The sequence below is a fragment of the Runella sp. genome (assembly GCF_027484545.1).
GTDB lineage: Bacteria > Bacteroidota > Bacteroidia > Cytophagales > Spirosomataceae > Runella.
Window position 1 is genome coordinate 1 of sequence record NZ_JAIXST010000126.1, and the last position, 53,650, is coordinate 53,650.

Consider the following 53,650-nt stretch of genomic DNA (forward strand, 5'->3'; position numbering starts at 1 on the left):
ACTCCGTGTATTTATTCCTACTCCTAAATCGTCTGTGAGGATAATTTTCATCGTTGCCATATAAGTATAGTTTTTTCCTGAATTTAATCATTTTTGCACAGATTATTTACAGTAAGAAAAACAATAAGTTATTGTAGATTTGCGATGTTTAATTTTGGTGTAATGTGTTGATTTGTAGGTAGTTAATTTGTATTTTCTTTGCCATTAAAAAGATATAAATTAAAATTGGCACAGTTTTATTATGTCGGATAACAACCGTTTACTAAAAAAAACGATTTGATTTGAATCGTAATCGCATTTTATCATTTACATTTACTAACTAATGTATCAACCTATTTGCCCAGAGGAAGGGGCTAATGACTCTATGAATCCGGAAGTGACCGTTATATGCACTTGCTACAATCACGCTTCTTACATCCGTGAAAGTTTGTTGGCGGTAATGCAACAAACGTACTCATCTGTTCAACTTATTGTGATTGATAATGCCAGTACAGACGAATCCCGTCGGGTAATTCAGGAGTTTATTGATCAATATCCACAGGTGATTTTTATAAGAAATACGCATAACATAGGTCTTTGTCGGGCATTTAATTTGGGATTGGGCGAAGCTACCGGTAAATACGTCATTGATTTGGCGGGCGATGATGTGATGGCACCTGGCCGTATCGAAAAACAGGTAAAGGCTTTTGAAGGACTTCCTAAAGACTATGCCGTTGTATTTTCCAATGCGGCTTACATAGATGGTTCTGGCAAAAAATTGGGGTATCACTACGCCTTGGGCACGAACGGTCATGCTGAAGGGGTCGTGCCAACGGGCGATGTGTACAAAGAGATTTTGCGTCGTTATTTCATTTGTACGCCAACCATTATGATGCGCAAGTCAGTGTTGATGAAATTGGGTGGTTACGATGAAAACCTCAGTTACGAAGATTTTGATTTTTTTGTCCGTTCGGCACACGACTATAAATACTATTACTTAGACGAAGTTTTGACCTATAAACGCGTTTTGGAAGGGTCAATGGCCACGCAGTTTTACCGAGTGGGCAATTCCATGCTGAAATCAAGTTGGGAGGTTTGTAACAAAGCCTACGATTTGAGCCGCTCTCAGGAAGAATACGATTTGTTGGCGCATCGCATACGCGGGTTTATCAAAAAATGTTTTGTGGCCGAAGATGCCAAACAGGCCGCCGAGTTTCGTAAATTACTCAATTACATCGAAGACCCGGGTTGGGAAACCGAACTCCTGGTCATGGCCTGTCGACTTCATTTACCCGTCAATCGGGTGTATCAACAATATGCCAAATGGCGCAGTCATCGTAAACTCGCCCTCATGCAACAGGGTCTTCCCTATGTGCGATTGGAACGGTAATACGGTCAACGGTTTACTGTTTACAGCGGGCGGCGTTCCGCTTTACAATTTCTGTTTTTTGGAAATAAGCATTGTTTTTCTAAACTGTAAACCGCACGGGCGGCCCCGCGTAAACTGCAAACTCAAAACTCGCTTTCATGCCTGCCGAATTCATAAGAATACATCCCCAAAATCCCGAACCGCGCAAAATCCAACAGGTGGTGAACAGCCTACGCGAAGGCGGAGTTGTTATTTATCCTACCGATACCGTATATGCCATGGGTTGCGATATCCACAATGCCAGGGCAGTAGAGCGGATTGCGCGTATCAAAGGAATTAAACCTCAAAAAAACGATTTCTCCTTTATTTGCTTCGACCTGAGCCACATTGCCGACTACGCTAAAGTGGGAAACAATGCCTTCAAGGTCATGAAACGACTGTTGCCAGGGCCCTTTACGTTTATTTTGGAAGCTAATAATCGCGTTCCTAAAGTATTGGCCAACCGAAGAACTGTCGGGATTCGGGTGCCGGACCATCCCATTACCCGTCAAATTGTTTTTGAACTCGACCACCCGATTATTACGACATCCATCAAAGATTATGACGACGATATTATGGAATACCCCAACGACCCCGAAGTTATCTTTGAACGCTTTCAGCATCAGGTAGATATTGTCATTGATGGCGGTTTGGGCGGGTTGATTCCGTCCACGGTCATCGATGCCACCAACGACGATTTTGAGATCATCCGCCAAGGAGCCGGAGTGTTTGAAATTTGAAATTTGTTTAGTCAAATCACCTAAAGTCACTTGAAACTCATCCGCAGCCTTTTCTTTTCTACCCTTTTTTGGGGAGTTCTTGTAGGACTTATCGCCTCCTTTTTGCTGGCCTACGTTTTTCCGAGCCTGTTTAGCTTTGCTAAATTACTAACAGTCATTGCCGTTCTTTTGGTTTTGATTGACACTGTATTGCTCTTTAAACCCAATGCCGGTTTTTTCTCCCGTCGCGACGTAGCCGACCGCCTTTCCAACGGCGACCCCAATCCCATTACGCTGTATTTGGAAAATCGCTATCCGTTCAAAACAAGCGTGGAAGTGATTGACGAAATTCCGTATCAGTTTCAAAAGCGGGATGTGTTGTTTGAAGCGCAGTTGGTTCCCAACGAAACCCAATTGTTGCGTTATGAACTGCGCCCCACCAAACGCGGCGAATACAGCTTCGGGGCCGTCAATGTATTTGTAAAAAGCCCCTTGGGATTTGTGAAACGACGCTATCAATTTTCGCAGGACAAAATGGTGGCGGTGTATCCTTCGTATTTGCAAATGCGCCAGTACGAATTGATGGCCATTTCCAATCGTCTTACTGCGTTAGGAATCAAACGGATTCGACGACTGGGTCACAGCATGGAATTTGAGCAAATTCGCCCTTACGTATTGGGTGATGATATAAGAACCGTCAACTGGAAAGCAACGGCTCGACGTAATGACCTCATGGTGAATGCGTTTCAGGACGAGCGTTCGCAATCGGTCTATTGCCTGATTGACAAAGGCCGCGTGATGAAATCGCCGTTTGAGGGTTTAACGTTGTTAGATTACGCCATTAATGCCACCTTAGTGTTAAGCAACATTGCTTTGATTAAACAGGATAAGGCCGGTTTGATTACATTTTCGGAGGTGATTGGTCAAATTCTCCCCGCTGACCGCAAGGCAGGACAAATGCAGAAAATTCTGGAAACGCTCTACAAACAAAAAACGCGCTATCTGGAAAGTGATTATGAAACGTTGTATTCCTACGTAAAAACGCACATTCGGCAGCGGAGTTTGTTATTGTTGTTTACCAATTTCGAGACCGTCAATGCCATGCGTCGGCAGTTGCCTTTTCTGCGGCGATTGGCCAAAACCCATTTATTGATCGTGGTTTTCTTCGAGAATACCGAAACTTCTTTGTTGCTCAAAACGCCCGCCGAAAACACCGAAGACATTTACCTCAAAACCATTGCCGAGCGGTTTTACTACGAAAAGCGCCGCATCGTGAAAGAACTCGAACAATACGGCATCCAATCCATCCTCACGGCTCCTAAAGACCTGAACGCCAATACGGTGAATAAGTATTTAGAGTTGAAGGCGCGAGGGATGATGTAGGGAATATTGAATCTCAAATTGGTAGAGAAGGGGTAAGTTAGCGTTACAGACGCAAATGCCCGGTATTATTGCCATATTGGAATATAAAGTACTAATTTTATGTTGTTGATAGTTGAGCCACTATAGCTATTTAACCGCTTAGACCATGACACAGGTAACACTCACAATCAAAGAGAATAAACAAGCCGAAGCCTTGCTTCGATACTTGGAATCGTTGGATTTCGTGAAGATAGAGCGCAAAATCACGCCCCGGTCTCCCAAACCCAAAGCGGTCAAAGCCGCACAAGGCATGAGAGAATTTTTGGGAGCATTACCTAACAAATCAGCTAAGCAATCGGCTGTTAATAAAGCTGTGCATGAAATACGGGAAGGTAATTTTGACTGATTACTATGCTCCGTATTATCATTGACCCCAATTTGATTGCCAGCGTTTTGATAGGAGGTATCACCCGTGACAGATTCGTTACGTTGACGCAAAGGTTAGACATTTTGGAATTTATCTATTGTGACCAACTTATTCAGGAGATAGGCGCTTTGTCTCAAAAAGCGTATTTTCAGAAGAAGGGAATTGATGACCTTACTGTTAAATCCTTCATTGCTTTTTATCAGGAGTTTGCCCTTAAAGTAATGGTTACGTCTCAGGTAAAAGTGGGGCGTGACCGTAATGACCATTATCTTCTAAGTCTAAGTCGTGATGCCCGGGCTGATTTTCTGATTACCGGTGACCCTGACTTGCTATCACTTCGAAAATACTCCAATACGCAAATTGTAACCATGAAGGCAATTGTAGAGTTGCTGTAAGTGGCATCCAACCTCACGGCTCCCAATCGACCCAATTCGGCTTTTTGTAGGGGTGCGTGAAAAAATGCTGCACTTTGGCGTTGAATTCGTTGCGATACCGATGCACCGTTCCGTGTCCTGATTCAGGGAATATCCACAGGTACGCCTGCGGAATATTTTCAAATATCTCTAACGTATGCGACGGTTTGATGACGTCAAAATCGCCACCCATGACCAATACCGGACATTTGATTTTACGCAGAGCAGACAAAGGAATATTGGGCTCTACCTCCATCATGTGCAGAAGTTTGAGGGTGTTTTTGGCGGCGTCGTCCTGTGTCCCGGCCCGCAGCTTGGCGATATCTTCGGCTATCATTTTATACCCCTCTGCCGTAACAGCCATTGTATCGGGCCGTATGTTAGCGCCCGTGATTGCCAATTTTTTCACTTTCTCCGGATGACGCATCGCCAACAGCAATCCGTTGATACCGCCGTCGCTCCACCCGATCACAAAGACGGAATCCAGTTTCAGGTGCGTCAGTAAGGCATCAAAATCGTCGGCCATCATTTCGTAGTTCAACACATTGCCAGTATCTGTTGATTTTCCCTGCGCCCGACTGTCTACCGTTATCACTTGGTAGTGTTTGGCAAAGTAGGGAATTTGGTATCGGTAATCTTTGATGGAGCCGCCGTTGCCGTGAATCAGCAGCAGCGGTTTTCCCTGTCCGTAGGTTTCGTAGTAGAGATTGATGCCACCGGTAGCAAAGTAGTGCCCATTTTTGGCATTGTTGCCATAGGTGACCGCCGCCGCTGTTTTCTTTGGTGTTTGGGCGTAGCTGAGTAAGGTAAGGAACAAAAGTGCTAAAATCATCAGGAGGGTAGGGGTCTTTTTCATGGGTTGAGAGGGAGTAGGAGTTTGTTAGCTGAAATAAATAATGAATTGCATATTGCCAAAATAAATATTTAGCGAGAGTTTATAAAAACTGAACTAATCCCGCCCCCAATAAAGAATCCTAAAAGCGCTCCTCCGAAATTACCGGTCAACCCTCCAAGTATTGCAGCACCAATAATTCCAACAACAATTATAGTTGTACAACCACTATCATTTTTGTTTGCCGAACTACTGCTACTTGGCGTGTTTGTTTTATTCGTATTTGAAGGCGTGTTTGCTCTTGATGGCGGTGGTACTACTACTCTTGGGGGGGGAGGAGTAGGGTTTGGTGTTGGTGTAACTGGCTTGTTTTTTAAATAACTATCCCAAAAATCTTCCTCTTTGGCTGGTTGTTTTGGTGTTGCAGGCCGAGACTTTGGAACTATCGTTACTGTTCGATAATTTAGTTTTGACTTGGCAATGATTTCACTTTCCAAAACTTGTATTTGGGATGCTCCTTCAAGTGTCATTTGAGGTTTTCCCATATAAGTGCTAATAACTCCTGTGATACTAACCCATTCAGAAGTTAAACTGCCAATCGTTACACCTCTATTATTTAATGCTGTTATACCTTCCGACCAAATTACAATTGTAAAAGTCTGAATTGGATAAGGACCAATATTCAAAAAAACATATGGGTGACCATTTCTTGCTATTCCATCATATCTACCACTAATTCTACCTATCACTTCTACTCTTTCTCCAACATGCTCTAAAAGTTGCCCTTTTTGGCTTCCGTCTAATACAAGATATGCGCTTCTAACCGTTGTAACATGGGGTAAAATTTGAGTAGAAGATTTGATTGTTCCGCTAATAAATTCTTGCAATGATGGAATTTTACCAAATTCCAATGTGCAAATTGCGGCAATATTATTGGCAAGCCTTGATAGCTCTGCATAACTCGCAATATCTTTTAATAATGTCGAACTACTTGGATTTGCAAAATCGCTTCCTTTAAAAAGTAAGTTGTCTCCGTTCTCATATTTTCTCCATAGGTTTGGATTTGCGACAATCGCTTTGATTGCTGTATAAATAATAATCGCTGAAAATCTGTCAATATACTTATTGTAATCTTTGGCTGCCCGCCTTGGGTGCTGAAAATTTGGGTGTCCTAATTCATTTACTGCCAGGTTTGCCAAATCGGGCAAATACATTCCGTCGTAATCTATCAAAAACAGTTTCCCATTTTTGACCATGATGTTTCCATGCTGTAAATCACCGTGAGCTATTCCAAAATTTTCTAACTGCCTAACCAAGTTAGTAAATTCATTAAGTAAACTCTCTAAACTTGGTTTTTGGTTGTAAATCCTATCAATATAAGCATTTAATGGCTCTCCGTCAAGCCAATTCATTTTGATAATTGGGTGGTAACTTCCGCTTATCCTTATCCCATTCTGTAAATACTTTGCATCAACTAAAAATGAGCAATTGTTATGGCTTAAAAAATTGCCAATGAACTGATAACGTTGTTGTAGGTCCTTTATCTCTCTGGTAAAACAACGAACGGCCCAATTCTTACTTACACCTCTTAATTTGTACGTTGTGGTAAACCCTCCAGAATAAGGCTTAGGTAGCCCTAATGGGGTCGTTTCTACTTGACAACTTTTCAATTCGCTATCAGCAAAACTAATTGTGGGGTTTTGCACCGCCTGATTATAGTCATCTCCTCTTGGTAAGGCCATTATTCAATTTCAATGATTAATAATGAGGTGTCGTCATTTTTTATTAGTTTTTCTCTTCGTTTGTCATTCAACCAATCCTCAAAAGCATTTTTAGAGGTATCTTCTGAAATCCCCAAAAGTATTTCCCAAGGTCTTTCTGCTTTTTCATTCTCGCTTGCAAACCAATACGCCAAAGCATCTGACATTAAAATCAAATAATCGCCTTTTTCAATCTTCCCTTTTGCTTCTTTCAAGTACGTCTTTAATTCTTTATCATCATCATTTTTCGTTGTCAAAAGAAATGGGGAGTTTGAAAATTCATTTGATTTCTGAATTGGGAAAGAAAAAATCACGTCATCTCTAACCTGAAAAAGGCAGCAGTCACCAATCCCAATGCAACTGTAAATTTTCTTTTTCAAGTCAATGGTCATAACCAAAAGTGTTGAAAAAGCACCTTTCTCCAACTTTACCTCTGCGTACCAAGGCAAAGGAATTTTAGTCACTTCGGTTAACCATTGGTTACGCAGTGCTGGGAGCCTTCCTATAATATGTTTTAGTGATAAATTCCTTGATTTGACTAAATCATCAGTTAGAAGAATTGCCCATTCTTTTGCAAATGAACTTTCAGTAGCACCATCCGCTAATGCTACTTTCAAGAAACTTTCTGTCGGTCTGAATGACAAAGCATCTTCGCACTCTGCAACTGTACTTCCGCTTTTAGGCAGTACTTCTTGTGAGAGTATTTTTGCTTTCAACATTATCTCAAATTGCTTGGTCTTGTACCGATGTCAAGGGCAGCAATAAGCAATGCTGCATCCCCATTAAGTATAAAGCCATATGAATTTGGGACAACATTTAAGTAGGCATAGTCTTTTTGAGCAACCTCAACCATAAATGGTGTTAATAATGAAGCTGACTCAAATAACATTTGAGCATATTTATCTGGCAATAGTTCATTATTACTCGGAAATTCAAGGGTTTTGGCGTTAGGATTACTCGAAAGATGAAGATTGAAAAGTAAAACATTCCCGTCACTTGATGACTTACTAACCAATTTCTTCACTTCTTCTTTTGGGTCTCCGTCAGTTGATTCCCCATCTGTTATATGGATAACTGTGGGAGGGAAGCAATCGGGATATTGAGCAAGCCAATTATCTATAATCTGATTAGCCTTTGCAAAGGCTTGTGTCATTGGTGTGCCTCCGCTTGCTGTTGGATCAAACCAAATTGGGAATTTTACTTTTTGGTCAATAAGTCCGCCTGCGCCGTCATCAACTTTTTTGCTTCTTTCTTCAATTCGTGCTGGGAAGTTGGCAATATCACTAATTGGTGCTAACTCTTTACCTGCTAATCCACCCGTAAATGCTACGCCTACAGAAGAGCCATAGCCAACTACACCGACGTGGTAGTAGTTTCTAACTCCTTCAGACTTAGCACATTTGATAGTCAAGTTGGAAAGGAGTTTGTTGACTGCATCTGCAACGGCTTGGGCTTTTGATTTTTCTTGACCACTAATATTGTCAGACATCGATCCTGACTGGTCAATCAAAAACAAAAAGCAACTTGGGTTTTGGCGACTTATTTCTGCTGAATATGCCATGTTGGTTTTTTATATTTTGTTATGTTTTATTTAGGGTTCAGCGAACATCTGCCTTGTCACAACTAAGTGAAACTTATTTTATACAGATAAATCATAAAACTTGCGGGAATGTACGAAAAACGCTGATATTGTATCAAGTCTATGCCTTATTTTTTATCAAGTGGCTAATCCCCAAAATTCCCCTTCCCGGCTTAAAAACACCCCCTTCATTTGACATCCTGCGGCAGGTTTCTTATTTTTAGGTAAAAATCAACAACCTAACCAAATTCCTATGAAATCACTTCGCCTTTTGCCGGTGGCGTTTGCACTTCTCCTGATGAGCACGGAGAGTAATGCGCAGGCATTCAATAACTTACCCGTGAACACCCAAAAGCCTCCCCTGCATGGAAAACACTGGATGGCCATTACGGGCAAACCTTTGGCCGCTACGGCCGGGGCCATGACCTTTACCAAAGGCGGCAATGCCATTGATGCGGCCTGCGCCATGTTGGCCGCTACCTGTACCATGTGGGATGTGTTGAGCTGGGGAGGGGAGACGCAGGCGCTCATTTACAACCCCAAAACCAAAAAGGTCATCGCCATCAACGCCCACGGGGTAGCGCCTACGGGAGCTACGCCTGAGTTTTACAAAGGCAAAGGCATGAAATACCCGCCGCAATACGGCCCGTTGGCGGCTGTCACGCCCGGTACGCCCGGCGGATTGATGACGATGTTGGCCGAGTACGGCACCATGTCGCTGAAAGAGGTGTTGGCACCCGCCATGGAAATGGCCGCCGGCTATCCCATCGAAGCCCAAACTGCCAATTCGATTGAAAAAGGCAAAGACCTCATCAAGCAATGGCCGTATTCTAAAAAAGTATTTTTGCCGCATTTGGGCGCGAGCCGCGAAGCCCCCGATGCCGGCGAGGTATTTGTCCAAAAAGACCTGTTGGAAACCCTGAAAAAATTGGTGAACGCCGAGCAACAGGCGTTGGCGAAAGGGAAATCACGGAAAGATGCCATTTACGCCGCCTACGATGTGTTTTACAAAGGCGAAATTGCCAAAGAATTTTCGAGAGGTTGTCGCGAACAGGGCGGGCTGATTACGGAGCAGGATCTGGCCAACTGGAAAGTGAAAATCGAAGAGCCGATGGTGACCAACTACAAAGGCATCGACGTCTATAAATTGCAACAGTGGACCCAAGGCCCGGCCATGCTTCAGGCCCTGAATATTTTGGAGAACTTCGACCTCAAAAGCATGGGGTACAATTCCACGCGCTACATTCACACGCTGTATCAGGCCATGAATTTGGCGTTTGCCGACCGTGATTTTTACTACGGCGACCCCGCTTTCGGTCCTGAAGAACCCATGAAAGGTCTGCTTTCCAAAGAATATGCCAAAGAGCGGAGCAAATTGATCAATCCTGAAATGAACGACCCCAAAGCAGGTCCCGGTGACCCGTATCCATTTGAAGGAAAGGCCAATCCGTATCAGGACATGCTGAAAAAATGGGGCAGCGCGAGCCTGTTTGACCCTAAAAACAACGCGACGTTAGATACAAAATTTGAAGCTGATTTTACCGCCGGTACTACCTCCATCGAAACCACGGACGAAGAAGGATGGGTCGTTTCCGTTACTCCCAGCGGTGGGTGGGTGCCTGCCTGCATTGCGGGAAACACGGGCATCGGCATGAGTCAGCGGATGCAGGCGTTTGTACTGGACCCGAAAGAAAATCCGTTCAACGTCGTAGAGCCCGGTAAGCGCCCGCGTGTAACGCTGACGCCGAGTTTGGCATTGAAAGACGGCAAGCCGTTTTTGTCTTTTGCCAAGCAGGCAGGCGATGAGCAGGATCAGTTGTTGCTTCAGTTTTTCCTCAACGTCGTGGAGTTCAACATGACCGTGCAGGAAGCCTGCGAAGCGCCGAGTTTCAAGACTTTCCAGATGTATTCCAGCTTCGGTGACCACGAACGCATCAACGGCGGATTGACTCTTAACGATGCCATGCCGGCGTGGACGAGAAAGGATTTGGGGCGCATGGGCTACAAAATCAACTACCAAGACCGCACCAGTGGACCCATCAACGCCATTTATTTTGATTGGACTCATAATACGTTTTGGGGCGGCTCCAGCAACCACGGGGAGGATTACGGGATTGGCTGGTAATCATTTCTTTTCATACTTAAATTTGTCACCCTGTAAGGGTCTGTTCCATTTCAAAAGCGTCCATTGCACAATGGACGCTTTTGTTTTATTTTCTTTCTGATGTTGGCCTGCCGAGCGGATGTTTGTGCTGCAGTAAGATTTTGAACGGTATTTTTATGCACAATACACCTTTTTTGAACTGAAAATAACAAAAGTACGACAAAAAAATACTCATTACTCCCCGTTCATCACTCATCACTTTTTACAATGCTTACGAAAGAAGAAATTGAATTTTTAGACACCTACGGCTATCTCAATTTAGGTCAATTACTGACATCCGAACAAGTAAAACAAATCAATGACCGCCTGGCGGAATTGATGGACTCAGAAGGGGAAAATGCGGGCGCCGAATTAGCAGAATCCAAATACATCCGTTATCCGAAAGAAGAAGGAGCCGAACGTTTGGCAGACTTGGTCAATAAAGGTCCCGTTTTTGATGTTTTTTACACCCATCCGCGCGTTTTAGCCGGAATTGAAGCCGTTTTAGGACAAGCACACAAATTGTCTTCCCTCAATTACCGAGCCGCAAAACCCGGGAAAGGACATCAAAAACTGCATGTGGATTGGAAAAATGCGGCGGTGAACGGCACCTATAAAGTCTGCAACAGTATTTGGCTTTTGGACGATTTTACCGAATACAACGGCTCGACCCGCATTGTTCCTAAAACGCATAAAATGAGCCTTTTACCCGATGAAGCGATCACCGACCCGAATGACAAACATCCGGATGAAATCCGTATTATTGCCCCCGCCGGTTCCGTATTTATATTTAACTCGCATGTCTGGCACGGTGGTACGACCAATCATACCGACCGCGACCGACGCAGTATTCACAGTTATTTTTGTACAAGAGAGCAGCCACAGCAAATTGACCAAAAGAAGTATATCACCCAAGAAACGGTACAACGCATCGGTGAAATAGGGATGCGTATTTTGGATGTGTAAGCATCATGAAACGTTCTCCGTTCGATTTTATCTTTTAAATAAAATATATGCCAAATTCCCAACCCCTCACAATTTCTGCGGAGAAAATGCAGAAAACCTTGAAAAGTATTCTTTTGAAGTATCATTTTCCGAAAAAGAGAGCTGAAGAATGCGCCGTGATTTTTACGCAAAACAGCATTGACGGTATCTATACCCACGGTATCAATCGCTTTCCGCGTTTTGTGCAATACATTCAAAAAGGCTACGTCATTCCCGATGCGAAGCCTACACTCGTCCATCGTTTTGGGGGCATCGAGCAATGGAACGGAAATTTGGGTGCAGGGCCTTCCAATGCCATTTTTGCGACCGAACGGGCGATGAAATTGGCTACAAAATACGGCATTGGCTGCGTAGCCTTGGCCAACACCAACCATTGGATGCGAGGCGGAGCGTATGGTTGGCAAGCGGCCAAAGCAGGTTTTACGTTTATCGGTTGGACCAATACCACGGCAAACATGCCTGCCTGGGGAGCTACCAATCCGAAATTGGGCAATAATCCCCTTGTTTTTGCGGCACCTTACGGCGACGAAGCCATCGTGTTGGATATGGCCATGTCGCAGTATTCCTTTGGGGCAATGGAATTGGCGGTTTTGAAAAATGAAAAGCTATCCGTTCTTGGAGGCTATGACAAAGAAGGAAATTTGACCAATGAACCCGATCTGATACTGGAGTCGTGGCGGTCGTTGCCGGTGGGCTTTTGGAAAGGGGCAGGGCTTTCCTTTTTATTGGATGTCTTGGCAGCTCTTTTATCCAACGGATTAGCCACGCACGAAATCAGCCAAAAAGCCGCAGAAATGGCGTGTTCGCAAGTATTTATTGCGATTGATATGTCAAAATTGGCCAATTATTCAAGTATTTCGAGTACGATTGACGCAATCATTCTGGATTATAAAACCTCAATTCCCATCAGTGAGCAGGGGAAAATAAGCTACCCAAGCGAGCGGGTGTTAGCGACACGTCTCCAAAACAGTCAAACAGGTATTCCTGTTTTGGAAAGCGTTTGGCAGGAGGTTTTAGGCTTTTTAGTATGATTTTTAACGAATAATTTTATTTAAAATAGGCTTTGCACAAGTTTGTTAGCTGTCCGTTTATGGTACTGTATTTGTACATAAACGGACAGTTTTTTTGTTGCTTTATTGGGTAAGTTGTTGATTTTCAGTTTTGTTGTTTCGTGGGCATGAATTTTGCGGCAATTGAGTTTTTTTCGGAACCTAACAGAATCCAATGACAAGACTTACGATTTTATTCTTCCTGACAGCCCGGGTATTGTATGCCCAGCCCAAAATTACGGGTACTATTTTCAACGCTTCAAAACAACCCATCGAAGGTACTGTAGTATCCTTACTGAAAGCAAAAGACTCCACTTTTGTAAAAGCGGCTATTTCGGAATCCAACGGCCAATTTGAGTTTTTGAATATCAAATCGGAAACGTATCTGTTGATGGTCAGCAACATAGGGTTTCAAAAATACATCAGTACGCCTTTTGCCGTTGTCCAAACGGATGTAACGCTGCCTGCGGTAACCTTACAGGAAGAAAACAAAACCTTAGCCGAAGTAAAGGTAACGGGCAAAAAGCCGTTTGTCGAGACGAAGATTGACCGAACGGTCGTGAATGTGGATGCGCTGATTGGCAATGCAGGTTCCAATGCGTTGGAAGTGCTTGAAAAATCGCCGGGCATTGCCGTGGATCAAAACGGTGGCATCCGACTGAAAGGTAAATCGGGCGTTGTGGTTTTTGTGGATGACAAACCTACCTATTTATCGGCGGATGATTTGGCCAATTACCTGAAATCACTCCCTGCTGGCTCGGTCGAAACCATCGAAATCATGCCTAATCCGCCTGCCAAATACGATGCAGCGGGCAACGCCGGTGTGATTAACATTCGGATGAAGAGAAATGTACTAAAGGGATTCAACGGAGGCATTAGTTTGAGCTACGGACAAGGAGTCTATAAGCGTACCAACAATAGTCTGAATTTCAATTATCGCATCAACAAATTCAACTTCTTTTCCAACGCAAGCGTCAACCAAAACAATATGTATCAGGACCTTACGATTTGGCGACGCTACTACAATGCATCGGGTGCCTATACCTCGGCCTTTACCCAAAATTCGTACATTCAGCGTAATTTTGGAGGTAATAACCTGAAAGTAGGGTTCGATTATTATGCTTCTAAAAAGGCAACGTTTGGATTGGTTTTGAATGGGTTTTACAATCCATCGTTGGTCAACGTGACCAACAAAGCACAAGTTTTGAATGCCTCCAATGAGGTAACAAGCTTGGTGGAAGCCATAAGTCCCACGAACAAAATCTGGACAAACGGCAGTATCAACCTCAACTATACGTACAAATTTGATAGCACGGGCAAAGAGCTTTCGACGAATGTTGACTATATTCACTACCAATCCAAAAGCGACCAAACGCTGACCAACACCCTGTCAGATCCTCAGAATAAATTTGTCAGTCAGTCGATTTTGCTTTCTTTCCTGCCCACCACTATCGATATCAGCACGGCCAAAATCGACTATGTCAACCCGTTACACAGCGGCGGCAAGTTTGAAACAGGCTTGAAAACAAGCATCATCGGTACGGGAAATATCGCCGACTTTTTTGATGTGCTTGACGGAAAGCCCTCGCCTAATTACGAGTTTACCAACAATTTTAACTACAACGAAAACATCAACGCCGGTTACCTCAACTATTCAAGAGACTTCAAGCGGCTGTCGGTGCAGGCGGGACTTCGGTTTGAAAATACCAATATCAAAGGCCATCAATTGGGAAACAAACAAAGCAGAGACTCCACTTTTACCCGAAAATACAACAACCTGTTTCCAACGTTTTATCTGCAATACCGCATGGATACGACCAATACGCATCAATTGGGTTTCTCGTTCGGCCGTCGGATAGATCGACCTAATTATCAGGATATGAATCCGTTTTCCTACCCGCTCGACCGCTTCACCTACTACGGCGGGAATCCGTTTTTACAGCCGACGTTTTCGTACAATTTAGAGTTGTCTCATACCTTTAAAAACAAGATTACGACCACGTTACAATACAGCATTGCTAAAAATGTGATTTCGGAAACCAACGAGCAGCGCGGCACAATCTATTACAGTCGCCCGGGCAATTTCGGTCAACGGATTTCGTATGGTGTTTCGATGAACGGCAGTTTTCAACCCACAAAATGGTGGACAATCAATGTCTATACCGAGTACATCAGCAATGGTTTCAAAGCCACTTTGTACGGACAGAAGCTGGATGCCTCACTGTTTTATTGGGCGGTCATTCCCACTAATCAATTTCAAATCAACAGTTCATGGTCGGCTGAATTGGCAGGGTCATACCAAACTAAATTTTTACTGGGGCAATTGCTGATTTATCCAATTGGCTCGGTGCGGGCGGGATTGGCCAAAAAAATGTGGAAGAATCAGGGAACGATTAAACTCAACGTCAGCGATGTATTCTATACGAACCAAATTAAGGGAGACATTCGCAACATCGCTAATGCTTCTGCCAACTGGTTCAGTTATTTGGACTCTCGCGTCGTAACACTGTCGCTTTCTTACCGTTTCAATAAAGGTAAAACGCTGAATGTGAGACAAACGGGCGGTTCCGACAGTGAGAAGAGTCGAGTAAAGAGTTGATAAACCAATAGTAGAATGATTGATTTGTCTGTATTCCACTGGCTGTATCCGCCGCAGAAATGTCAGGTAGAGAATGGTCGCGTCAGCATCAGTACTGAGCCGAAAACCGATTTTTGGCAACGAACCTATTACGGGTTTCAAAATGACAATGCACCGGCGTTTTTGCGGAGCATTGCCGAGGATTTTACGTTTACGGTAAAAACCGCCTTCGATTCCAACGTCCAATTTGACCAATGCGGTGTCATCATTTACCAAGACAGCGACAATTGGTTCAAAGCATCTATTGAACATGAAAATGAACAAATAGCCCGCTTGGGCAGCGTCGTTACCAATTTAGGGTATTCGGATTGGGCTACAACCGATATCTCGGCCGAGGTGCGTACCATGTGGTATCGACTGTCGCGGCGTGGTTCGGATTTTTTGATCGAAAATTCGGAAGATGGGGAAGAGTTTAGGCAAATGCGCATTTTTCACATGCACCAACCATTGCTTCAAGTACATTTTGGAGTCTATGCGTGCAGTCCATTGGATTCAGGTTTTGAGGCGGTCTTTACCGATTTTCGTTTGACAGAATCTACATGGGAGGCCCACCCGCTGTGAGTTTTAAACTGAAATGGGCGATGAATTTTGAATTTCCTGACGTATTTTGCGCTAAATAAAACTGTATTTAGACCAACCAACGTCCATAAATTTCATGATAACCCTTCAAAACGCCGATATACAAGCCACCATCAATCCCAAAGGAGCTGAACTCACCAGTTTGGTTTTGCTTGCTTCCCAACTTGAATTTATGTGGGAGGGAAATCCTGAGTTTTGGAGCAAACATTCACCCGTTTTGTTTCCGATTGTGGGAGGGTTGAAAGACAATACGTATTACTATAACGACCAAGCCTATCAATTGCCCCGCCACGGTTTTGCCCGCGAAAAGACCTTTGTGGTAGAAGAACAGCAAAGCGATTCAGTTACGTTTTTGCTGGCGCACGATGAAAGTACATTGGCGGTCTATCCTTTTGAATTTACCTTTCGTATTCGTTATACGTTGGTAGATAATCAGTTACAGGTCAGTTATTTGGTCGAAAATTCGAGCAATACGCCCTTATGGTTTTCGGTAGGGGGGCATCCTGCTTTCAAAGTGCCGTTGGTAGAAGGAGCAGCGTACAATGACTATCTGTTGAGCTTCAACCAAGTGGAAGATTGGGCACGTTGGCCGCTGACTCCCGAAGGATTGATTGAAAAAGTCCCAGTACTTTTGGTCGAACAATCCACTGATATTCTGCTTTCCAAAGAACTATTTTACGAAGATGCGCTCGTCTTCAAAAACTATCGCTCGGACAGCGTGGTATTGCATACTCCCAAATCGGCGCATTCGCTGCGTTTTGATTTTCTGGATTTCCCGTATCTTGGTATTTGGGCTTCAAAAAATGCTGATTTTGTGTGCATTGAGCCTTGGTGCGGCATCGCCGATTCGGTTGACCATACCCAAGATATTACCCAAAAAGAGGGCATTATTGAGTTGGCAGCAAATGAGCAATTTGAACGGACTTGGAAGGTGACTTTGGAGTAATTGACTAATTGATTTTTCTTATTTCAGGTTGCCCCACCACTTCCAGCTTAAACACGTCGTTTCGGGAATAATGCCCTATAACATCAAAATCCAGTTTGCTTTTGGCCAATACGGAAAAGTCCAATTCGGCCGTGAGTAAACCTTCCTCGTTCCAAAGAGGTCCCGCCAAAACTTCGCCCAACGGTGAAATAATGACGCTGCCGCCACTGCTCATGATGTCAGGTTCATGGACTAAATCCGCCTGAAAACGTTCTGGATAATCGGATTTTTGAACAAACTGATTGCAGGCCAAGACAAAACAACGACCTTCCAGTGCAATGTGCAGCATGGTCGATTGCCACGATTCACGCGAGTCGGCCGTAGGCGCAAGGTACATCTCAACGCCACGTTGGTACATCGACATGCGCGCTAAAGGCATGTAATTTTCCCAACAAATAAGGCCGCCGATTTTTCCGATTTCAGTGTCAAAACTCACCAGCGTACTGCCGTCGCTTTCGGCCCAAATGTAACGTTCGAGCCCCGTGGGTTTGAGTTTTCGGTGTTTACCGATAAGATTACCCTGTTTGTCAAAGTAAAGCAACGCGCAATGCAGCGAACCGCCTATGGATTCTCGCTCAGTAACCCCCAACGCCACAAAAATGCCTGCTTTTCGGATGGCTTCGCTGATTTGTGCGGCGTAGGGAGAGGAAGTTTCAATGCTGTTTTCCCAATACTCCAACCACTGATTTCTGCTTTTTTCGGTACGACGGCCTACGATGGAATCAAAATCGAGACCTCGGGGATAACAGGGAATGAAGGATTCAGGGAAAAGCAATAATTCACAGCCTTCGGCAACGCCTTTTTCAATCCAATTGATGACGAGCTGAACGGTTTTTTCAATGTCAAAAAGAGCGGGGGTGGCCTGAACCACACCCACTTTTATTTTTTTGTGGTGCATTAGTTATACTTTACGAAGTTGTACTTTTTGTAAATCAATATTTTACAAATTGGAAATCGCAAATCAGAACCGCGCGGGCGGCCCCGTCGAAAATAGATTAGTTGGTTTCTTCGCGTAGAGCCTCTTCAATGGTATCAATAATAAAATCGCACTGGTCCTGCGTCAAAATCAGGGAAGGGCGTAGGGTGATGACATTTCCCTCAATAATTTTGAAAGCCAATCCGCGTTCCATACAACGATACATAATGCGCTCGGCTTCTTCGTACGCGCGCTCTTTTGTTTTTCGGTCTCGGACAAGGTCAATACCAATGTGAAAACCCTTGCCGGCTACGTTGCCGATGAGGGGATATTTATCCTGCATTTCCCGAAACGCATTCATCAAATACTCGCCTTTTGCGGCCGCATTTTCGATAAGCTTATGTTCTTCGATGTATTCAATTTCGGCCAAGCCTGCCGCGCAACAAAGTGGGTTTTTCTCGTGCGTAAAATGGCCGATGGAGCTGTCCTGCAAGACATTGTATTCTGATTTGGAAACAATTCCCGCAAAAGGAACCATGCCGCCGCCCAAGGATTTGCCCAGTACTAATACATCGGGAGTAACGTAATGTTCGCTGGCAAACATCTTTCCGGTGCGTCCCAAACCTTCAATGATTTCGTCGAAAATCAAGAAAATTCCTTCGCGGTCGCAGAGACTGCGGATTTCCTGCCAATAATTTTTGGAAGGCACCACGGGCGTAGAAGAAATCGGTTCGGCAACGATGGCCGCAATGTCGGGCTCGTTCCTAATAATGAGTTTGATTTGGCGTAAATATTCTTCGTCAATATCGTCCGGGTTATCCCATTTCCACGGATTGCGATAGTAGTTGGGAAATTCCGCGTGCAGTGCCCCAGGCACCATCGGCCCATTGCCTTTCAGAAAGTGCGCCTGTCCACTGACGGCCGCCGATTGGTAGCCTGTACCATGGTAGGAATCCCAAAAGGAAATGGTTTTCCACTTCCCCGTGATTTGTTTTGCCAACATCACGGCCATCTCAATCGCTTCCGAACCGCCCGGACAAAAAAGCACTCTGTCCAGTCCTGTGGGCGTAATCTCGGTCAGTTTTTTTGCCAATTGAATGGCGGGAATATTGGTGTATCTTCTGGGAGTAAAGGCCAACGCTTCCGTCATTTGATGAATCATGGCTTCCATCACTTTGGGATTATTGAATCCTGCATTGTGGACACCGTTGCCGTGCATATCCAGGTATTTTTTGCCGTTGAGATCATAAATATACGCTCCTTCGGTTTTGGAAAGCACGTTCATGACGGGCGTAGAAAGCGCCTGATGAAAGAAATACTTGGCATCTTCTTCCAGCCAATGCAGGGTTTCAGCATCCAACGATTGGGTATACAAACTGCGTTGTTCGGAAGAATTAATGTCTCCTTGGTCTTCAGAAATTAAGTTTTCAGGGGTCATGGAATGGGATAAAATCAAAAGGTATTAGATAGATGATAAATTACTCCTCAACTTTCTTTTTAGCAACCAACTCCGTAAAACTTTTTGCAGCCGTTGTGAAGTCTGAAGGTACCAATACAATCGTCGTTGTATTGTTGTCAATGCCGATTTCGGACAACATCTGCATTCGTCGCAATTCCAACGCAATCGGGCTTTTTTCCATTTCTTTGGCTCCTTGGGTCAATTTGATGGAGGCCTCCAATTCCGCTTCAGCTTTTACAATGCGGGCTCTTTTTTCACGAATGGCTTCTGCTTCACGGGCCATGGCTCGTTGCATTGCTTCGGGAATTTCCACGTCTTTCATCTCTACCATTTCAATCTTTATTCCCCAAGGTTCGGTGGTAGAATCCACAATTCGCTGAAGTGTACCGTTTATTTGTTCTCGTTCCCTCAATACTTCATCAAGCGAATGTTGCCCGATAATGTTTCGCAGCGCCGTCACCGAAAATTGATACACCGCCTTGTTGTAGTCGGCCACCTTAATAATGGCGTCTTCGGGATTGGTTATTTTAAACCAAAGGACCGCATTTACTTTGATGGTTACGCTGTCTTTGGTGATGGTTTCCTGCTGCTCCAAATCAACGGTTTTTGTTCTGATATCCACCTTTTGTTGCCGTTCAATAAAGGGAATCAACCAATAAATTCCCGGGCCTTTTACTGCCTGAAATCGTCCCAATCTGAACACAATGGAACGTTGGTACTCCTGTGCAATGCGTATGCCTGACAGGAGAATTAATAGAATAATTCCGAGGATGGTAAAAAGGGTCATGGTAGTCGTTTTGAGGGGATGTAAACTATTTACTGCGTGACTTTCTTAAATTCTACATTTCGCGCTCTGCCAACGGAAAATTTCAAGGTATTGACACGTGCTTTTTTATCTCTTTCAAAATAAATAATGCCCGCAGGAGAATTAAAACCATCCTTGTACGTGGGGGTAAGAGTCATTTCTGTTTTGGGCGCCCGGTATAAAATTAATTTCCCGTCTTTGATCCGAACCGAGAATTTTGCTTCCGCTTCCTCCGACCAATAGTCGCCCAAGTAGTCATTCATGGCTTTCTCATCCAAGTTGGGAACCTCTGCGGCAACAAAAAAAGTAGTATCCTGTGGAGTAATCAGGGAGAGTTTGGACGGTTTACCGGGATGAATTTCAACTCGGTTGTTGCGCCACATAAACGTGTTTTCCGCTACCGGAATCAGATGGCCGCCTGTTGAGCTTGTTAATTTTTCATCCTGTACCAATAGCCGAAAGCTGCTGCCGTTTCTGATGTCTTTGTACCAACCGGTATAGCCGGTTAATTTTTTGTTGGAGACGTTGAAGGGAGCTGGGTCGCTCTTTTTGTCGGCAACGATTTTGTTTTTTACCAATAAATTTCTGACGTCATTTGCGATGCTGGGACTTCCGTCAAATTCGGAAGAGTTGCTGAGCCAAGCAATGCTTAAACCTAATTCAGGGAAGTATTCCAAACTCGCTCGATAACTTGCGGTAGCTCCCGTGTGTGATATTGATTTCCAACCACGAACCGAATTTATGACCAACCCTGCCCCGTAAGGATTCATTTGACCGTTATTGAAGGGATACATAGTCAACTGTTTCGCCAACAATGAAGGGTTGCCGAATTTGCCGGTCAGGTAATAATCATTCCATTTCAGCAGATCTTCCACCGTAGTGAGCAGTCCGCCATTGCCGTAAACGTACTCGTTCGGCATTTCGGTCAGGTAGGTGTCGCCACTTTTATCGTAGGCCATGGCGCGATTGGGAACAATCTTTTTAAAATTATTGCGCCATTCGGTGTGCTTCATTCCGGCAGGTTCAAAAATATGAATTCGGGTAAATTCGGCCAGACTCATTCCGCTCATGCGCTCCACAATAATGGCAAAAAGGTTGTAGTTGGAATTGCTGTAAATGTATTCCGCACCGGGTGTATGATTTAGCGTTTTCTGTCGGGAAATGACAAGTAAAGCGTCATCATTACTATACGTTTTTGTACTCCGAGGCCAACCCGCAATGTCCATCACACTCCCCCAATCTTTGAGGCCGCTTGTGTGTCGCATCATTTGTCGCAGCAAAATCGGCGTTCCATAATCGGGTAATTCAGGAACGTATTTTCGAACATCATCATTTACAGACAGTTTGCCCTGCTGTTCAAGGAGCAAAATAGCTGCCGCCGTAAACTGTTTGGAGACCGAGCCTGCTTCAATAATGGAGGCATTGCTCAGCGGGATATTGTGTTCTAAATCACCCATTCCCCACGCACGGAAAAAAATCACTTGCCCGTTTCGGCTGATGCCCAACTGACAACCGGGAGCGTCCGGCCTGTAGCGTTCGGCCATTTTTTCAATCAGCGAAAGTGTGTCCTGCCAAGTCTGTGCATTGCTGATAAAATGAGCAAAAAAGAGAAATAGGGATAGAAAAATCTTTTTCATTGGTTGTGGTTAGGAGGATGAAGCAGTGTGGGAAATCTTAACCCATTTCGGAAGGGCAATTTACAAGTATTCTCTCAAATCGACTGCGTAATTGCGGTGATTAATGAATCAAAGGAGGCATTACAGGTACATTTCGTTTTATGCTCGGTTGAACCAACCTTTTATTGTATTTATAAACCCGTGATTATTCTTCCGTTTTTCTTCCCCAATCAAAAAACCGTACGGTCGTAATGACTCCACATTGTCGAAGAACACTTTCGCGATTCCTACCAACGGAATGGCTAAAACCATGCCCGGGACTCCCCAAACCAGCTCTCCGATTACGATGGCAATAATGGTAAACAACGGATTGATTTTTACCTGCGCACCTACCACCAAGGGCTCAAGAATGTAAGTTTGGATAAACTGAATGGTTCCATAGGTAAGCAAAATACCAATCACCATCGTCGAGTCGCCTCCCTGCGAAAGGGCCCCAATAACCGTCAAGGCAGTTCCCGTAATATTTCCCACAAAAGGTACGATTTCAAACAGGCCGCAAATCACGGCGAAAAAGAGGGCGTTTTTTACGCCGATAATTGAAAAACCAATGCCGTACATGACCCATAGCATGGCAATCATCATGGCTAACCCCGATAGATATTGTTGGGCTACTTTCGATGCATCGGCAATGATTTTGCCCCATTTTTCTTTTTGTTCTCCGGGCACCAATTTTAAAATGAACTGCTTGAGGTGGGTACGGGAATACATAATCAAAAAGATATACACCAAAACCAGTACCGTATCCACCAATAGTCCCGTTGATAAACTCATGACAGCGATTGCCATTTTTCCGGCTCCGCTTGCGCCCGATGATTGTTGTTGTTTTACCAGTTCCTGTAGTTTTTGCGGTGCAATACCGAATTGGCTGCTGATACTATGCAACAGCTTTTTTTCCAGTTCGACCACATATTTCTGCATTTGGGACATGTCTTCGGTAAAACCGGCCACTTGCCAAGTGAGTGCGGTAAAAATTCCCGCTACTACCACCACTAAAATAATAATACAGAACAGGATAGACAATCCACGATTGATACCCTTCTTTTCCATCCAAAGACTAAGCGGAAGAAACAGCATAGCGATGATGCAGGCAAGAGTCAAGGGTACTAAAAAGGGCTTAGCAATGTATAATCCTGCAAAAACAAGGAAGAAAAGGATAAGAATCTGTATGGCTTTTGTTAAAGAGGAAGTGCGCATAGCGTTAGGAGTAAAATGATACCGATAATCTCGTAAGCCTGATGATTCAGAGAATCACGCTTCAATGTTACTAAAAAATCGGTCCGGCTACGTTGCAATGCGTATTCTTTTGGTATTTTTCGTGCAATTGTTTCTCAAAGTTGAGGGTAGTGTTTTTCACACTGAGCACCTACTATAAATTGGGCGTCTGGGACGGCCTAAGCATTGATGCGGTAAAAAAGTACCCGTTTTATTGCATTTTACGGCTGTGTTTTCGATGGTTCCAAGTTGGCCGTGCCGTCATAGACGGCTATTTATTACAAATGCGCAGTCTTTAAGACTACGCATAACTTCAGGATTTTATTTAGAATCGTTAACAATTTTCATCGCTTTCTTATTTTTAGGATTCAATTCCAACGATTTCTTATAGGTCTTAATTCCCTCCTCTTTTTTATTCAAAATCAAGAGACATTCTCCCAAGCTGTCGAAGGTATTAAATCCATTGGGGTATAATTCTGTATTAAGAGTAAAGATGATAAGTGCGTCATTGGCTTTTTTTGCACTCAAAAGCTCATAGCCAAAACTATTTATTTCACCTTCACTCACATTGTAAATAGCTGTATCTCCTTTTACCTTTTCAGCCTTTATCAATGCCAGTGTTTTCTCTAATGACTGTGATTCTGAATAGAACTCTGAAATAGAACGCAAATTCATCGTTCGCTCTTTTTCTTCTGCCAATGTTTCCACATCATAGTATTCTCGTTCTATATCAGTGACTTGTGTCGAGTCAATTTTGTATCGTTCCCATTTTGCATCCTGACCCATTTTTATGTATTGGGTACCGTAAATTTGGGGTTTATCTCTTCGCATCAGGTCTCGGTCAATGGCCGCCGCCAAAAGCCACTTGTTTACTGTTGAATCTAAATCAATCGCCCTTTTCATCAACTTAACAGCCATCGCAGAGGCGGTAGTGTCGGTGCCATGTTGAAAAATCATCGCAGAATGATAGTAGTCTTTTCCCGTTATTAACTGACCTGAATGTATAAGTTCGTACACTCGTTTTTGTCTGATGCTGTCGTTTTTCGACAATTGAACCCAGTCAATTGTGGAAGCCATTCTTGCTTTTTGGTCTTCGTCATACATCTTTTTCAGTTCAGCATTATCGGGCTTCTGTGCAAATGATGCTACTGAAAACAAGAGAAAGAAAAGATATTGGTTCGTTGACATAGGCTTTAGTTAACATGTTTGAAATTATACTCACCCCCAAATATAACCCATAACTCCGAATCCTTACTTTTTTACGATTTTCCTGGTTCTAACGGGCTATCGGCCTGTTTTAAGCCGTGAAATAAGTTTGCATCCTGCATTCGTTATTTTTATTTTACTTTGCGCTCAATTAATAAAAACCTGAGCGATGAAAACTTCCGCAACCCGTATATTCGATATTTTAGACCTGTCTGTTAAGCCACAGAACAAACCCGATACCTTTGCCAACAAAAAGCAAGGGGAATGGGTATCGTTATCTTCTGAGCAATTTTGCGAACAGGTAGACAAAGTCAGTTTAGGTTTGCTTAAATTGGGGGTTGAGGTAGGTGACCGCATTGCGATTGTATCCGAAGGCCGCCCCGAATGGAACATCATAGATTTTGGAATTCAGCAGGTGGGGGCCATTTCAGTGCCGATTTATCCCACTTTGACCATTGATGATTTTCAATACATTCTTCACGAAGCAGAGGTGCGTTTTATCTTTGTCGGAGATGCGGGTTTGTTCCGAAAACTGATTGATGTCGTAGCTACGGCCCCGACGGTGGAAGAAATGTACACGTTTGATACCGTAAAAAGCGCCAAACATTGGAGTGCCGTTACTGCAATGGCCGATGAGTCCAATCGTCAGAAACTGGAAGACAGAAAAGCAGCAATTACTCCTGATGATTTATTGAGCATTATCTATACTTCCGGCACCACCGGAAATCCAAAAGGGGTGATGATTTCGCACAACAATATGCTGAGTAATGTGGAAGAAGGCCGTAAGTTGATTGCCTTTGGTCCGGAAGCGCGGGCGTTGAGTTTTTTACCGCTCAATCACGTGTTTGAGCGCATGGTGCAATACGTGTATCTGCGTTCGGGAATTTCAATTTACTACGCCGAAAACGTAGCAACGATTGCCGATAACCTTCGCGAAGTGCATCCTACGGTGCTTTCGACGGTACCGCGATTATTGGAAAAAGTATACGATAAAATCATTGCGAAGGGCTACGAACTGCCGCGTATTTCCCGCAACATTTTCTTGTGGGCGTTGGATTTAGGGTTAAAATATGATCCAAATAAAGACTTAGGTTGGTGGTATAACACCCAACTCAAACTCGCTCGCAAACTCGTGTTCAGCAAGTGGCAGGAAGCTCTTGGCGGAAAACTCGAAATGATTGTGGCCGGGGCTGCCGCTACTCCTCCGCGTATTGCCCGGGTATTTTGGGCGGCTGGTATTCCCGTATGCGAAGGCTATGGATTGAGCGAAACATCGCCGGTGATTTCGTTCAATCGTTTATTTCCAAAACAGGAAATCCGCATTGGTACAGTAGGTATCGTGATTGATGGCGTAGAAGTAAAACTCGCCGACGACGGAGAAATCTTGGTAAAAGGCCCCAATGTGATGAAAGGATACTACCTAAAACCGGAACTGACGGCAGAAGTGATTTCGCCCGATGGTTGGTTTCATACGGGTGATGTCGGACAATGGGTGGATGGAAAATTCTTAAAACTGACCGACCGTAAAAAGGAAATTTTCAAAACCTCGGCCGGTAAATACGTTGCTCCGCAGGCGGTAGAAGCCAAATTGAAAGAATCCTTTTTTATTGAGCAATCGGTTATTGTGGGTGATGGTCAAAAATACGCGGCTGCCTTGATTGTTCCTTCTTTTGACGCTATCAAAGAATTTTGTCGTGTGGAAAGCATCGCTTATACCACGGATGCTGAGATTATTAAAAACGAGAAAGTGCTTTCTAAATTTCGTACTGAGGTAGAGGAAGTAAACAAAGAATTGGCTCCTTACGAACGGGTGAAAAAATATCATTTGTTACCCGGAGAGTTATCCGTAGCTAACGGCGAATTAACGCCTACGTTAAAACCCAAGCGTCGGATTATTCAGGAAAAATACAAAACTGAAATTGAGGAATTATTTGAATAAGAACTTTTGAATAGCTCCTAACAATTCCTGCGGGGTAGGGAGCGGAAGATGGTTAAATTTGGGGTGAATCGGAATTTGAATAAAAACGGCATTGCCTTCCCCAACTTTGGGAGCCCACACGATTTGCCCACGCAGGATAGCGACTCGTGATTCAATATTCCCGATTCCTAATCCCTGCTTGGCTTTTGCGTACTCAAATCCCTTTCCATCGTCGAAATAATCGAAATAAATAACATCATCGTCCAGATGGACTCGGATAGTAATTTTATGGCTTTCGGAGTGTTTGAGGGTGTTGTTCATTAATTCCTGCGTAACTCGATACAGACCCGTTTCGATTTCGGCAGGAAGGCGTTCGGGCAAGCGCGACGCATCCAACTCCACTTTTACCGACCCGGATTGACGAATTTTTTGCGCTAATTCTTCTACCGCAGTGGCGTAGCCATACTGCTCCAACATCCTCGGACTCAACTCGCGTAACATCCGCCGAATGTCCACGATGGAATCATTAATGATTTCTAACGTTTTTCGCTTCATTTCCTGACTTTCAGGAATTGGAGAAAGGTATTTGGTCATGGAAGAAGCGTAGAGTTTCAGCGTTGCCAACCGGGCCCCCACTTCATCGTGCAGGTCTTGGGCAATTTGTTTGCGTTCCTGTTCCTGCGCATCAAGGGCTATTTTGAGTCGTTCCTGTTCAATTTGTTTAAGCCGGGTTAGACGGCTTTTTCCCGTTACAAAAGCTACATAACCAAATAGGCTGGTACATACGATATAAAACCACCAAGTTTGCCAGAAGGGAGGGTAAACACGAATATATAATCTTTTCACATCGTCGCTCCAAACCCCGTCACGGTTAGCCGCTACTACTTGAAACTCATATTTTCCCGGGTCTAAATTAGCGTACCGCACATAATTTTTATCCCCGCTGTTTACCCATTTTTTATCCTGCCCTCTCAGTTTGTAGCGATACACATTTCGCCCGTTGCTGTAATAATCAATGGCTGCAAATTCAAATGAAAATGTATTGTCTGCATAAGGCAGCGTAATTATGTCCATTTCATTGATTTGCTTAGTGGTAGAGTAGGGCTTTTCGTCTACTTTAAAGTTGTAAATATGAACACTGGGTTTAAACGAAAGTCGCCGAAGCCGTTCGGGATAAAAACTGTTGAAGCCTTTCACTCCGCCGAAAAAGATTTCTCCTTCGGCAGTCATCGTAAAAGCGTTGCCGTTGTACTCAAATCCCTGAATCCCATCGGCCAGGTCAAAGTTGCGAAACTCTCGGTTCTTTTGGTCAAATTGAGAAATTCCGTGATTCGTACTTAACCAAATATGTCGCTGTTTATCAATGACTACCCCATAAATATACGAATTGTCAAGGCCGTGACTGTCATTGTAAAAATGGTAATGACGATTAGTAGGGTTGAGTTCTATGAGCCCTTTTTCGGTTCCTATCCACAATCTGTTGGTCACAGTATCTTCTCGTATTACATTGATATTGAAGTACTTCATACCCGAGTACACCTGTTTCCAGATTTTATCCTGATAACGGAAACCGTATAACCCTTCAAAATAGGCCGCCAGCCAAATGGTACTGTCTTTGGATTGATAAACGGAAAATATGTTCCGATTTTTCAGAATGGGCGGTTGCTCAAATTTCTCCGTCTTTGGATTGAAAATCCAAGGACCAACCGGCGTACCTAAGAGAAAATTGCCGTCGGACAACTCGGTGATATTGCGCGTATAATTGTTGCGGGAGGGGGTTTTGTCAAACTGATATAGCTTGAATGACTGTTTTTTGTCATCAAATCGCAGGAGCCCGCCATACGTTCCTACCCACATTTGGTGGTGTTTATCGCGTAAAAAAGATTTGATGAAATTGACCGAAGGCAGGGCTGGAGCGGCAGCTTCATTGAGATAACGCTTTACAATAGTGCGACTTACCGGATTGTAAACATTAAGGCTCCCTTCCGTTCCTACCCAAATAGTACCATCGGGCGCTTGGGTAAGGCAACGTACCGAAAAATTGTCTAATCGCCTATAAAAAGGCAAATTGGGAGCATCCGTAATTTTTCGAAGAATAGACGCATTGGGAATAATTTTCAGAAGCCCGTCTGGGTCTACATTAGCCCAGATAATCCCGCGATTGTCTATGTAAATTCTGGTTATTTCGTAGTTGTCCAGACTTCTGGGGGTCACCAGAGGAAGATAAAGCGGTTCAAGGGTCCATTTGGTCGGGTTTAAAGTCCAAAAACCGTTTCGTTGAGTCCCAATCCACAATTTATTATTTAGACCTTCGGAAATACTGTAAACCGCTCCTATGTGTCTGTCTTCCGCTGATTTTTCAAAAAATTGAAATTCACCGCAAATAGGATCGAGCCGTACCACTCCTTTTAATGACCCTAACCATACAATGTTCTTCGCATCCACGTAGAGACAAATGATATTGAGCGGCATTCCCAACTCATTTTTGGGAGAGTTACTGAAATAATAGTGGTATTTTTTTTCTTTGATGTTGAACCTGACCACGCCCTTATTTCCCAACATCCACACATCGCCCGCGGGGGTTCGCGTTGTCCAATCAATATAGTCAAAGTCTTGAGTGATAAATACTTCGGGCGCTACTATTCGGTGTTTTCCTGTCTTGAAATCGTAAGCAAAAATACCACCTCCTTCGCGAATGTACCAAAGCTCATTGCGGTCTGCGTAAAATGGAGCCGTACGTTTCTTTATGCCGATTTGACTTTTGTCAATGACCAACTTGAAGTGTTCGGTATCTCGTTCGTAGCAATTAAGTCCTTCTTCCGTGCCCAACCAAATATTGCCGTGCCGGTCTTCTATCAAGCCGGCAATATTGACTCCATGTAAGGCATACGGGTTGTTGATGTCAGGTTTATAGACTTTGAAGGTATGCCCATCATACCGATTGACCCCGTCCTGCGTGCCAAACCACATAAACCCGCGGGAATCTTTTAAGATATGGTAAGGAGACCCCTGCGACAGACCTTTCTCTACCCCGATATGTTCCAACCGGTAATCTTGTGCATGAACCAAACCAGTTGCACACAAAACCCATATAAGCACGTAGAGTCTATACAAGGTGTCAGGAAAGCTTAGATAATAACTTGTTCTGAACGAAAGCGTTAAGTGGGCAAGATACGGAAAAAAATATTATTTGCCGATTGTGTGCTTTTCTACTCCTTCGTTGGTAATGATTACCGGTTTTATCAAGCCGTTTGCGTCAAAAAACAATTGATCAATACACGTTACGCGGGAATTGCCGTCGGTTTCACCCAAAGGGCGGCGATGATAGACCATGTACCAGGCATCGTCGGCAGGGTGATGAATGATAGAATGATGTCCCGCGCCCGTAGCCACTTTAGGGTCTTGCTGTAGTATTTTTCCTACGCGTTTGAAGGGGCCAAACGGTGAGTCAGCTATGGCATAAGCGACGCTGTAATTGGGGCCCGTCCAGCCGCCTTCCGACCACATAAAGTAATATTTTCCGTCTTTTTTAAACATAAACGGCCCTTCTACGTAGTTTTCGGGAGTTATTTCTTTGAAAATGGTGCCATCTTCAAAAGGAACAAAACCCGTAAAATCATCCTTTAACTTAGCGATATTACAGTGTCTCCATCCGCCATAAATTAAGTAGTACTGTTCTTTGTCTTTAAACACAAATTGGTCAATTGGCTGAGCGCCGTTATGAAATTTATCGACCAACGGTTTTTTAAGATAATCCGTAAAAGGCCCGGCAGGTTTATCAGAAACCGCAATTCCGATTCCTCCAGTATCTTTGTCACTTTGTATGTCGTTTGCCCCAAAAAACAGGTAATACTTTCTTTTTTTCTCCACAATGGAGGGAGCCCACATGGCACGTTTGGCCCATTTAACGCGTGAAGTATCCAGTATCGACGAGTGCTTTGTCCAATGCACTAAATCGGGAGATGAAAAAGCATCAAGAAAGACCTGTTTGTTATAAGGAGCAGAGTAAGTGGGATAGATCCAGAATTGTTTTCCGAAAATGACTCCCTCGGGGTCGGCATACCAACCCTGAAAAACTGGGTTTCCTGATTTTTCTATTTTGGATTGCTGTGAGTAAAGCACCTGAACATGAATCAACAAGATGCTTACAAAAAATGTTTTTTTCAGGGATAAGCGTATAGAGTTCTTCATAGGATGGAGTGAAAAATTAACTTTCAAAATGTAATTGTACGTTTTTGGAAGTAACGGAAAACTGAGCCATCCGTCCCACAATCATTGCTCGGTTGTCGGCTGTGTGGCCAACAGGAAAGTCAAAACAAACAGGATAATTATAAGCAGACACGTGCTCTGCGATGATTTCGTAGTGATTTTTACCGAACGAAGAAGTCTCGTTGTCTTTAAGGTCAGTAAATTGTCCCACGACTAAACCTGCCAGTTGAGCTAATTTTCCTGCCCGCTTGAGTTGTACCATCATCCGGTCGAGGTTGTAATAATACTCTTCTACATCTTCGATAAATAGGATTTTATGACGTGTATCCGTTTCGGAACGGGAACCTATTAAATGAGCCAACAAACAAAGATTACCTCCGACGATTGCCCCTTGACTTGTACCAAGGCGATTAAATGAATGGGCAGGGATTTGGTATGATAAGTCGTCTCCCCAAAGCACTTTTTTCAGTGTTTCCAGCGCATTTCCTGCTCCTTCCTGACCAAATAACTTGGGCATGGTGGCGTGCAAACTCTCGAAACCCATGCGTTCTAAATGGCAATGGATGGCCGTAATATCGCTGAAGCCAACTATCCACTTGGGGTGTTTACGAAATTTACGAAAGTGCAATCCATCAATAATTCGGGAACTTCCATAACCTCCTCGTGCCGAAAAAATAGCCTTGAGACTCGAATCATCGAGCATTTGCTGAAGGTCTCGTTGGCGTTCTTCGTCAGTTCCGGCAAATTGATTGTAACTTGTATGAAGGGTTTGGCCTTCAATAACTTTGAGTTGCCAATCTTCCCGCAGTATTCGCAGCCCTTCCTGCAATGCAGGATAGGACACTTGACTGGCCATTGCCAAAACACCTACGCGGTCACCGGCATGAAGAAATGGAGGTTTTATCACTGGAAAAAGTGTAAAGTTTAAAGGGAATAGGTTAAAGAAATGTTTGTATTATAACTAAAACAGAGGGACTTATAACTCAAAACTGCTGGATTTTTACTAGCGATGATTTTTTACTTATTTCTCATTCTCTCGCTGAAAAGCCAAATAGGCAGCTCCCACTAAAGCTACTAATAATAGGATACCGGCTACTTCAAAAGCCCATACGTGACTGGTCATCAGATTTACCCCGACTTGTTTAAGGGTAGAGTGGCGTGCAGAGGATTCTGATAATTCTGGCGATTGAATAATGAGAAAATTTGCGTGTGAGATTAACCAAAACAGCAAGCCAAAAATGGATAAGGCAATAAGAGCTCCCCAAAAACGATTCAGGTGCGTGGTCAGTACGATATTTGCTTTTTGACTGCTTTCCCGTTCGGCACGGTGCGTGAGCATGACTCCAAAAATGAGTAAAACCAATACGCCTCCCACGTAAATCAGTAGTTGAGTAATGGCTAAAAAATCGGCACCTGCCAATACGTACAGTGCCGCCACGCCCAATAAGGCGATAAAGAGGCACAAAGCCGCATACATGACATTACGGGTAAAAAGTATCGTCAACGCTGCACCGATTGCCAATGCTGAAAAGCCATAAAATGCAATTTCTGCCATTTAAGTGTATATTAGGTTAAAGGGGAAACAACCGCCCGTGCGGTGTGAAGGGATTCTTATTTTACCCCTTTTTTCTGAAAGTATACACAATCCCAAAATTGCTCTTTAAAACTCCTGAATCAAACTTTCGTACCACATACGGTGACAGCTCAAATGTTACACTTACATTAGGAACTGCTTTAAAAGGAGCAATGCGCGTACCTATATTAAGAGAGTAGCCTTCTACCACGTTTTTAGTTTGGTTTGCCAAAACTCCGATAAAATTAAAACGGACGCCCCCGCCCACGTACACCTGAAAATACTCTGCACGTTTTATATTCACCATCGGCAGTATTTCGGTGCTTAAACTGCCGAAGAGGGTGTTGGTCTGAAGTCGAAAATCACACCATACACTTTTAGCGGGATTGGTACTGACCGACAGAAGCCCATTCCAGGGATAATAGCCCACAGATTGTGCATTTGCATTGATACAAAAAATAAACAACCCCAAAAAAATCCCCGAACGAAGCAGTTTTCGAGCGGGGATTTGATTTTTACTTTTTATTTTTTTCATTCGTCCACTATCGTTCTATCGAACTTTCTGTTTGATGCCCATTTTCTCCATCGCGTTCATTTTCTTCATCATTTTACGCATCTCGTCAAACTGCTTCAAAAGATTATTGACCTGTTGAAGTGAGGTGCCGCTACCCAAAGCGATACGTTTTTTGCGACTTGCGTCAATGACATCGGGCGTTTCGCGTTCTTTTGGGGTCATAGAATGGATAATAGCCTCAATCGGTTTGAAGGAATCATTGTCAATATCCATATCCTTCATAGCAGCACCCATACCGGGAATCATTCCGAGTAAGTCTTTGACATTCCCCATTTTCTTGATTTGCTGAAGCTGTCCCAAGAAATCATCAAAGTCAAATTTATTGGCCCGCATTTTGGCGTTAATGCGTTTGGCTTCGTCTTCGTCAAAGGCTTGTTGCGCACGCTCTACCAACGAAAGCACGTCGCCCATTCCCAAAATCCGGCTGGCCATCCGATCAGGATAGAAGCTGTCAAGGGCTTCCATTTTTTCTCCCGTTGAGATATACTTGATCGGTTTATCTACAATCTGCCGAATCGAAAGGGCCGCACCACCGCGCGCATCACCGTCTAATTTTGTCAGAACTACTCCGTCAAAGTTAAGGCGCTCGTTAAAGGTTTTGGCAGTATTAACGGCATCCTGTCCCGTCATTGAGTCTACTACAAACAGGATTTCGGTAGGTTTGAGCGAGGATTTAATGTTTTCTACCTCACGCATCATTACTTCATCCACGGCCAAACGTCCTGCCGTATCCACAATCACGATTTTCTTTCCCGTCTTTTTGGCATGAGCCACGGCATTTTGAGCAATCTCAACGGCATTTTTATTGTCGGGCTCAGCATATACTTCAACGCCGATTTGCTCGCCCAGTACCTGCAACTGATTTATGGCCGCAGGGCGGTAAATATCGCAGGCAGCCAGCAATACCTGACGTCCCTGACGTTTGAGCAGCGTAGCAAGTTTTCCCGAAAATGTAGTTTTACCCGAACCCTGCAAACCTGCAATCAAAATAACAGCGGGATCCCCCTTGATGTTGATGCTTTCAGCTTGCCCCCCCATCAGTGCGGTCAGCTCTTCGTGAACAATTTTCACAAACATCTGACCCGGTTCAACGGCGATTAAAATTTTCTGATCAAGGGCTTTATCCCTGATCCTGTCAGTTATATCCTTGGCAACTTTAAAATTAACGTCCGCATCCACCAATGCCCGGCGCACCTCCTTAGTCGTAGCGGCTACGTTAATATCAGTAATTCTATCCTTCCCCTTAAGGGTGCGAATGGCTTTGTTTAATTTGTCCTGTAAGCTTTCAAACATAGTAAAACACAATAAAATGAGGCCGCAAATTTAGTGAATCACTTGCTCAAACCATAATAACTTTAAAGTCCAGTGTGAAAAGTATTGTTATAATTTTAAATTTGCGTCTTAGAACCATTAAAAATCGAAAAGTTCGTCATGATTATGAAGCAAAAGACAACTACCTATTGGCGCTGTTTGAATGTGATATTGGTACTAATTCTTTCAGTAGGTACGTTAACGGCTCAAATCAAAATTACGTTTCCTATAGAAAGAGCCGTCTTTCAACGTAATAATGCCAATCAAGCTACTATTTCCATTGGAGGATATTATACTCAACCCGTAGATCGCATAGAAGCCCGATTGGTACCCGTATTGACCGGGCAGGGGCAGCTGGTTGATTGGACCGTTATTCAAACAAGCCCGCAGGGAGGTTCATTTTTAGGAACGCTTGCTGGAAGAGGAGGATGGTACACGCTTGAAGTAAGGGCTTTTCAGGGAACTACTCAAATTGGGCGTGATGCCCTGGGTAGAGTAGGAATAGGAGAAGTGTTTTTAGTAGCTGGTCAATCCAATGCGCAGGGCTTCTTCGGTTTTGGTGCTACGGGAGCCACTGATGACCGCGTAAATGCGGTAACTTGGAACAATCAAAATTCAGATAATACGGCCAATCCTACATTGTCTTTTGCGCAGCTTACTGCTGAAATGTTGATTGGTCCACGCGGGCGAAGTGCTTGGTGCTGGGGCTCTTTGGGAGATTTATTGGTAAAAAAGCTGAATGTGCCTGTTTTATTTATGAATGCAGGTTGGTTTGATACTTCTACCCAAAACTGGCTGGATGCCGCCAATGGAAAGCCTGTTTTAAATCGTTTAAATCAATTATTGCCCGCCGGGATGCCCTATGCAAATCTAAAAGCCTCATTGCAATACTATGGCTCTATTTTAGGACTTCGAGCTGTACTATGGTTGCAGGGCGAAAACGATGCAGCGGCGGGTGTGCCAAAAGATGCCTATCAAAATTCGCTTCAGGGTTTAATAAACGTGGCTCGTATTGAGCAGGGAGAAGTGCTTTCTTCTTTGCCTTGGGTATTTGCACGTACCTCTCGTTATGCAGCAGCGAAGACCTCTTTTGTGTCACAATCCATCATAGATGCTCAAACGGCGGTTATAAATATTCCTTTTAATAAATCGTACGGAGGGCCGTTTACCGATAATATTCAGGTACCAAGACCTGCTATCAACCCAACCAACGGAGAAGATGACAATGTTCACTTTCAGGGTCAGGGCTTAGTGGATGTAGCGCGTGCCTGGGATGCGTCACTTCCACCCAGTTTTTTTGCTACTGTGGTTCCCGTGATGGCCCGTGCTGTTTTGCCTATTACAATTACCTGTAACACCCCTGCCGTTAGTTTTAACGCAAAAGCACCAAATGGCTTTGCAACCTATAGGTGGAGCAACGGTGAAACCTCACAGGTACTTACTATAAAGGGAGCGGGTTCGTATCAGGCCACGATGAAGGATAATGCAGGAAATACCTATCTTACTCCTCCAATAGTAGTGACTGAGAACGTAGAGCCACCTGTACCGGTCATTACTCCCAATGGAGAACAGGTCATTTGTGCTGATTCGTCTCTGCTTCTCATGGTTAATGTATCGGCTATAAATAGAGTCACTTGGAGTAATTTTTTTGAGGGTAGAACAATTTCGGTAAAAACTCCTGGGCAATATACTGCACGGCTAACAAATATTTATGGTTGTACTTCTGCTACTTCAGCACCGGTAACTCTTAGAACAATCCAATTGCAAGCTCCTACAGTTACTCAATCAAGTCCGTTTAGTATTCAAGCTACACCAGACGCTCAGGTTTTTCGTGTCTCTGATTTTAAAGTTACTAATATTGTGTGGAATTGGAGAAAGAATGGCGCACCTATTAACTTGAACACATCTTCGCTTAAATTGTTGAGTACTAATCAGGATGGCGCCTATTCAGCTCAATCACTTGTTACTTTTCAATCTATCACTTCAAGTGATATAAAACGTAGCTGCTTATCTCCATTTACACCCAGTAATCAGTCTGTTCCATTTAGATTTGGCTATATTGCAATTCGAGATTCAACGCAAGTGCCTCCTACATTTAAATATGAAGCTGTAGGTGACGGAGAAGTGTTAAATGACAACTTTTGGATGGTGTACCCAAATCCCAGCCGTAGCGGTTTAGTTGCTATTGAAGCGCTCAAAGATTTAACTAATGTAAGTATTACTGTATCAAGTTTAACAGGTCAAATTGTTTACTCTGAAAAACTTTCTACACTAAGTGTACGTAAAGTTATTGATTTATCACACTTCCCTGAAGGAGTATATGTTGTTAAGTTGTCGTCCTCTACTCTTACCGCATCAAAACGAATTATTATAGATTATTGATATTTTTTGGGCTTCTGTGTCTTACGGAAGCCTTTCTTATTAATTTTGCGCCGTCAATTCAAAACCTAAACCCAAACATTTGGTTAGATAAGACGACATTAGTAACTTTGGATACTCAGTAAACCTGCATCAACCAACCACCAACAGTAATGAATTACCAACCTTCGGATTACCTGCCTATTTTAATTCAACTTGGCTTGGCAGTGGGATTTATAGTGACGACGATGCTCGTAACGCATTCTATAGGCCCTAAACGTAACAGTAAGCTTAAAGACGATCCTTTTGAATGTGGTATTGAAGCCAAAGGCGATGCGCGCACACCAATTTCCATTAAATACTTTCTGGTTGCTATCCTTTTTGTTCTCTTCGACGTAGAGGTGATTTTTATGTATCCCTGGGCCGTAAACTTCATAAAATTGGGTACAACGGGCTTTGTGGAAATGATTCTATTCATGGGATTATTGCTTGCTGGATTTTTTTATATCATCCGCAAGGGTGTTTTGGAATGGGAGAAATAAAGTGTTTAACAGTTTACAATTTCTACGTTTACAGGTTTCAGTAGTCCTGCTTAACTCCCTCCCTAAGCGTTTTGATAAAAATTAACTGAAACACAGATTACAATTAATTGATAACGGACAACCATAAATCATGGCAACTGATATAAAAATAGTGGAAGCACCGGAAGGCTTTGAAGGCTCGGGTTTCTTTGCTACCTCCTTTGATAAAGTAGTAGGATTGGCGCGCAGCCATTCATTGTGGCCCCTGCCTTTTGCTACTTCATGCTGTGGCATTGAATTTATGTCAACAATGGCATCACGCTACGATTTAGGCCGCTTCGGCGCTGAGCGTCCAAGCTTTTCACCACGTCAGGCAGATATGCTGTTAGTAGCTGGAACTATTGCGAAGAAAATGGCTCCCGTACTCAAACAGGTTTATTTGCAAATGGCGGAACCTCGTTGGGTAGTGGCGATTGGCGCGTGTGCATCAAGCGGCGGGATTTTTGACACCTACAGCGTATTACAGGGCATTGACCGGGTGATACCCGTGGATGTATACGTACCGGGGTGTCCTCCTCGTCCTGAACAAATATTAGAAGGAATTATGCAGATACAGGAGATAGCTCATAATGAGTCACTCCGTCGCCGCAACAGAACCGAATACCAAGCATTATTGACGTCTTATAATATTCAGTAATCGTCAATTTTTAAACGGAGACCTATGCTCACTAATCAATTTGTAGCCGAAGAAATCGTCAAAAAATTTGGAGACGATGTGTTCGATTTTGAAGAACCTTTCGGTATGTTGACGCTTAGCACTACTCGCGAGCAGATTATTCCGATGTTGGAATACCTCAGAAATCATTCTGAATTTAAAATCAGTTTTCTGACTGACATTACCGGGATTCATTACCCGGACAATGCCGGACAGGAATTTTGTGTGGTATATCACGTTCATAGTTTCATTCAGAACTTTCGTGCCCGGATTAAAGTATTTTTGGCAGAAGCCGATTTACACATTCCTACTGCCACCGGTCTTTATGCAAGCGCTAATTGGATGGAACGGGAAACCTATGATTTCTTTGGTATTATCTTTGACGGTCATCCCAATTTGACGAGGATTCTGAACATGGATGAAATGGACTATTTCCCTATGCGCAGGCAATATCCGCTTGAAGACGCTACCCGCGAAGATAAAATTGACGCACTTTTTGGAAGATAATATTAAGTGAAACAAGAAATGACCGAAGCCCCAATTGCCCCTAAAAATAACGGTAATCTTGTCAAAGACGCACAAGTACAGTACGTCAATGAGTTGACCACCCTTAATCTCGGCCCTACCCACCCTGCCACCCACGGTATCTTTCAGAATATACTGACCATGGACGGGGAGAAGATTGTAGCCGGGGAACAAACCGTAGGATATATTCACCGTGCCTTTGAAAAAATTGCCGAGCGCCGTCCTTTTTATCAAATCACGACCCTCACCGACCGCATGAACTACTGTTCGTCGCCTATCAACAATATGGGATGGCACATGACGGTCGAGAAACTGCTGAGTATCGAAGTACCGAAGCGGGCGCAATACATTCGGGTCATTATGATGGAATTAGCTCGTATTGCCGACCATATCGTTTGTAACGGTATTTTAGGAGTGGACGCCGGGGCATTTACGGGCTTTTTATACGTCTATGAAAAGCGCGAAGAGATTTATGAAATCTACGAAGAAATGTGCGGTGCCCGTCTTACCACCAATATGGGACGTGTAGGCGGAATGGAGCGAGATTTGACTACCACTGCCATCCGTAAAATCAATGAATTCCTGAAGTCGTTTCCACCTGTATTAAAGGAATTTGAACGCCTTTTTAATCGTAACCGTATTTTTATGGATCGGACGATTGGCGTAGGCGGTATTTCAGCTGAGCGCGCGATGAGTTACGGTTTTACAGGCCCTAACTTGCGGGCAGCGGGTGTTGACTACGACGTGCGGGTCATGAGTCCTTATTCTTCTTACGAAGATTTTGAATTTGATATACCGATAGGTCAGCATGGTGATACATACGACCGCTTTATGGTACGTAATGAAGAAATGTGGCAAAGCCTGCGTATCATTGAGCAAGCCATGAAAAATCTTCCCGAAGGACCTTATTACGCAGATGCTCCCGAATACTATTTACCTCCTAAGAAGGAAGTTTACCGAAACATGGAAGCTCTTATCTATCATTTTAAAATTGTGATGGGTGAAATAGAGGCTCCTGTTGGCGAAATATACCATACGGTAGAAGGAGGCAATGGTGAACTGGGCTTCTATTTGATAAGTGACGGAGGCCGAACCCCTTATCGTTTGCATTTCCGTCGTCCGTGCTTTATTTATTATCAGGCTTTTCCTGAAATGTGCATAGGCAGTACCATTTCGGACGCTATCGTTACCATGAGTAGCTTAAACGTGATTGCAGGAGAGTTGGATGCTTAATTGAATTTAAAAATGACCGAAACTACCAATCCCATCCTTTTTACACCTGAGCGATTAGCGAATGCCCAGGAAATCATAGCTCGTTATCCTGAGGGGAAACAGAAATCAGCGCTTTTGCCTTTATTACATCTTGCCCAGGAGCAATACGGTTGGGTCAGTTCTGACGTAATGGATTACGTTGCCGGGTTACTGGATATTTTACCAATCGAAGTATACGAAGTGGCCTCCTTCTATACCATGTTTCATCTTGACCCGGTCGGAAAACATGTGATAGAGTATTGCCGTACAGGACCTTGCTGCCTGATGGGCGGCGAAGATGTCTATGGACATTTAAAACAAAAATTAGGGATTGATACGGGCGAAACTACTCCTGACGGTAAGTTTACTTTGAAAGAAGTAGAGTGTTTGGCTGCTTGCGGTTGGGGCCCTGTTTTTCAGATTCGTGAGAAGTATTACATGAATTTGACAAACGAAAAAGTGGATGAAATCATTGAAGAATTGTCAAAATAGTTACGGCTATGCTGAACGTTATTTTGTAAATTCGATGTAACCGATTTATTAAAATAAAATTCACAATCCAATGTTAGATATTCCAATTTACATGGGAGTAAACGCGCCTTTAGAACACCAGCGTGTGATTAGAAAATTAATCTGGCAACTTAGTAATTTGTATGAATCAGGTAAGATTCCATACGAGCCATTTCCGGAAGCGATGATTGATGATGCCAATTCAAGCCCAACTCCTGATGTACTTTTACAAGATAATGTTTTAGATAAATTCGTGGTTATTATTGAAATATCAGGCACAAAGGGTTTTAAAAATGATTTTCGTAAGACAAGTGAATTAGTTGAAAACTATGAAGTAAATGAAGGGTTTGTTTATGACTATAAACAGTTTAGATGGCGAAAGTATAAATTAGGCGTTGGCGAAATCACTGCAAACCCTTCTTTCTGCGATTCAATAGGATATGATTTAAACGATTTTTTGAAATAAATACAATGGCTGTTAAAATCCTTACTGAACATATCAATGTTCCCAATATCAATACCTTTGAAGTCTATCGCAAGATGGGTGGCTATACGGCCGTTGAAAAGGCGTTGAAAACAATGACCCCCGAGGAAGTCGTTGAAGAAGTCAAAAAATCAGGTGTACGCGGACGTGGTGGGGCAGGGTTCCCCATGGGGATGAAATGGAGTTTCTTAGCAAAACCTGAAGGGGTACCCCGTTATTTGGTTTGTAATGCGGATGAGTCGGAGCCGGGAACGTTCAAAGACCACTATCTGATGCGGGAAATTCCTCACCTTTTGATTGAGGGAATGATTGTATCAAGTTTTGCTCTGGGTGCTAAAAAATCGTTTATCTACGTACGCGGCGAGTTAATGTACGTGATTAAGATTCTTGAAAAAGCAATTGCGGAAGCTACCGCAGCCGGCTTTTTAGGTAAAAATATTTTAGGTTCCGGTTACGATTTAGAATTGGTGGTTCAGCCAGGAGGAGGTGCCTATATTTGTGGAGAAGAAACCGCTTTGCTTGAATCCTTGGAAGGGAAACGCGGGAATCCTCGTAACAAACCCCCTTTCCCGGCTGTAAAAGGTCTTTATCAATCGCCAACGGTTGTAAACAATGTAGAATCCATCGCCAATACTCCCTGGATTATTAATAATGGCGGAGAAACATATGCTGGGTTGGGCGTTGGAAGAAGCACTGGTACCAAACTTATCTCAGCTTCGGGACATATTAACAAACCGGGGGTCTACGAAATTCCTCTCGGTATTACCGTTGAAGACTTTATCTATGCCGATGAATGGTGTGGAGGTATTCGTCCCGGACATCATTTGAAGGCGGTGATTGCAGGTGGTTCATCCGTACCTATTTTACCTGCCAAATTGATACTAAACCTTGCTAACGGAGACAAACGCCTCATGACATACGAATCTTTGTCGGACGGTGGTTTTGCCACAGGAACCATGCTGGGTTCGGGAGGATTTATTGCCATGGACGAAACCGCCTGTATTGTTCGTAATACGTGGACATTTGCGCGTTTTTACCATCACGAATCCTGCGGACAGTGCTCCCCCTGCCGTGAAGGAACGGGGTGGATGGACAAAGTTTTGGAACGCATTGAAACCGGAAAAGGCAATATGCGTGATATAGACCTGCTGGTAGACGTAGCGAAGAAAATTGAAGGAAATACAATTTGTCCGCTTGGAGACGCGGCGGCCTGGCCAATTGCTTCGGCTATTCGTCACTTCCGTTCGGAATTTGAATGGCACATTACTCATCCGCAGGAAGCTACGCAACCTGGAGCTGTGTATCGGGGAGAAATGGAATTAGTGTAACACAATGATGTTTTGTTTTAGAATTACGAACTGTTAAGAATAATAAATGGAAACTACTGCACCGCAATTATTCAAAATAACTTTTGACGGTATTGAAATTGAAGTGCCACCAGGCACAACTATCATGCAGGCGGCACGGCAGTTAGGTCCCAAATACGCCCCTCCTGCCATGTGCTATTATGAGCCGCTCAAGGGGACTGGTGGAAAATGTCGGGCGTGTTTGGTGAAAGTAACAGCAGGTTCGGCCAAAGACCCACGTCCCATGCCTAAATTAATACCTTCTTGTATTACAACGGTTCAGGATGGGATGGAGGTGGAAAATACCACCAACGAGTCCGTTTTGGAAGCACGGAAAGGCATTGTGGAATTTTTATTAATTAATCACCCGCTCGATTGCCCCGTTTGTGATCAGGCAGGAGAATGTCATTTACAGGATTTTGCATTTGAGCACGGTCGTGTCACTACTCGCTACGAAGAGGAACGCCGTACGTTTGAAAAGCATGACATCGGTCCTTATGTTCAGTTGCACATGACGCGTTGTATTTTGTGTTATCGTTGTGTATTTACGGCCGACCAAATTACGAACAAGCGCGTTCATGGAGTACTGAACCGCGGAGACCACGCCGAAATCAGTACATACATTGAAAAAGCTATTGATAATGACTTCTCAGGGAATGTAATTGATGTTTGTCCGGTAGGTGCATTGACCGATAAAACATACCGTTTCAAAAATCGAGTGTGGTTTACCAAACCCGTTGAAGCTCACTGCGATTGTGAAAAATGCAGCGGTAAAGTAACACTTTGGTACCGTGGAGATGAAGTAATCCGGGTAACTGCCCGTAAAAACGAGTGGGGAGAAGTAAAAGAGTTTATTTGCAATACCTGCCGTTTTGAACGTAAAAAAACAAGCGAATGGACCATTGAAGAGCCTACTAAAATCTCCCGTCATTCGGTAATTATGGCCAATAAATACCGGGCAGATTTGAAAAAACCTGATTTTGGTTTGAAAGTAGCGGCTGCCCAATACAAAGAAATTGATGACTCACGACCTTATCTTACTGACAACAATACGATTCGGGAATTGAGTAAAGAAAACAATGCCAAAGCCAATCAACGTTCATTGGCAGAGAATAACTAAAAACCTATGACTATCTCACTTGACGTAGCCTTCATTATCAAGGCAATCATCATATTGCTGATTTTCGCAATTACGTTGCTGATTGCCACGTACTCTACCTACGCAGAGCGCAAAGTAGCGGCTTTTATGCAAGACCGAATCGGACCTAACCGTGCAGGTCCGCTTGGTTTGCTCCAACCCATTGCCGATGCCGTTAAAATGTTTTTCAAAGAGGATTTTATTCCGGCGCAGTCAAGCAAATGGCTTTTTATACTGGGGCCTTGCCTTTCCATGTTAACTGCCTTAATGACAAGCGCCGTTATTCCTTTTGGGGACAGTATTCAGTATTCTTCCGCACCGGGAAAAGTATGGGATGTGGCAGTACAGGCCATTGATGTGAATATTGGAGTTTTGTACGTATTTGGTCTTGTTTCATTGGGAGTTTACGGGGTAATGGTCGGAGGTTGGGCTTCCAATAACAAATTTTCATTGTTAGGAGCCATTCGTGCTGCATCGCAAAATATCAGCTACGAAATTTCCATGGGTTTGGCTATTATCGCAATCTTGATGATGACAGGCTCACTTTCTATTCGTCACATTGTAGAACAACAGCACGGTGGCAACTGGAATATTTTCTACCAACCAATTGGTTTTATCATTTTTATTACTTGCGCTTTTGCCGAATGTAATCGGACGCCTTTTGACTTACCGGAGTGTGAAACTGAGCTGATCGGTGGCTACCATACGGAGTATAGCTCTATGAAATTAGGCTTTTATCTGTTTGCAGAGTACATCAATATGTTTGTGTCATCGGCGATGATTTCGAGCTTATACTTTGGAGGATACAATTATCCGGGAATGGATTGGGTGCAGGCTCAACTTACTGGAGCAATGGGTGAGATTGCCGGTCATAATGTAGCTACTCTGATTGGTACAATTGTATTTTTTGGTAAATCACTGTTTTTCGTATTCTTTTATATGTGGGTACGTTGGACTCTGCCACGTTTTCGTTATGACCAATTAATGAATCTTGGCTGGAAAGGGCTTATCCCCTTGGCAATGATTAACATCATCCTAACCGGTGGTGCCATTTTATTCCTGAAACCATTAGTAATGTCATTTTTGAAATAGGGGAGACCTTGATTATTACGAGATCCATACTTTGTAGAAAAACTACTGTCAATCTACAAACTGTGAACTGTAAACGCCAAAAATATGCAACTCACGAATCGTTCGAAACAAGTTAGTAATAAGCAAATGACCTTTGCGGAACGGATATATCTGCCCGCAATCGCTACTGGTTTAGGAATTACGATTAAGCACTTTTTTCAGAAAAAAGTAACGTTACAATATCCTGATGTAAAAATTAATTTGGGACCTGTTTTTCGTGGTCGGCATGTATTGAAGCGCGATGACCAGGGACGTGAACGTTGCACCGCCTGTGGATTATGCGCAGTAGCTTGCCCTGCCGAAGCCATTTCGATGGTGGCCGCTGAGCGTCAAAAAGGAGAAGAAACCCTCTACCGCGAAGAAAAATATGCAGCCGTGTATGAAATCAACATGTTGCGTTGTATTTTCTGTGGTTTGTGCGAAGAAGCGTGCCCTAAACAGGCAATCTATCTTCGTCATGATGAGTTTGTTCCCGTATTTACTGAGCGCGATCAGGTAATTTGGGGTAAAGATCTTTTGGCTGAAAACATGAATAATCGTTATTTGCGTAAAGCGTGGACGAAAGAAGAAGCCCGCGAGCAAGACATAAAGGGAGTTGAAGCCCAACCAAGAACTCAATTGTAAAACGAGTAAGCAGTTAGCAGGAAAACTGTTAACTGCTTACTGTTAACTGTAACAAAAATGGATTTTTCTAACTTTTTCTCTCACCTGACTCCGGCGACTTCCTTTTTTTATGTACTGTCTTTTCTCACAATTTTGTGTGGATTGATGGTCATTTTGGCAAAGAATCCGATTCACAGCGTACTGTATTTAATTGCAACATTTTTCTGTTTGTCAGGGCATTATATACTGCTGAATGCACAGTTTTTGGCCGCAGTTAACATCATCGTTTACGCAGGAGCGATTATGGTATTATTCCTGTTTGTAATCATGTTCTTGAACCTGCGGGAAGAAGACGAAGAATCAAAAACCAATCTTGTAAAGATAGCTGCCACTGTTGTAGGCGGTACGTTGGGGGTGATTTTAGTGGGAGTACTTCGTAAAGCACAATTCGGGACTTATAATCCTTATGTTTTTGATTCTCAGGCAGGTATGGTTGAAAGTCTTGGCAATGTGCTTTATAATGATTATTTATTGCCCTTTGAATTAGCTTCTGTTCTGTTCTTAATCGCAATGATTGGAGCTGTGATGCTTGGCCGTCGCGAAGCGGGAGATCGACATTTCTAATAGTTCATCCTTGATTTTACTTTACTTATTTGTCTCCAACGTATCGTTTCAAAAGGCGTTCGATGGGAGGCAAATAGCTTTTTCCGAATAAATTGACGTGAACAAGTAAAGGATAAAGATTATAAATCGGAATACGGCTGCTAAAGTCAGGTTCTAAAGGAAACGCTTCATGATACGATTCATCATCAAAGCCTCCAAATAGGTGGGAAAAAGCGATTTCCGCTTCACGAAAGCCATAATAGGGCGCGGGGGCAATGAGAGAAACGCGCCCATGTTGATTGGTTAAAAAATTCCCTGACTACAAATCTCCATGAAGCAAGGCGGGACGCTCAGCAGGGATGATGCTTTTAAGTGCGGGATAGAATCGCTCAAAACGGTCGTATAACTCTTTGGAAATACTATTATTATAACGGGCTAACCCTGCCTGCGGGCGAAGTCGACGTTCTACAAAGAAATCAATTCCGTTGGCAATAGGTTGGTTTGACTGTTCCAGAGAACCAATATAATTATCGAAAGAAAGACCGAAATTTCGTTGGGTATGAGAATGTAACTCCGCCAATGACTCGCCAAAATTTCGCCAGAAATCAGGTCTTTGTCCGCCATTTTCAACGAATTCCTGAATCAAATAGGCTTTATTGCCATTCTTTCCATATCCATGCACTATTGAGACATGAAGAGCATCTGTTTGACGTAAGATTTCTAACCCCCGTGCTTCTTTTTCAAACATATCTTCCTGCTCGGCATGGTTGAATTTGATAAAAAATGTACCTTCGGACGTGGAAACTCGAACGGCAGTATTAATGCTTCCGCCGGATATTACCCGTACTTCAAGTACTTCTATTGTTTGTCCAAAGGTTTCGAAAAGTATGCTTTCAAAAAATGGAACCTGTTCAGTGGGATTCCACATATTTTTTAAAATTAGGCATGAATCATCGAATGAACTAATTACTAAAGTAACACATTTCTCAATAAGTAATACCTTACATAGCTGCAAACGTATCCGTGAATTCAAACCTGACAAAACTTTTTGAAATCGCCCAAAAACCAACCCGGAGAATTATCGGATTGATGTCGGGCACTTCCATGGATGGATTGGACGTAGCTTTGTGTCGATTTAGCGGTAGTGGCTCACAAACCCAAATAACGCTGGAAAAATTTGATACTATTACATTCAGCGAAGACATTAAGGAAGAAATCCGACGCATTTTTGCCAAAAAAGAGATAGATTTTCAACAGCTTTGTTTACTCAATCCCTGGATTGGTCAATTGCACGGACGACTTGTATTGCAATGTCTGGATAAATGGAAAATTGAACCCAATGAAGTAGATATTGTAGCAAGTCACGGGCAGACTGTCTTTCACGCTCCTAAAATCCTGCATAAACTCAATAAATTTCCCAATGCTACGCTTCAGATTGGAGACGGAGACCATATCGCCGTAACTACGGGTATTATTACTTTAAGTGATTTTCGTCAAAAGCATTGTGCCGCGGGGGGAGAAGGTGCTCCATTGGCAGTATACGGTGATTATTTTGTTTTTTCAAAGCAAGGCGAAAATAGACTTATGCTCAATATGGGCGGCATTGCCAATTTTACTTACCTTCCGGGTAACCTTAATTCGCATGAGGTATTTGTGACCGATACAGGTCCGGGAAATACGCTTATTGATGCCTTTGCGCGTAAATTTTTCAATCTTCCCTATGACGAAGGAGGGAAAATTGCAGCAAGCGGAAAAATACACGAAGAATTGCTTCGGTGTTTGAAAAAAGACCCCTTTTTTAGTGCACCTTTTCCGAAAACTACCGGACCTGAATTGTTTAGTTTAGAATATGTGCTTTTAGCTCAGCAACACAGCGGAACGACCTCACTTTCGCCCGAAGACCTAATGGCCACGCTAACACGTTTTTCGGCAGAGACGATTGCGGAAGCCATCTTGAAAGTTTGCAAAAAAGAGGAAAGTTACCATTTATACCTTAGCGGTGGCGGAATGCACAATCCTTTGATAATAAGTGCTTTACGTGAATTGATGCCCGATTATCCCATGGCGGTCACTGATTCTCTCGGTATTTCGGGAGATGCCAAAGAAGCGGTTTTATTTGCTATTCTGGCCAATGAAACTCTCTGTGGCGGACTTACTGATTTTGGCAGCAGGGAAGGAGTTCCAAGCGTTTCGATGGGGAAGATTTCTTTTCCTGCCTAAATCATTCGTTTCAACTGAAATTTCGTAAAGTGAATCGTTCCTTTGCGGCGGATAAGTAAGGTGATTTCTTTCCCTTCTCCTTTTTGGAGAAGTTTATATATTTCGCTGATTATTAGGTCATCAGAGGATTTATTATTGATAAACAGCACCTCGTCTCCTTCCTCCAAGCCAGCATACCAAGCGGGGGAGTCTTCGATAATTCGGTCTACAACGTATTCTTTCAAGTCTTTCCCTTTGGCTCGTAATTCCAGCCCGCTCATGTCATGCTCAAATGTTTCTTTAAGACGACGTTTGATGGGCTTGAGGACAATGTAACGATCTGTATAATTAAACGTTACTCGAAAACGTCTTAATAACTCACAGCCAATGTTTCCCTGTCGTTCACTCCGGGCTGCAAATTTCACTCCAAAGCCCAAACTGTCAGGAAAAGAAGCCAAAACATTATCAAGTTCATATTTTCCAAAACGCACTTTGTTAATACGTCCCAAACTCCCGTTAATGACTCCGTTGAGTCCGCGGCCTAACTGCGCCCTGATTACCTTTTCAGGAAGTTGTATTTGATTATCCGCACTTTTGTCAATCAATAAAGCATGTCCTGCCCCGGTATCTATCACAACTCGAATCGGAAGTTCGTGTCCACCTTCCACTAAGGCAATTACGTCTGCGTAGGGTTTGGTATCTTCAATAATGATTGGATAGCGATCTCCCTGTCGGGCACGATATTTATAATTTTCGGGATTAGTCAGCAGTAATTCACGGTTAATGAAATCTATCGTTACTACGAAATTATTGAAGACTTCGTATCCGAAAATACCATCAATCGGTATGCCGACGTATTCCGACAGTTTCAGAACATCTTCCTCAAGCACCACAATGTTTTGGTGAGTGGCTTTCATCCTTCCCATCCCTAATGTATTTCCAATAGCCACCGAGGCAGAAAGGGAACTGCCTTCTCCCGCACCGGTCAATTGAACGCGACGGGTAAAATTCAGCTTTTGGTATTTGATAGCATCCGGATTGGTGATAATCACCGAACTGACACCAGTATCCAAAATAAAGTGTAGCGTGTCTGAGTCATTAACGTGTACAGGAACGATAATGAGATTGGCGTGCATTTGAAAGGGAATACGGGTAAACTTAGAATTTCCCAATAAGAAAAACCCAAATTTGTCGTCTTTCTTTGGGCTTTTTTGGGCCGTTAGGAAAAAAGGCAAACAACACAAAAAAGTCAATTTGAGATACCATCGTGTCATAGCCGTGCCAAAAATAATGTATGGCTGTTAGTAAATATAGTCTTATTTCTTAGAAAAACAAAAAATATCCCTAAAAAAGTGCCGTTTTGAATTAATATATTCTTGCTAACTTCGCAAGGCCTAAGAGGCTTTCGGCCGATTTAGTACTGATAATTTTGTGGATTCTTTACAAGCAGTAGAATTTAGTTACTAAAATACAAAAACCGAAATAAAATTAACCCTCAATTCACTTAAAATTCCCAATTCGATGAGAAAAAAAATTGTAGCCGGTAACTGGAAAATGAACAAAACGGTAGAGGAAGCGCTAATTCTTACCTCTGAAGTTGTAAATATGGTACGCGACGAAGTACGCGGTGACGTAGAAGTTGTCCTGTGTACACCTTATATTTACTTACCCGTTTTGCAAAAATATACCGACGAAGTAAGCCGCATTTCCTTGGGTGCGCAAAATTGTCATCAAAAGGCATCCGGCGCATACACGGGTGAAATTTCAGCACCGATGCTGGCAGCCTTGAATATTCCTTACGTGATTATCGGTCACAGTGAGCGCCGTCAATATTTTGGAGAAACGGATGCACTTTTAGGCGAAAAAGTAAAAATATCACTTGCCAACGGCCTCAAGCCTATTTTTTGTTGCGGTGAATTGCTCGAAGAACGTCAAAATGAAGATTTCGTAGCGATTGTAAAAGCTCAAATTACCGCCGCATTGTTTGATTTATCTGCGGAAGATTTCGGTAAAGTCGTAATTGCCTACGAACCGGTTTGGGCGATTGGTACAGGCTTGACAGCTTCCTCTGAACAGGCTCAGGAAATGCATGCTGCCCTTCGTGCTCATATTGCCGGCCAGTATGGTGAACAAGTAGCCGATGATACAACTATTCTTTACGGAGGAAGCTGTAATGAAAAAAATGCAGATGAACTTTTTGCGTGTCCTGACGTAGATGGCGGATTGATTGGCGGTGCTTCGCTCAAGTCGCGTGAGTTTACTAATATCATAAAATCTCGGATGTAGATTTTTTTTAGACACGGAGAAACGCGGTGACTTACTTATCAGTACCTTCGTTGCTCCGTGTTTTTAAAATAATCATCTTCTACTTATGAAATCCTTATCCCTTTCCTTAGTTGCTCTTTTAGTTCTGTTAGGTTGTCAACGCCCCGCCTCAAAGCTACTGAGTGGCGGAACTATCGTAAAAGAAGGACTGATTGATTGTTTTCAGCCAGGGCTTCAGGCAGGAGGGCGAGAATTATGGTGTGAAGCATCGGCTGTGTTGTCTGATGGGAGAAATCTTCTATTTGCCAACGATAAGGATATGCCCGATGCTGACGCTGCGGTATTTTATTGGGCGTATTCAGAAAGTAATATGTGGGGCAAGAAACCTGTCTATCTTACCCAAAGTCTCTTCAAAACAGGTCAGAAATACGAGGATTTCGCAATGACTCCCGACCGTAAACATGCTTTTCTGACTACCGGCTTTGATCGCATAAAAGAAGGAAGTAATGAATGGGATGGTTATAACACATTACTTTACTGGCCCGTGACAGACAATCCTCAAAAAATTCAACCAAAGGCTGTTCACCTGAAAGCAGGAGAAAAGTTTTCGATGGGACTAAGGGTGGCTCTCTCTCAGGCATTACTCTCCCCCGAATTTCCTCAGGGAATGCCTTACTTTAAAGTGGAAGGTTTTGCAGCAACTGAGACCAAACTTTATTTTGGAATTCGGGAAGAAGGCAAGAAGTACGACGATTTTAAATACAAAGCCAAGATACTGACGGCTTCTTACCATTTTGAAGGTGACTCACTTGTATTGAGCAATGATTTTCAAACATTAGCCGACATTGATATTCAATCCCTTCAACCCAATTTACCTAAATCATTGGCTCTTTCCTGTATCGAATACGATGCTGAACGTAAGATTTTCTGGATATTGACATCCATAGAAAGTGAAACTCAGGGCAACAGTGCTTATCTGTGGTGGGCTTCGGAAGAGGAGTTGAAAAAAGACAAACTTAATTTGGTTACAAACTATACAACGGGACAGCCGTTAAAATTTACGCATAAAGCAGAAGACTTAACCTCCATCGGTAACAACCGCTTGTTTGTGATTCACGATGACGACCGCAACCGTACGAAAGTCGGCAATCAAACCCGACAACCTCATCAGGCAGCCTATTCAATCGTAGAGTTTTGATTCGCTTTAGTTTGAATAAAATCGCAGGTTGTTTGACTCTCTAAAAACGGGGTTTCACTCCCTCATAAACCAATTCTATCGGAATGCGGTTGGGTAACTCCCGGCCGCATTTTATTTTTGATATATCAATCAGTAGCTCATACACTTTAAGAAACCAAAACCTTTCAAAAACAATGGAAACTCAACGCGACCCTCAACTTTGGAGAATGGCAAAAGCCAGAGCCGGATTTAAAAGTCACCTCTACGTTTATTTGATTGTCAATGCAGGATTATGGACTCTTTGGGTCATAGGGGTTGCATTTAACAAAGGTACCGATTATCCATGGCCAATATGGACCACCTTTGGATGGGGTATCGGGTTGGCATCTCATTATTTTAGTGTTTATGCAATCAATGAGAAGCAATTGGCAGAGCGCGAATATCAAAAATTAGTAAACAGGCAGTAGATTAGCCTCCTATAATTACCTATAACTCTCTAAATCTTACAAGCAATGAATCCTTCACGCGATGATAAATTATGGAAAATTGCGCAGCGACGTGCTCATTTCCAACGCGATTTAATGTCTTACTTTTTTGTAAATGCCGTTTTGATTGCTATTTGGTATTTTACAAGCGGTTCACTCAATCACTTTTGGCCGGGGTGGGTGTTGATATTTTTTGGGATAGGAATAGCCATGCAATACTATCGGGCTTACATCAGACCTGACGAAAGCGATTTGACTGAAAAAGAATATCAAAAATTAGTGGATGAACAAAAAAGGGCAGGTTAGTACCTGCCCCAAAGTGATAAGTGGATGGCTTTAAAGCCATCCACTTGTTTAAAGTCAATTGTTTTCAATTACTTTCTCTACTACGTACGCTTGAGTTCCCAGCCATTTTGCTTCTTGGCCCAATTGAGAAATCACGACGGTAAGATTATTTCTAAAATCGGTGAGACAGTATTTGTTGATAGCCTGTTCGATAGGATTAGTAATAAAAGCACCTGCTTTTGCCACAATACCATCTACAATAATTATCTCCGGATTGAACAGATGAATGGCAATGGAAAGTCCTTTGCCGAGTTCCATTCCTATTTCGTGTAAAATGTCAATGGCAAAAGAATCGCCCTGCCAAGCAGCTTCAATGATGGTTTCGGCATCTATTTTGTCCATTTCAATCGCCGAAAGCCTTGAAATACGCCCTTCTGCCAACCCTTTTTTAATACGACGAATAAGAGACGCTGCCGAAGTAATGGTATCCAAACAACCCACCTTTCCACAATGACACAACTCGCCGTTGGGTACTACCTGAATATGACCCAACTCGCCCGCAAATCCGGAAGCACCCTGAAATACTTCTCCGTTTAAAATTACACCCAGACCAACCCCCCAATCAATATAAATTGCCAATACGTGATCTTTGCCCTGCGCCAACCCGAAACGGTGTTCGCCTAACGTTGTGGCTTTGGTATCATTGATAACATAGACTGGAAATTTAAAGTAACGCTCCAGCGTACCCCCAAAGGAATTTTCGCTCTGGTTGAGGCTCCGATAGGTAAAATTGTACCCTTTTCGGGCATCTACCAATCCGGCTACCGAGACTCCCATGGCCATAAAGTCGTCGTAACGAATATTGGATTCTTTCAAAACTTCTTCTGTTACTTCAATAAGCTCGTTCAAAAAACGAGGAGTATCTTCCAATCGTAAATTAAAATCACGTCTTAAAACAACCTCATTTTTCAGGTTCATGATTAGTACTTTTGTGTCGTGCGTGCTGACATCCAGTACGATAACATAATAGCGTTCTGTGCTCAAACTAAACAGGACAGGCTTACGTCCCTGTTTCGTAATCCCCGTTCCAATGGGCACAATCCATTTCTCCTCCACCATTTCTTCCATGATACTGGTTACGGATGGAACACTGCTATGGATAACGCGCGCCAATTCGGCGATAGAAGAGGTGCCAGAGCGATAAAGCTCGATAAGAATACGACGACGGTGTTGACTTTTCTTATAGTCAACTACTGAAGTTCTGGGAAAAATATCAACCTCGGATGATGTAGTAGGATCAAACATACTCTAAATAAGATAAACAGGCCGCTAAATTACTTTAAATTATGCCTATAAATGCAATATTAATTTATTTTACTAATCGACGCCATATAAAATTATTTTTTTATTAATTTTGTTTGAGATTGTTAAATTTCTTTCTACAATTGTAAAATATTTCTACATCTATACTAAAAATTAGCGCTCGTTAACACACATTCCTAATTTTTTTATCAATCTTCAAACAATCTTCTTTAACTATGAAAAAAATGCTACTTATGCTTATTGTTATTATGGCAATAATAAGCGACCCTGTGTTTGCTCAAACCATCACGGGTAAGGTAACCACAAAATCCGACGGGCAACCACTTCCCGGCGTGTCGGTCGTGGTAAAAGGTACCGGAGTAGGTACTACAACCGATGGGAATGGAAAATTCAGTATTGCAACTTCATCGAAAGGCGTACTTGTTTTCTCTTATATTGGCTTCAAAAGTCAGGAAATTGCCGTTGGTAACCGCTCTTCTATAGATATAAGCATGGAAGAAGATGCCTCGCAATTGCAGGAAGTTGTAGTGACCGCACTCGGAATTGGTAGAGAGCAACGCGGCTTGGGGTATGCTACCTCCACTATTAAAAATGACGCGCTTGTAAAAACCGCCTCTCCCAACTTTGCAAATGCACTCTATGGCAAAGCTCCGGGCGTAATGATTAATACCACACCAGGTGGAGCAACCAGCGGTGTGAGTATAAGCATCCGTGGATTTAGTTCTATTACTGGTAATACGCAGCCACTTATCGTTTTAGATGGGATTCCTATCCGCAATGGTGAAGCCAGAAATACCAATTACTGGGGCGACCAGCGTATCCGTGGTAATGGACTATTAGACATAAACCCTGCTGATATTGAGAATATTTCAGTACTTAGAGTATGTCTAAAAATTAAAAGCGGTCAAATTGATAAAATGTTAAAATTGTAAAAAAATGAGAATTAGTCATAACTTGTGATTGTCAAAACATAAGTTATTATGGTAGTAGTAAA

Annotated in this window: 48 protein-coding genes and 1 pseudogene; 30 read left to right on the forward strand and 19 right to left on the reverse strand. The window is 43.2% G+C overall.

The window, feature by feature from the left end; all coding sequences use genetic code 11:
- The first annotated feature begins 322 nt into the window (after positions 1 to 322).
- The 5 genes from Q0081_RS10665 (at position 323) to Q0081_RS10685 (ending at position 4,290) form a co-directional block, all read left to right on the forward strand.
- On the forward strand, positions 323 to 1,369 hold the full coding sequence (locus Q0081_RS10665; protein ID WP_298352582.1) for a glycosyltransferase family A protein: 1,047 nt from the start codon (positions 323 to 325) through the stop codon (positions 1,367 to 1,369).
- Between the two features lie 137 nt (positions 1,370 to 1,506).
- On the forward strand, positions 1,507 to 2,127 hold the full coding sequence (locus tag Q0081_RS10670) for an L-threonylcarbamoyladenylate synthase (protein WP_298352585.1): 621 nt from the start codon (positions 1,507 to 1,509) through the stop codon (positions 2,125 to 2,127).
- A gap of 30 nt (positions 2,128 to 2,157) precedes the next feature.
- On the forward strand, positions 2,158 to 3,489 hold the full coding sequence (locus Q0081_RS10675; RefSeq protein ID WP_298352588.1) for a DUF58 domain-containing protein: 1,332 nt from the start codon (positions 2,158 to 2,160) through the stop codon (positions 3,487 to 3,489).
- Between the two features lie 145 nt (positions 3,490 to 3,634).
- Complete coding sequence (locus Q0081_RS10680) at positions 3,635 to 3,874, forward strand: hypothetical protein (RefSeq protein WP_298352591.1); 240 nt, start codon at positions 3,635 to 3,637, stop codon at positions 3,872 to 3,874.
- A 5-nt stretch (positions 3,875 to 3,879) separates the two neighbouring features.
- Positions 3,880 to 4,290, forward strand: a complete 411-nt coding sequence (locus Q0081_RS10685; RefSeq protein ID WP_298352593.1) for a putative toxin-antitoxin system toxin component, PIN family — start codon at positions 3,880 to 3,882, stop codon at positions 4,288 to 4,290.
- Positions 4,291 to 4,303: 13 nt separating this feature from the next.
- Here the strand turns inward: Q0081_RS10685 and Q0081_RS10690 are convergent, their stop codons facing one another.
- The 4 genes from Q0081_RS10690 to Q0081_RS10705 form a co-directional block, all read right to left on the reverse strand.
- The gene (locus tag Q0081_RS10690) at positions 4,304 to 5,164 is read right to left on the reverse strand and encodes an alpha/beta fold hydrolase (RefSeq protein ID WP_298352595.1); all 861 of its coding nucleotides are present in this window, start codon (positions 5,162 to 5,164) and stop codon (positions 4,304 to 4,306) included.
- Positions 5,165 to 5,232: 68 nt separating this feature from the next.
- Positions 5,233 to 6,882, reverse strand: coding sequence for a hypothetical protein (locus Q0081_RS10695; protein ID WP_298352597.1), 1,650 nt, complete (start codon positions 6,880 to 6,882; stop codon positions 5,233 to 5,235).
- Positions 6,882 to 7,619 (reverse strand): protein phosphatase 2C domain-containing protein, encoded by a 738-nt coding sequence (locus tag Q0081_RS10700; protein WP_298352600.1) that lies wholly within the window; start codon positions 7,617 to 7,619, stop codon positions 6,882 to 6,884. Before Q0081_RS10700 ends, Q0081_RS10695 begins: the two co-directional genes overlap by 1 nt.
- The gene (locus tag Q0081_RS10705; protein WP_298352603.1) at positions 7,619 to 8,461 is read right to left on the reverse strand and encodes a vWA domain-containing protein; all 843 of its coding nucleotides are present in this window, start codon (positions 8,459 to 8,461) and stop codon (positions 7,619 to 7,621) included. The genes Q0081_RS10700 and Q0081_RS10705 overlap by 1 nt, the downstream gene beginning before the upstream one ends.
- A gap of 271 nt (positions 8,462 to 8,732) precedes the next feature.
- Between Q0081_RS10705 and Q0081_RS10710 the strand changes: the two genes are divergently transcribed.
- The 6 genes from Q0081_RS10710 to Q0081_RS10735 all read left to right on the forward strand — a co-directional run bounded on the left by Q0081_RS10710 (position 8,733) and on the right by Q0081_RS10735 (position 16,839).
- The gene (locus Q0081_RS10710) at positions 8,733 to 10,604 is read left to right on the forward strand and encodes a gamma-glutamyltransferase family protein (RefSeq protein WP_298352605.1); all 1,872 of its coding nucleotides are present in this window, start codon (positions 8,733 to 8,735) and stop codon (positions 10,602 to 10,604) included.
- A 246-nt stretch (positions 10,605 to 10,850) separates the two neighbouring features.
- Positions 10,851 to 11,588: a phytanoyl-CoA dioxygenase family protein gene (locus tag Q0081_RS10715; RefSeq protein WP_298352607.1), complete on the forward strand. Its 738-nt coding sequence runs from the start codon at positions 10,851 to 10,853 to the stop codon at positions 11,586 to 11,588.
- Between the two features lie 47 nt (positions 11,589 to 11,635).
- A complete protein-coding gene (yiaK, locus tag Q0081_RS10720; RefSeq protein WP_298352609.1) occupies positions 11,636 to 12,658 on the forward strand; it encodes a 3-dehydro-L-gulonate 2-dehydrogenase in 1,023 nt (340 codons plus the stop codon).
- Between the two features lie 193 nt (positions 12,659 to 12,851).
- Positions 12,852 to 15,275 (forward strand): TonB-dependent receptor, encoded by a 2,424-nt coding sequence (locus tag Q0081_RS10725; RefSeq protein WP_298352612.1) that lies wholly within the window; start codon positions 12,852 to 12,854, stop codon positions 15,273 to 15,275.
- Between the two features lie 15 nt (positions 15,276 to 15,290).
- On the forward strand, positions 15,291 to 15,875 hold the full coding sequence (locus Q0081_RS10730; protein WP_298352615.1) for a DUF1349 domain-containing protein: 585 nt from the start codon (positions 15,291 to 15,293) through the stop codon (positions 15,873 to 15,875).
- Between the two features lie 94 nt (positions 15,876 to 15,969).
- Positions 15,970 to 16,839, forward strand: a complete 870-nt coding sequence (locus Q0081_RS10735) for an aldose 1-epimerase family protein (protein WP_298352618.1) — start codon at positions 15,970 to 15,972, stop codon at positions 16,837 to 16,839.
- A gap of 4 nt (positions 16,840 to 16,843) precedes the next feature.
- Here the strand turns inward: Q0081_RS10735 and Q0081_RS10740 are convergent, their stop codons facing one another.
- The 6 genes from Q0081_RS10740 to Q0081_RS10765 form a co-directional block, all read right to left on the reverse strand.
- Complete coding sequence (locus tag Q0081_RS10740; RefSeq protein ID WP_298352621.1) at positions 16,844 to 17,776, reverse strand: carbon-nitrogen hydrolase family protein; 933 nt, start codon at positions 17,774 to 17,776, stop codon at positions 16,844 to 16,846.
- Between the two features lie 97 nt (positions 17,777 to 17,873).
- On the reverse strand, positions 17,874 to 19,232 hold the full coding sequence (locus Q0081_RS10745) for an aspartate aminotransferase family protein (RefSeq protein WP_298352623.1): 1,359 nt from the start codon (positions 19,230 to 19,232) through the stop codon (positions 17,874 to 17,876).
- A 40-nt stretch (positions 19,233 to 19,272) separates the two neighbouring features.
- On the reverse strand, positions 19,273 to 20,040 hold the full coding sequence (locus Q0081_RS10750; protein WP_298352624.1) for a slipin family protein: 768 nt from the start codon (positions 20,038 to 20,040) through the stop codon (positions 19,273 to 19,275).
- A 29-nt stretch (positions 20,041 to 20,069) separates the two neighbouring features.
- On the reverse strand, positions 20,070 to 21,695 hold the full coding sequence (locus Q0081_RS10755; protein WP_298352628.1) for a serine hydrolase: 1,626 nt from the start codon (positions 21,693 to 21,695) through the stop codon (positions 20,070 to 20,072).
- Positions 21,696 to 21,833: 138 nt separating this feature from the next.
- The gene (locus tag Q0081_RS10760) at positions 21,834 to 22,928 is read right to left on the reverse strand and encodes an AI-2E family transporter (RefSeq protein ID WP_298352631.1); all 1,095 of its coding nucleotides are present in this window, start codon (positions 22,926 to 22,928) and stop codon (positions 21,834 to 21,836) included.
- Positions 22,929 to 23,267: 339 nt separating this feature from the next.
- Positions 23,268 to 24,134 (reverse strand): tetratricopeptide repeat protein, encoded by an 867-nt coding sequence (locus Q0081_RS10765; RefSeq protein WP_298352634.1) that lies wholly within the window; start codon positions 24,132 to 24,134, stop codon positions 23,268 to 23,270.
- 187 nt (positions 24,135 to 24,321) lie between these two features.
- Between Q0081_RS10765 and Q0081_RS10770 the strand changes: the two genes are divergently transcribed.
- Positions 24,322 to 26,091, forward strand: a complete 1,770-nt coding sequence (locus Q0081_RS10770) for a long-chain fatty acid--CoA ligase (protein ID WP_298352637.1) — start codon at positions 24,322 to 24,324, stop codon at positions 26,089 to 26,091.
- Here Q0081_RS10770 and Q0081_RS10775 read toward each other — a convergent pair.
- From Q0081_RS10775 to ffh, 6 genes are all read right to left on the reverse strand, one after another.
- Positions 26,080 to 29,184 carry a two-component regulator propeller domain-containing protein gene (locus Q0081_RS10775; protein WP_298352640.1) on the reverse strand — a complete coding sequence of 1,035 codons (3,105 nt, stop codon included), beginning with the start codon at positions 29,182 to 29,184 and terminating at the stop codon, positions 26,080 to 26,082. The genes Q0081_RS10770 and Q0081_RS10775 overlap by 12 nt on opposite strands.
- A gap of 72 nt (positions 29,185 to 29,256) precedes the next feature.
- Complete coding sequence (locus Q0081_RS10780) at positions 29,257 to 30,261, reverse strand: glycoside hydrolase family 43 protein (RefSeq protein WP_298352643.1); 1,005 nt, start codon at positions 30,259 to 30,261, stop codon at positions 29,257 to 29,259.
- A gap of 16 nt (positions 30,262 to 30,277) precedes the next feature.
- Positions 30,278 to 31,186, reverse strand: coding sequence for an LD-carboxypeptidase (locus Q0081_RS10785; RefSeq protein ID WP_298352646.1), 909 nt, complete (start codon positions 31,184 to 31,186; stop codon positions 30,278 to 30,280).
- A gap of 114 nt (positions 31,187 to 31,300) precedes the next feature.
- A complete protein-coding gene (locus Q0081_RS10790; RefSeq protein ID WP_298352649.1) occupies positions 31,301 to 31,834 on the reverse strand; it encodes an NADH-quinone oxidoreductase subunit J in 534 nt (177 codons plus the stop codon).
- Positions 31,835 to 31,895: 61 nt separating this feature from the next.
- Positions 31,896 to 32,387, reverse strand: a complete 492-nt coding sequence (locus tag Q0081_RS10795) for a hypothetical protein (protein ID WP_298352651.1) — start codon at positions 32,385 to 32,387, stop codon at positions 31,896 to 31,898.
- Between the two features lie 15 nt (positions 32,388 to 32,402).
- Positions 32,403 to 33,719: a signal recognition particle protein gene (gene ffh / locus Q0081_RS10800; protein WP_298352654.1), complete on the reverse strand. Its 1,317-nt coding sequence runs from the start codon at positions 33,717 to 33,719 to the stop codon at positions 32,403 to 32,405.
- Positions 33,720 to 33,863: 144 nt separating this feature from the next.
- Between ffh and Q0081_RS10805 the strand changes: the two genes are divergently transcribed.
- From Q0081_RS10805 to Q0081_RS10860, 12 genes are all read left to right on the forward strand, one after another.
- Positions 33,864 to 36,119, forward strand: coding sequence for a T9SS type A sorting domain-containing protein (locus tag Q0081_RS10805; RefSeq protein WP_298352657.1), 2,256 nt, complete (start codon positions 33,864 to 33,866; stop codon positions 36,117 to 36,119).
- Positions 36,120 to 36,268: 149 nt separating this feature from the next.
- Positions 36,269 to 36,637 (forward strand): NADH-quinone oxidoreductase subunit A, encoded by a 369-nt coding sequence (locus Q0081_RS10810; protein WP_298352660.1) that lies wholly within the window; start codon positions 36,269 to 36,271, stop codon positions 36,635 to 36,637.
- Positions 36,638 to 36,767: 130 nt separating this feature from the next.
- Positions 36,768 to 37,313, forward strand: a complete 546-nt coding sequence (locus Q0081_RS10815; protein ID WP_298352663.1) for an NADH-quinone oxidoreductase subunit B — start codon at positions 36,768 to 36,770, stop codon at positions 37,311 to 37,313.
- A 24-nt stretch (positions 37,314 to 37,337) separates the two neighbouring features.
- Positions 37,338 to 37,838 carry an NADH-quinone oxidoreductase subunit C gene (locus tag Q0081_RS10820; RefSeq protein WP_298352666.1) on the forward strand — a complete coding sequence of 167 codons (501 nt, stop codon included), beginning with the start codon at positions 37,338 to 37,340 and terminating at the stop codon, positions 37,836 to 37,838.
- A gap of 18 nt (positions 37,839 to 37,856) precedes the next feature.
- The gene (gene nuoD / locus Q0081_RS10825) at positions 37,857 to 39,089 is read left to right on the forward strand and encodes an NADH dehydrogenase (quinone) subunit D (RefSeq protein ID WP_298352669.1); all 1,233 of its coding nucleotides are present in this window, start codon (positions 37,857 to 37,859) and stop codon (positions 39,087 to 39,089) included.
- A 12-nt stretch (positions 39,090 to 39,101) separates the two neighbouring features.
- Entirely contained in the window at positions 39,102 to 39,599 is a 498-nt protein-coding gene (gene nuoE, locus Q0081_RS10830; protein ID WP_298352672.1) for an NAD(P)H-dependent oxidoreductase subunit E, read from the forward strand.
- 70 nt (positions 39,600 to 39,669) lie between these two features.
- On the forward strand, positions 39,670 to 40,083 hold the full coding sequence (locus Q0081_RS10835; RefSeq protein WP_298352675.1) for a hypothetical protein: 414 nt from the start codon (positions 39,670 to 39,672) through the stop codon (positions 40,081 to 40,083).
- Positions 40,084 to 40,088: 5 nt separating this feature from the next.
- Positions 40,089 to 41,429 (forward strand): NADH-quinone oxidoreductase subunit NuoF, encoded by a 1,341-nt coding sequence (gene nuoF, locus Q0081_RS10840; RefSeq protein ID WP_298352678.1) that lies wholly within the window; start codon positions 40,089 to 40,091, stop codon positions 41,427 to 41,429.
- Between the two features lie 46 nt (positions 41,430 to 41,475).
- Positions 41,476 to 42,567, forward strand: coding sequence for a 2Fe-2S iron-sulfur cluster-binding protein (locus Q0081_RS10845; protein WP_298352681.1), 1,092 nt, complete (start codon positions 41,476 to 41,478; stop codon positions 42,565 to 42,567).
- Between the two features lie 6 nt (positions 42,568 to 42,573).
- A complete protein-coding gene (gene nuoH, locus Q0081_RS10850) occupies positions 42,574 to 43,677 on the forward strand; it encodes an NADH-quinone oxidoreductase subunit NuoH (protein ID WP_298352684.1) in 1,104 nt (367 codons plus the stop codon).
- Positions 43,678 to 43,761: 84 nt separating this feature from the next.
- On the forward strand, positions 43,762 to 44,340 hold the full coding sequence (locus Q0081_RS10855; protein ID WP_298352687.1) for an NADH-quinone oxidoreductase subunit I: 579 nt from the start codon (positions 43,762 to 43,764) through the stop codon (positions 44,338 to 44,340).
- Positions 44,341 to 44,397: 57 nt separating this feature from the next.
- Positions 44,398 to 44,943: an NADH-quinone oxidoreductase subunit J gene (locus tag Q0081_RS10860; protein WP_298352690.1), complete on the forward strand. Its 546-nt coding sequence runs from the start codon at positions 44,398 to 44,400 to the stop codon at positions 44,941 to 44,943.
- 25 nt (positions 44,944 to 44,968) lie between these two features.
- Here the strand turns inward: Q0081_RS10860 and Q0081_RS10865 are convergent.
- Positions 44,969 to 45,850, reverse strand: a pseudogene (locus Q0081_RS10865) (fructosamine kinase family protein).
- Positions 45,851 to 45,945: 95 nt separating this feature from the next.
- Between Q0081_RS10865 and Q0081_RS10870 the strand changes: the two are divergent.
- A complete protein-coding gene (locus Q0081_RS10870; RefSeq protein WP_298352693.1) occupies positions 45,946 to 47,142 on the forward strand; it encodes an anhydro-N-acetylmuramic acid kinase in 1,197 nt (398 codons plus the stop codon).
- Here the strand turns inward: Q0081_RS10870 and Q0081_RS10875 are convergent.
- The gene (locus tag Q0081_RS10875; protein ID WP_298352696.1) at positions 47,139 to 48,395 is read right to left on the reverse strand and encodes an aspartyl protease family protein; all 1,257 of its coding nucleotides are present in this window, start codon (positions 48,393 to 48,395) and stop codon (positions 47,139 to 47,141) included. The genes Q0081_RS10870 and Q0081_RS10875 overlap by 4 nt on opposite strands.
- A gap of 247 nt (positions 48,396 to 48,642) precedes the next feature.
- On the opposite strand from Q0081_RS10875, the gene tpiA reads away from it, so the two are divergent.
- From tpiA to Q0081_RS10895, 4 genes are all read left to right on the forward strand, one after another.
- The gene (gene tpiA, locus Q0081_RS10880; RefSeq protein WP_298352699.1) at positions 48,643 to 49,407 is read left to right on the forward strand and encodes a triose-phosphate isomerase; all 765 of its coding nucleotides are present in this window, start codon (positions 48,643 to 48,645) and stop codon (positions 49,405 to 49,407) included.
- 85 nt (positions 49,408 to 49,492) lie between these two features.
- The gene (locus tag Q0081_RS10885) at positions 49,493 to 50,584 is read left to right on the forward strand and encodes a hypothetical protein (protein WP_298352702.1); all 1,092 of its coding nucleotides are present in this window, start codon (positions 49,493 to 49,495) and stop codon (positions 50,582 to 50,584) included.
- Positions 50,585 to 50,757: 173 nt separating this feature from the next.
- Positions 50,758 to 51,030, forward strand: coding sequence for a 2TM domain-containing protein (locus tag Q0081_RS10890; RefSeq protein WP_298352705.1), 273 nt, complete (start codon positions 50,758 to 50,760; stop codon positions 51,028 to 51,030).
- A 45-nt stretch (positions 51,031 to 51,075) separates the two neighbouring features.
- Entirely contained in the window at positions 51,076 to 51,354 is a 279-nt protein-coding gene (locus Q0081_RS10895; protein WP_298352708.1) for a 2TM domain-containing protein, read from the forward strand.
- Positions 51,355 to 51,408: 54 nt separating this feature from the next.
- Here the strand turns inward: Q0081_RS10895 and Q0081_RS10900 are convergent, their stop codons facing one another.
- The gene (locus Q0081_RS10900; RefSeq protein ID WP_298352711.1) at positions 51,409 to 52,638 is read right to left on the reverse strand and encodes an ROK family transcriptional regulator; all 1,230 of its coding nucleotides are present in this window, start codon (positions 52,636 to 52,638) and stop codon (positions 51,409 to 51,411) included.
- 233 nt (positions 52,639 to 52,871) lie between these two features.
- Here Q0081_RS10900 and Q0081_RS10905 point away from each other — a divergent pair, with 233 nt between their 5' ends.
- Positions 52,872 to 53,588, forward strand: coding sequence for a carboxypeptidase-like regulatory domain-containing protein (locus Q0081_RS10905; RefSeq protein ID WP_298352714.1), 717 nt, complete (start codon positions 52,872 to 52,874; stop codon positions 53,586 to 53,588).
- Positions 53,589 to 53,650 lie beyond the last annotated feature (62 nt).

Coding starts and splice junctions, on each gene's coding strand:
- Q0081_RS10735 (WP_298352618.1), top strand. CDS start 15,970: ATGATAACCCTTCAAAACGCCGATATACAAGCCACCATCAATCCCAAA.
- Q0081_RS10820 (WP_298352666.1), top strand. CDS start 37,338: ATGCTCACTAATCAATTTGTAGCCGAAGAAATCGTCAAAAAATTTGGA.
- Q0081_RS10710 (WP_298352605.1), top strand. CDS start 8,733: ATGAAATCACTTCGCCTTTTGCCGGTGGCGTTTGCACTTCTCCTGATG.
- Q0081_RS10790 (WP_298352649.1), bottom strand. CDS start 31,834: ATGGCAGAAATTGCATTTTATGGCTTTTCAGCATTGGCAATCGGTGCA.
- Q0081_RS10895 (WP_298352708.1), top strand. CDS start 51,076: ATGAATCCTTCACGCGATGATAAATTATGGAAAATTGCGCAGCGACGT.
- Q0081_RS10690 (WP_298352595.1), bottom strand. CDS start 5,164: ATGAAAAAGACCCCTACCCTCCTGATGATTTTAGCACTTTTGTTCCTT.
- nuoE (WP_298352672.1), top strand. CDS start 39,102: ATGACCGAAACTACCAATCCCATCCTTTTTACACCTGAGCGATTAGCG.
- nuoH (WP_298352684.1), top strand. CDS start 42,574: ATGACTATCTCACTTGACGTAGCCTTCATTATCAAGGCAATCATCATA.
- Q0081_RS10685 (WP_298352593.1), top strand. CDS start 3,880: ATGCTCCGTATTATCATTGACCCCAATTTGATTGCCAGCGTTTTGATA.
- Q0081_RS10755 (WP_298352628.1), bottom strand. CDS start 21,695: ATGAAAAAGATTTTTCTATCCCTATTTCTCTTTTTTGCTCATTTTATC.
- Q0081_RS10855 (WP_298352687.1), top strand. CDS start 43,762: ATGCAACTCACGAATCGTTCGAAACAAGTTAGTAATAAGCAAATGACC.
- tpiA (WP_298352699.1), top strand. CDS start 48,643: ATGAGAAAAAAAATTGTAGCCGGTAACTGGAAAATGAACAAAACGGTA.
- Q0081_RS10700 (WP_298352600.1), bottom strand. CDS start 7,619: ATGTTGAAAGCAAAAATACTCTCACAAGAAGTACTGCCTAAAAGCGGA.
- Q0081_RS10810 (WP_298352660.1), top strand. CDS start 36,269: ATGAATTACCAACCTTCGGATTACCTGCCTATTTTAATTCAACTTGGC.
- Q0081_RS10740 (WP_298352621.1), bottom strand. CDS start 17,776: ATGCACCACAAAAAAATAAAAGTGGGTGTGGTTCAGGCCACCCCCGCT.
- Q0081_RS10670 (WP_298352585.1), top strand. CDS start 1,507: ATGCCTGCCGAATTCATAAGAATACATCCCCAAAATCCCGAACCGCGC.
- Q0081_RS10705 (WP_298352603.1), bottom strand. CDS start 8,461: ATGGCATATTCAGCAGAAATAAGTCGCCAAAACCCAAGTTGCTTTTTG.
- nuoD (WP_298352669.1), top strand. CDS start 37,857: ATGACCGAAGCCCCAATTGCCCCTAAAAATAACGGTAATCTTGTCAAA.
- Q0081_RS10770 (WP_298352637.1), top strand. CDS start 24,322: ATGAAAACTTCCGCAACCCGTATATTCGATATTTTAGACCTGTCTGTT.
- nuoF (WP_298352678.1), top strand. CDS start 40,089: ATGGCTGTTAAAATCCTTACTGAACATATCAATGTTCCCAATATCAAT.
- Q0081_RS10835 (WP_298352675.1), top strand. CDS start 39,670: ATGTTAGATATTCCAATTTACATGGGAGTAAACGCGCCTTTAGAACAC.
- Q0081_RS10860 (WP_298352690.1), top strand. CDS start 44,398: ATGGATTTTTCTAACTTTTTCTCTCACCTGACTCCGGCGACTTCCTTT.
- Q0081_RS10730 (WP_298352615.1), top strand. CDS start 15,291: ATGATTGATTTGTCTGTATTCCACTGGCTGTATCCGCCGCAGAAATGT.
- Q0081_RS10845 (WP_298352681.1), top strand. CDS start 41,476: ATGGAAACTACTGCACCGCAATTATTCAAAATAACTTTTGACGGTATT.
- Q0081_RS10885 (WP_298352702.1), top strand. CDS start 49,493: ATGAAATCCTTATCCCTTTCCTTAGTTGCTCTTTTAGTTCTGTTAGGT.
- Q0081_RS10890 (WP_298352705.1), top strand. CDS start 50,758: ATGGAAACTCAACGCGACCCTCAACTTTGGAGAATGGCAAAAGCCAGA.
- Q0081_RS10715 (WP_298352607.1), top strand. CDS start 10,851: ATGCTTACGAAAGAAGAAATTGAATTTTTAGACACCTACGGCTATCTC.
- Q0081_RS10725 (WP_298352612.1), top strand. CDS start 12,852: ATGACAAGACTTACGATTTTATTCTTCCTGACAGCCCGGGTATTGTAT.
- Q0081_RS10680 (WP_298352591.1), top strand. CDS start 3,635: ATGACACAGGTAACACTCACAATCAAAGAGAATAAACAAGCCGAAGCC.
- Q0081_RS10695 (WP_298352597.1), bottom strand. CDS start 6,882: ATGGCCTTACCAAGAGGAGATGACTATAATCAGGCGGTGCAAAACCCC.
- Q0081_RS10760 (WP_298352631.1), bottom strand. CDS start 22,928: ATGCGCACTTCCTCTTTAACAAAAGCCATACAGATTCTTATCCTTTTC.
- Q0081_RS10900 (WP_298352711.1), bottom strand. CDS start 52,638: ATGTTTGATCCTACTACATCATCCGAGGTTGATATTTTTCCCAGAACT.
- Q0081_RS10905 (WP_298352714.1), top strand. CDS start 52,872: ATGAAAAAAATGCTACTTATGCTTATTGTTATTATGGCAATAATAAGC.
- Q0081_RS10665 (WP_298352582.1), top strand. CDS start 323: ATGTATCAACCTATTTGCCCAGAGGAAGGGGCTAATGACTCTATGAAT.
- Q0081_RS10815 (WP_298352663.1), top strand. CDS start 36,768: ATGGCAACTGATATAAAAATAGTGGAAGCACCGGAAGGCTTTGAAGGC.
- Q0081_RS10805 (WP_298352657.1), top strand. CDS start 33,864: ATGAAGCAAAAGACAACTACCTATTGGCGCTGTTTGAATGTGATATTG.
- Q0081_RS10750 (WP_298352624.1), bottom strand. CDS start 20,040: ATGACCCTTTTTACCATCCTCGGAATTATTCTATTAATTCTCCTGTCA.
- Q0081_RS10795 (WP_298352651.1), bottom strand. CDS start 32,387: ATGAAAAAAATAAAAAGTAAAAATCAAATCCCCGCTCGAAAACTGCTT.
- Q0081_RS10745 (WP_298352623.1), bottom strand. CDS start 19,232: ATGACCCCTGAAAACTTAATTTCTGAAGACCAAGGAGACATTAATTCT.
- Q0081_RS10765 (WP_298352634.1), bottom strand. CDS start 24,134: ATGTCAACGAACCAATATCTTTTCTTTCTCTTGTTTTCAGTAGCATCA.
- Q0081_RS10780 (WP_298352643.1), bottom strand. CDS start 30,261: ATGAAGAACTCTATACGCTTATCCCTGAAAAAAACATTTTTTGTAAGC.
- Q0081_RS10875 (WP_298352696.1), bottom strand. CDS start 48,395: ATGACACGATGGTATCTCAAATTGACTTTTTTGTGTTGTTTGCCTTTT.
- yiaK (WP_298352609.1), top strand. CDS start 11,636: ATGCCAAATTCCCAACCCCTCACAATTTCTGCGGAGAAAATGCAGAAA.
- ffh (WP_298352654.1), bottom strand. CDS start 33,719: ATGTTTGAAAGCTTACAGGACAAATTAAACAAAGCCATTCGCACCCTT.